At 39.3% G+C, this 55,792-nt stretch carries 71 protein-coding genes and 2 other annotated features (1 of these 73 cut by a window edge); of the genes, 70 read left to right on the forward strand and 1 reads right to left on the reverse strand.

Annotated features, from left to right (window positions below):
• Nucleotides 1–163 precede the first annotated feature (163 nt).
• The 70 genes from V7183_RS02995 (at nt 164) to V7183_RS03340 (ending at nt 55,558) form a co-directional block, all read left to right on the forward strand.
• Nucleotides 164–625, forward strand: coding sequence for a CtsR family transcriptional regulator (locus V7183_RS02995; protein ID WP_097898959.1), 462 nt, complete (start codon nt 164–166; stop codon nt 623–625).
• Between the two features lie 163 nt (nt 626–788).
• On the forward strand, nt 789–1,337 hold the full coding sequence (locus V7183_RS03000; protein ID WP_335358652.1) for a UvrB/UvrC motif-containing protein: 549 nt from the start codon (nt 789–791) through the stop codon (nt 1,335–1,337).
• A 4-nt stretch (nt 1,338–1,341) separates the two neighbouring features.
• Nucleotides 1,342–2,406, forward strand: coding sequence for a protein arginine kinase (locus tag V7183_RS03005; protein WP_335358653.1), 1,065 nt, complete (start codon nt 1,342–1,344; stop codon nt 2,404–2,406).
• A gap of 22 nt (nt 2,407–2,428) precedes the next feature.
• Nucleotides 2,429–4,864, forward strand: a complete 2,436-nt coding sequence (gene clpC / locus V7183_RS03010) for an ATP-dependent protease ATP-binding subunit ClpC (RefSeq protein WP_335358654.1) — start codon at nt 2,429–2,431, stop codon at nt 4,862–4,864.
• A gap of 95 nt (nt 4,865–4,959) precedes the next feature.
• Nucleotides 4,960–6,336, forward strand: a complete 1,377-nt coding sequence (gene radA / locus V7183_RS03015) for a DNA repair protein RadA (RefSeq protein WP_097898955.1) — start codon at nt 4,960–4,962, stop codon at nt 6,334–6,336.
• Between the two features lie 3 nt (nt 6,337–6,339).
• Nucleotides 6,340–7,413: a DNA integrity scanning diadenylate cyclase DisA gene (disA, locus tag V7183_RS03020; protein WP_097898954.1), complete on the forward strand. Its 1,074-nt coding sequence runs from the start codon at nt 6,340–6,342 to the stop codon at nt 7,411–7,413.
• A gap of 160 nt (nt 7,414–7,573) precedes the next feature.
• Entirely contained in the window at nt 7,574–8,680 is a 1,107-nt protein-coding gene (locus V7183_RS03025; RefSeq protein ID WP_335358655.1) for a PIN/TRAM domain-containing protein, read from the forward strand.
• 16 nt (nt 8,681–8,696) lie between these two features.
• A complete protein-coding gene (ispD, locus tag V7183_RS03030) occupies nt 8,697–9,377 on the forward strand; it encodes a 2-C-methyl-D-erythritol 4-phosphate cytidylyltransferase (protein WP_097898952.1) in 681 nt (226 codons plus the stop codon).
• A gap of 116 nt (nt 9,378–9,493) precedes the next feature.
• A complete protein-coding gene (gene ispF, locus V7183_RS03035; RefSeq protein WP_335358656.1) occupies nt 9,494–9,979 on the forward strand; it encodes a 2-C-methyl-D-erythritol 2,4-cyclodiphosphate synthase in 486 nt (161 codons plus the stop codon).
• 79 nt (nt 9,980–10,058) lie between these two features.
• Nucleotides 10,059–11,516 carry a glutamate--tRNA ligase gene (gene gltX / locus V7183_RS03040; protein ID WP_097898950.1) on the forward strand — a complete coding sequence of 486 codons (1,458 nt, stop codon included), beginning with the start codon at nt 10,059–10,061 and terminating at the stop codon, nt 11,514–11,516.
• Between the two features lie 47 nt (nt 11,517–11,563).
• Nucleotides 11,564–11,810: a binding site (T-box leader), on the forward strand.
• A 135-nt stretch (nt 11,811–11,945) separates the two neighbouring features.
• Nucleotides 11,946–12,611, forward strand: a complete 666-nt coding sequence (gene cysE, locus V7183_RS03045; protein WP_097898949.1) for a serine O-acetyltransferase — start codon at nt 11,946–11,948, stop codon at nt 12,609–12,611.
• Complete coding sequence (gene cysS, locus V7183_RS03050) at nt 12,592–13,989, forward strand: cysteine--tRNA ligase (RefSeq protein ID WP_335358657.1); 1,398 nt, start codon at nt 12,592–12,594, stop codon at nt 13,987–13,989. The genes cysE and cysS overlap by 20 nt, the downstream gene beginning before the upstream one ends.
• A 2-nt stretch (nt 13,990–13,991) precedes the next feature.
• Entirely contained in the window at nt 13,992–14,399 is a 408-nt protein-coding gene (locus V7183_RS03055; RefSeq protein WP_335358658.1) for a Mini-ribonuclease 3, read from the forward strand.
• Entirely contained in the window at nt 14,396–15,139 is a 744-nt protein-coding gene (gene rlmB / locus V7183_RS03060; protein WP_097898946.1) for a 23S rRNA (guanosine(2251)-2'-O)-methyltransferase RlmB, read from the forward strand. Before V7183_RS03055 ends, rlmB begins: the two co-directional genes overlap by 4 nt.
• Before the next feature lie 2 nt (nt 15,140–15,141).
• Nucleotides 15,142–15,654, forward strand: coding sequence for an NYN domain-containing protein (locus V7183_RS03065; protein ID WP_097898945.1), 513 nt, complete (start codon nt 15,142–15,144; stop codon nt 15,652–15,654).
• A 67-nt stretch (nt 15,655–15,721) separates the two neighbouring features.
• On the forward strand, nt 15,722–16,381 hold the full coding sequence (locus V7183_RS03070) for an RNA polymerase factor sigma-70 (RefSeq protein ID WP_097898944.1): 660 nt from the start codon (nt 15,722–15,724) through the stop codon (nt 16,379–16,381).
• Nucleotides 16,382–16,510: 129 nt separating this feature from the next.
• Nucleotides 16,511–16,657 carry a 50S ribosomal protein L33 gene (rpmG, locus tag V7183_RS03075; protein ID WP_002070160.1) on the forward strand — a complete coding sequence of 49 codons (147 nt, stop codon included), beginning with the start codon at nt 16,511–16,513 and terminating at the stop codon, nt 16,655–16,657.
• Between the two features lie 32 nt (nt 16,658–16,689).
• Nucleotides 16,690–16,869, forward strand: coding sequence for a preprotein translocase subunit SecE (gene secE, locus V7183_RS03080; RefSeq protein WP_097898943.1), 180 nt, complete (start codon nt 16,690–16,692; stop codon nt 16,867–16,869).
• A 120-nt stretch (nt 16,870–16,989) separates the two neighbouring features.
• Nucleotides 16,990–17,523: a transcription termination/antitermination protein NusG gene (gene nusG, locus V7183_RS03085; RefSeq protein ID WP_000415795.1), complete on the forward strand. Its 534-nt coding sequence runs from the start codon at nt 16,990–16,992 to the stop codon at nt 17,521–17,523.
• Between the two features lie 169 nt (nt 17,524–17,692).
• A complete protein-coding gene (gene rplK, locus V7183_RS03090) occupies nt 17,693–18,118 on the forward strand; it encodes a 50S ribosomal protein L11 (RefSeq protein ID WP_001085872.1) in 426 nt (141 codons plus the stop codon).
• A 181-nt stretch (nt 18,119–18,299) separates the two neighbouring features.
• Nucleotides 18,300–18,992: a 50S ribosomal protein L1 gene (gene rplA / locus V7183_RS03095; protein WP_003205496.1), complete on the forward strand. Its 693-nt coding sequence runs from the start codon at nt 18,300–18,302 to the stop codon at nt 18,990–18,992.
• 49 nt (nt 18,993–19,041) lie between these two features.
• Nucleotides 19,042–19,186: a sequence feature (ribosomal protein L10 leader region), on the forward strand.
• Between the two features lie 40 nt (nt 19,187–19,226).
• Complete coding sequence (gene rplJ, locus V7183_RS03100; protein WP_097898942.1) at nt 19,227–19,727, forward strand: 50S ribosomal protein L10; 501 nt, start codon at nt 19,227–19,229, stop codon at nt 19,725–19,727.
• Between the two features lie 67 nt (nt 19,728–19,794).
• Nucleotides 19,795–20,154, forward strand: coding sequence for a 50S ribosomal protein L7/L12 (gene rplL / locus V7183_RS03105; protein ID WP_000159736.1), 360 nt, complete (start codon nt 19,795–19,797; stop codon nt 20,152–20,154).
• Between the two features lie 76 nt (nt 20,155–20,230).
• Nucleotides 20,231–20,830 (forward strand): class I SAM-dependent methyltransferase, encoded by a 600-nt coding sequence (locus V7183_RS03110; RefSeq protein ID WP_335358659.1) that lies wholly within the window; start codon nt 20,231–20,233, stop codon nt 20,828–20,830.
• Between the two features lie 289 nt (nt 20,831–21,119).
• Nucleotides 21,120–24,650, forward strand: coding sequence for a DNA-directed RNA polymerase subunit beta (gene rpoB, locus V7183_RS03115; RefSeq protein WP_097898940.1), 3,531 nt, complete (start codon nt 21,120–21,122; stop codon nt 24,648–24,650).
• 37 nt (nt 24,651–24,687) lie between these two features.
• Nucleotides 24,688–28,302 (forward strand): DNA-directed RNA polymerase subunit beta', encoded by a 3,615-nt coding sequence (gene rpoC / locus V7183_RS03120; RefSeq protein WP_097898939.1) that lies wholly within the window; start codon nt 24,688–24,690, stop codon nt 28,300–28,302.
• A 113-nt stretch (nt 28,303–28,415) separates the two neighbouring features.
• Complete coding sequence (locus V7183_RS03125) at nt 28,416–28,664, forward strand: ribosomal L7Ae/L30e/S12e/Gadd45 family protein (RefSeq protein ID WP_097898938.1); 249 nt, start codon at nt 28,416–28,418, stop codon at nt 28,662–28,664.
• A 115-nt stretch (nt 28,665–28,779) separates the two neighbouring features.
• Nucleotides 28,780–29,202, forward strand: a complete 423-nt coding sequence (rpsL, locus tag V7183_RS03130; RefSeq protein WP_001142341.1) for a 30S ribosomal protein S12 — start codon at nt 28,780–28,782, stop codon at nt 29,200–29,202.
• A 29-nt stretch (nt 29,203–29,231) separates the two neighbouring features.
• Nucleotides 29,232–29,702 carry a 30S ribosomal protein S7 gene (rpsG, locus tag V7183_RS03135; RefSeq protein ID WP_003194344.1) on the forward strand — a complete coding sequence of 157 codons (471 nt, stop codon included), beginning with the start codon at nt 29,232–29,234 and terminating at the stop codon, nt 29,700–29,702.
• Nucleotides 29,703–29,912: 210 nt separating this feature from the next.
• Nucleotides 29,913–31,991 carry an elongation factor G gene (gene fusA, locus V7183_RS03140; protein WP_097898937.1) on the forward strand — a complete coding sequence of 693 codons (2,079 nt, stop codon included), beginning with the start codon at nt 29,913–29,915 and terminating at the stop codon, nt 31,989–31,991.
• 117 nt (nt 31,992–32,108) lie between these two features.
• The gene (gene tuf / locus V7183_RS03145) at nt 32,109–33,296 is read left to right on the forward strand and encodes an elongation factor Tu (protein WP_097898936.1); all 1,188 of its coding nucleotides are present in this window, start codon (nt 32,109–32,111) and stop codon (nt 33,294–33,296) included.
• A 394-nt stretch (nt 33,297–33,690) separates the two neighbouring features.
• Nucleotides 33,691–33,999, forward strand: a complete 309-nt coding sequence (rpsJ, locus tag V7183_RS03150) for a 30S ribosomal protein S10 (RefSeq protein WP_001040596.1) — start codon at nt 33,691–33,693, stop codon at nt 33,997–33,999.
• 34 nt (nt 34,000–34,033) lie between these two features.
• Nucleotides 34,034–34,666 (forward strand): 50S ribosomal protein L3, encoded by a 633-nt coding sequence (gene rplC / locus V7183_RS03155; protein ID WP_097898935.1) that lies wholly within the window; start codon nt 34,034–34,036, stop codon nt 34,664–34,666.
• A gap of 25 nt (nt 34,667–34,691) precedes the next feature.
• Nucleotides 34,692–35,315, forward strand: a complete 624-nt coding sequence (gene rplD, locus V7183_RS03160; RefSeq protein ID WP_097898934.1) for a 50S ribosomal protein L4 — start codon at nt 34,692–34,694, stop codon at nt 35,313–35,315.
• A complete protein-coding gene (rplW, locus tag V7183_RS03165; RefSeq protein ID WP_097898933.1) occupies nt 35,315–35,605 on the forward strand; it encodes a 50S ribosomal protein L23 in 291 nt (96 codons plus the stop codon). Before rplD ends, rplW begins: the two co-directional genes overlap by 1 nt.
• A 28-nt stretch (nt 35,606–35,633) precedes the next feature.
• On the forward strand, nt 35,634–36,464 hold the full coding sequence (rplB, locus tag V7183_RS03170; protein ID WP_335358660.1) for a 50S ribosomal protein L2: 831 nt from the start codon (nt 35,634–35,636) through the stop codon (nt 36,462–36,464).
• 60 nt (nt 36,465–36,524) lie between these two features.
• Nucleotides 36,525–36,803, forward strand: coding sequence for a 30S ribosomal protein S19 (gene rpsS, locus V7183_RS03175; protein ID WP_000124454.1), 279 nt, complete (start codon nt 36,525–36,527; stop codon nt 36,801–36,803).
• A 17-nt stretch (nt 36,804–36,820) separates the two neighbouring features.
• A complete protein-coding gene (gene rplV, locus V7183_RS03180; RefSeq protein WP_097898931.1) occupies nt 36,821–37,162 on the forward strand; it encodes a 50S ribosomal protein L22 in 342 nt (113 codons plus the stop codon).
• Nucleotides 37,163–37,165: 3 nt separating this feature from the next.
• Nucleotides 37,166–37,825, forward strand: coding sequence for a 30S ribosomal protein S3 (gene rpsC / locus V7183_RS03185; RefSeq protein WP_097898930.1), 660 nt, complete (start codon nt 37,166–37,168; stop codon nt 37,823–37,825).
• Nucleotide 37,826: 1 nt separating this feature from the next.
• A complete protein-coding gene (gene rplP, locus V7183_RS03190) occupies nt 37,827–38,261 on the forward strand; it encodes a 50S ribosomal protein L16 (RefSeq protein ID WP_097898929.1) in 435 nt (144 codons plus the stop codon).
• Nucleotides 38,251–38,451 (forward strand): 50S ribosomal protein L29, encoded by a 201-nt coding sequence (gene rpmC / locus V7183_RS03195; RefSeq protein ID WP_000855718.1) that lies wholly within the window; start codon nt 38,251–38,253, stop codon nt 38,449–38,451. Before rplP ends, rpmC begins: the two co-directional genes overlap by 11 nt.
• 20 nt (nt 38,452–38,471) lie before the next feature.
• Nucleotides 38,472–38,735 carry a 30S ribosomal protein S17 gene (gene rpsQ, locus V7183_RS03200; protein ID WP_011983253.1) on the forward strand — a complete coding sequence of 88 codons (264 nt, stop codon included), beginning with the start codon at nt 38,472–38,474 and terminating at the stop codon, nt 38,733–38,735.
• Nucleotides 38,736–38,778: 43 nt separating this feature from the next.
• The gene (gene rplN / locus V7183_RS03205; protein WP_000615912.1) at nt 38,779–39,147 is read left to right on the forward strand and encodes a 50S ribosomal protein L14; all 369 of its coding nucleotides are present in this window, start codon (nt 38,779–38,781) and stop codon (nt 39,145–39,147) included.
• Between the two features lie 38 nt (nt 39,148–39,185).
• Nucleotides 39,186–39,497: a 50S ribosomal protein L24 gene (gene rplX, locus V7183_RS03210; RefSeq protein WP_017150133.1), complete on the forward strand. Its 312-nt coding sequence runs from the start codon at nt 39,186–39,188 to the stop codon at nt 39,495–39,497.
• Between the two features lie 26 nt (nt 39,498–39,523).
• Nucleotides 39,524–40,063, forward strand: coding sequence for a 50S ribosomal protein L5 (gene rplE / locus V7183_RS03215; RefSeq protein WP_097898928.1), 540 nt, complete (start codon nt 39,524–39,526; stop codon nt 40,061–40,063).
• 33 nt (nt 40,064–40,096) lie between these two features.
• The gene (gene rpsN, locus V7183_RS03220; protein WP_001085700.1) at nt 40,097–40,282 is read left to right on the forward strand and encodes a 30S ribosomal protein S14; all 186 of its coding nucleotides are present in this window, start codon (nt 40,097–40,099) and stop codon (nt 40,280–40,282) included.
• A 29-nt stretch (nt 40,283–40,311) separates the two neighbouring features.
• Nucleotides 40,312–40,710 (forward strand): 30S ribosomal protein S8, encoded by a 399-nt coding sequence (rpsH, locus tag V7183_RS03225; protein WP_000245511.1) that lies wholly within the window; start codon nt 40,312–40,314, stop codon nt 40,708–40,710.
• Between the two features lie 32 nt (nt 40,711–40,742).
• Nucleotides 40,743–41,282, forward strand: a complete 540-nt coding sequence (gene rplF, locus V7183_RS03230; RefSeq protein ID WP_003194369.1) for a 50S ribosomal protein L6 — start codon at nt 40,743–40,745, stop codon at nt 41,280–41,282.
• Between the two features lie 31 nt (nt 41,283–41,313).
• Nucleotides 41,314–41,676, forward strand: a complete 363-nt coding sequence (gene rplR / locus V7183_RS03235) for a 50S ribosomal protein L18 (protein WP_000628816.1) — start codon at nt 41,314–41,316, stop codon at nt 41,674–41,676.
• A 21-nt stretch (nt 41,677–41,697) separates the two neighbouring features.
• Nucleotides 41,698–42,198, forward strand: coding sequence for a 30S ribosomal protein S5 (gene rpsE / locus V7183_RS03240; RefSeq protein ID WP_003194373.1), 501 nt, complete (start codon nt 41,698–41,700; stop codon nt 42,196–42,198).
• Between the two features lie 16 nt (nt 42,199–42,214).
• A complete protein-coding gene (gene rpmD, locus V7183_RS03245) occupies nt 42,215–42,397 on the forward strand; it encodes a 50S ribosomal protein L30 (protein WP_001085234.1) in 183 nt (60 codons plus the stop codon).
• A gap of 33 nt (nt 42,398–42,430) precedes the next feature.
• Nucleotides 42,431–42,871, forward strand: coding sequence for a 50S ribosomal protein L15 (gene rplO / locus V7183_RS03250; RefSeq protein WP_017150138.1), 441 nt, complete (start codon nt 42,431–42,433; stop codon nt 42,869–42,871).
• Nucleotides 42,871–44,172: a preprotein translocase subunit SecY gene (gene secY, locus V7183_RS03255; RefSeq protein WP_097898927.1), complete on the forward strand. Its 1,302-nt coding sequence runs from the start codon at nt 42,871–42,873 to the stop codon at nt 44,170–44,172. Before rplO ends, secY begins: the two co-directional genes overlap by 1 nt.
• Nucleotides 44,173–44,224: 52 nt before the next feature.
• Nucleotides 44,225–44,875: an adenylate kinase gene (locus V7183_RS03260; RefSeq protein ID WP_097898926.1), complete on the forward strand. Its 651-nt coding sequence runs from the start codon at nt 44,225–44,227 to the stop codon at nt 44,873–44,875.
• A complete protein-coding gene (gene map / locus V7183_RS03265; protein ID WP_097898925.1) occupies nt 44,875–45,621 on the forward strand; it encodes a type I methionyl aminopeptidase in 747 nt (248 codons plus the stop codon). The genes V7183_RS03260 and map overlap by 1 nt, the downstream gene beginning before the upstream one ends.
• 68 nt (nt 45,622–45,689) lie before the next feature.
• Nucleotides 45,690–45,908 (forward strand): translation initiation factor IF-1, encoded by a 219-nt coding sequence (gene infA / locus V7183_RS03270; protein ID WP_001029884.1) that lies wholly within the window; start codon nt 45,690–45,692, stop codon nt 45,906–45,908.
• A gap of 35 nt (nt 45,909–45,943) precedes the next feature.
• Complete coding sequence (gene rpmJ, locus V7183_RS03275) at nt 45,944–46,057, forward strand: 50S ribosomal protein L36 (protein WP_000868344.1); 114 nt, start codon at nt 45,944–45,946, stop codon at nt 46,055–46,057.
• A 21-nt stretch (nt 46,058–46,078) separates the two neighbouring features.
• Nucleotides 46,079–46,444, forward strand: coding sequence for a 30S ribosomal protein S13 (gene rpsM, locus V7183_RS03280; RefSeq protein WP_000090789.1), 366 nt, complete (start codon nt 46,079–46,081; stop codon nt 46,442–46,444).
• A 24-nt stretch (nt 46,445–46,468) separates the two neighbouring features.
• Complete coding sequence (rpsK, locus tag V7183_RS03285; RefSeq protein ID WP_000101799.1) at nt 46,469–46,858, forward strand: 30S ribosomal protein S11; 390 nt, start codon at nt 46,469–46,471, stop codon at nt 46,856–46,858.
• Between the two features lie 180 nt (nt 46,859–47,038).
• Nucleotides 47,039–47,983 carry a DNA-directed RNA polymerase subunit alpha gene (locus V7183_RS03290; protein ID WP_097898924.1) on the forward strand — a complete coding sequence of 315 codons (945 nt, stop codon included), beginning with the start codon at nt 47,039–47,041 and terminating at the stop codon, nt 47,981–47,983.
• Nucleotides 47,984–48,018: 35 nt separating this feature from the next.
• Nucleotides 48,019–48,381: a 50S ribosomal protein L17 gene (gene rplQ / locus V7183_RS03295; RefSeq protein WP_000331491.1), complete on the forward strand. Its 363-nt coding sequence runs from the start codon at nt 48,019–48,021 to the stop codon at nt 48,379–48,381.
• Nucleotides 48,382–48,491: 110 nt separating this feature from the next.
• Nucleotides 48,492–49,334 (forward strand): energy-coupling factor ABC transporter ATP-binding protein, encoded by an 843-nt coding sequence (locus V7183_RS03300; RefSeq protein ID WP_097898923.1) that lies wholly within the window; start codon nt 48,492–48,494, stop codon nt 49,332–49,334.
• Nucleotides 49,310–50,191 carry an energy-coupling factor ABC transporter ATP-binding protein gene (locus V7183_RS03305; protein WP_097898922.1) on the forward strand — a complete coding sequence of 294 codons (882 nt, stop codon included), beginning with the start codon at nt 49,310–49,312 and terminating at the stop codon, nt 50,189–50,191. The genes V7183_RS03300 and V7183_RS03305 overlap by 25 nt, the downstream gene beginning before the upstream one ends.
• A complete protein-coding gene (locus V7183_RS03310; RefSeq protein ID WP_097898921.1) occupies nt 50,179–50,973 on the forward strand; it encodes an energy-coupling factor transporter transmembrane component T family protein in 795 nt (264 codons plus the stop codon). The genes V7183_RS03305 and V7183_RS03310 overlap by 13 nt, the downstream gene beginning before the upstream one ends.
• Nucleotides 50,974–50,987: 14 nt before the next feature.
• On the forward strand, nt 50,988–51,731 hold the full coding sequence (gene truA / locus V7183_RS03315; RefSeq protein WP_097898920.1) for a tRNA pseudouridine(38-40) synthase TruA: 744 nt from the start codon (nt 50,988–50,990) through the stop codon (nt 51,729–51,731).
• A 152-nt stretch (nt 51,732–51,883) separates the two neighbouring features.
• Entirely contained in the window at nt 51,884–52,321 is a 438-nt protein-coding gene (gene rplM / locus V7183_RS03320) for a 50S ribosomal protein L13 (protein ID WP_001260793.1), read from the forward strand.
• A gap of 21 nt (nt 52,322–52,342) precedes the next feature.
• Nucleotides 52,343–52,735 (forward strand): 30S ribosomal protein S9, encoded by a 393-nt coding sequence (rpsI, locus tag V7183_RS03325; protein WP_000079986.1) that lies wholly within the window; start codon nt 52,343–52,345, stop codon nt 52,733–52,735.
• A 397-nt stretch (nt 52,736–53,132) separates the two neighbouring features.
• On the forward strand, nt 53,133–53,561 hold the full coding sequence (locus V7183_RS03330) for a DUF2521 family protein (RefSeq protein WP_097898919.1): 429 nt from the start codon (nt 53,133–53,135) through the stop codon (nt 53,559–53,561).
• Nucleotides 53,562–53,627: 66 nt separating this feature from the next.
• The gene (gene cwlD / locus V7183_RS03335) at nt 53,628–54,341 is read left to right on the forward strand and encodes an N-acetylmuramoyl-L-alanine amidase CwlD (protein ID WP_097898918.1); all 714 of its coding nucleotides are present in this window, start codon (nt 53,628–53,630) and stop codon (nt 54,339–54,341) included.
• 149 nt (nt 54,342–54,490) lie between these two features.
• Nucleotides 54,491–55,558 (forward strand): Mrp/NBP35 family ATP-binding protein, encoded by a 1,068-nt coding sequence (locus V7183_RS03340; RefSeq protein WP_097898917.1) that lies wholly within the window; start codon nt 54,491–54,493, stop codon nt 55,556–55,558.
• 193 nt (nt 55,559–55,751) lie between these two features.
• On the opposite strand, the gene gerD is transcribed toward V7183_RS03340, so the two are convergent.
• Nucleotides 55,752–55,792, reverse strand: the final stretch of a protein-coding gene (gene gerD, locus V7183_RS03345; protein ID WP_335358661.1) for a spore germination lipoprotein GerD. It continues 571 nt past the right edge of the window; 41 of the gene's 612 nt are visible here — the last part of the coding sequence; the start codon falls outside the window, past its right edge; it ends in the stop codon at nt 55,752–55,754.

Here is a 55,792-nt window from a genome sequence, read left to right on the forward strand (position 1 = left end):
AATTGACTCGTGCTTTTTTGTATTCTTTTATAAACAATAAATCTTGTGATTAAACAATGAAAATTATGGCTAGGATAATGAGGAGGCAAAAGAGTTGCAAATTTTTTTAATACGTATATAATTAAAGTCAAAGATAGTCAAAGTCAATAAAGGTGGCGGATAAATGAGAAATATATCTGATATCATTGAGCAATATCTAAAGCAAGTTATTGGCTTAAGCAACAATAATGTGATTGAAATTAAGAGAAGTGAGATCGCAGATCGATTTGATTGTGTTCCGTCTCAAATTAATTATGTAATCAATACCCGCTTTACATTGGAAAGAGGATTTGTAGTGGAAAGTAAACGAGGTGGAGGAGGTTACATTCGCATTATCAAAGTCAAATTGCATGACGATATAGACATTATTGATCAAATGTTTCATATGATTGAGCATAGTATTGCACAAGGAAATGCAGAAAGTATTATTATACGCTTAATAGAAGAAGGTATTGTAACAAAGAGGGAAGCTAAACTTATGTTAAGTGTATTAGATCGCTCTGTATTATTAATGGATGCATCTTCTCGAGATCAACTTAGGGCTCGCATATTATGCGCAATGTTAAGGACACTGAAATATAAATAAATATAACTTTTGTTAAGAAATGTTTTTGAGAGTATACAATTCATAATAGTTTTTTACAGACAACATGTATTTCTGCAAAACTGATTAAGTGAAGGGGAAATTTTAGTAATGTATGAAAAGTGTTATGAAATAGATCGTTCCTGTTGTAAAGGTGGGGATAGAGATGACTTGTCAAAACTGTAATATAAGACCAGCGGCCTTACATTATACAAAAGTAGTAAATGGAAAAAAGACGGAAGTTCATCTTTGCGAGCAATGTGCAGAACAAAGTGGCTATACGTCTTTCTTTCAATCATCACAATCTAATTTTTCCTTTCATGACTTATTAGCTGGATTGCTACATGGTGAACCGTCGATGTTTGAACAACAAGAGAATCATTTTACAGATTCAAAGGTTTTAAAATGCCCAAATTGTAAGATGACATATGAACAATTTGCAAAGGTGGGGCGTTTTGGCTGTTCTTCTTGCTATGAGGCATTTGGAGAACAAATAAAGCCAATGTTGAAGCGTCTTCATGGTGGTCATACGCATCATTGTGGAAAAATTCCAGAACATATGGGAGGAAATATCCACTTAAAGAAAGAATTAGATGAACTAAAACTAAGTTTGAAGCAATATGTACAGAAAGAAGAATTTGAAAAAGCGGCTCAAGTCCGTGATCAAATTCGAAGTATCGAAAATCAGCTTAGTGAGCATAGAAAGGGGGAATAATTCTATGTCACTGGATCGTATTATGAATGAAGCAATTAGCCCTTGGATGAAGGGAGATGGCCCTGATTCTGACATTGTTTTAAGCAGTCGTATTCGTTTGGCTCGTAATTTAAAAAATTATCATTTCCCTACTATGCAGACAGATGAAGAAGCTAAGCAGATTACTGAGTTATTTCAACAAAAGTTTGCTAATGAAACAACGGAAACTTTTGTTGGTTTTGAGTTATTGAAGATGAGTGATCTAAAGCCCTTGCAGCGGAGAGTTTTAGTAGAAAAACATTTAATTAGTCCTAACCTTGCAGGGACAGAATTTGGAGCTTGTCTATTATCAGAAAGTGAACATATGAGTGTAATGCTTAATGAAGAAGATCATGTGCGAATTCAATGTCTATTCCCTGGACTACAATTATCTGAGGCGCTTCAAAGTGCAAATCAAATGGATAATAAGATTGAAGAAGTGGTTGAGTATGCTTTTGATGAATCACTTGGTTATATTACCAGTTGTCCTACAAATGTAGGTACGGGGTTAAGAGCTTCTGTAATGATTCATTTCCCTGCACTTGTTTTAACGAAGCAAATAAACCGTATTATACAGGCAATTCAAAAATTAGGATTGGTAGTAAGGGGAATATATGGTGAAGGTAGCGAAGCGTTAGGGAATATATTTCAAGTCTCTAATCAGATGACACTAGGAAAGTCAGAAGAAGATATTATAGCAGATTTAAAGAGTGTCATTCATCAACTTATACAGCAAGAAAGATTAGCCCGAGAATTAATTGTGAAAAATTCAAGTATTGAGCTTGAAGATAAGGTGTATCGTTCTTACGGTGTTTTGGCCAATAGTCGTTTAATTGAATCAGTGGAGGCAGCTACTTGCTTATCCGATGTACGACTTGGCATTGATCTTGGTTATATAAAAAATATATCGAGCAATATTTTAACAGAGATAATGGTCCTGACCCAGCCAGGGATTTTACAACAATATGCAGGTGGTCCTTTAGGGCCAGAGGAAAGAGATTATCGAAGAGCAACGTTAATCCGTGAACGATTACGAATTGAACAAAATTGAGCGCAAGTAGGAGGCGATTTCTATGATGTTTGGAAGATTTACAGAGCGAGCACAGAAAGTATTAGCTTTATCTCAAGAAGAAGCAATTCGCATTGGGCATAATAATATTGGAACAGAACATATTTTACTTGGGCTTGTACGCGAAGGGGAAGGAATTGCAGCTAAAGCGTTAATTGCTCTTGGATTAAGTCCAGAAAAGGTACAAAAGGAAGTAGAAGCATTAATTGGTCGTGGAACAGAGGTATCTCAAACGGTTCATTATACACCTCGTGCCAAAAAGGTAATCGAATTATCTATGGACGAAGCGCGTAAATTAGGTCATTCCTATGTTGGAACAGAACATATTTTACTAGGTTTGATTCGTGAAGGTGAAGGCGTTGCAGCACGTGTTTTAAATAACTTAGGCGTAAGTTTAAATAAAGCAAGACAACAAGTACTACAGCTTCTTGGAAGTAATGAAGCTACTTCAGGTCACCAAGGTGGTTCTTCAACAAATGCGAATACACCAACACTTGATAGCTTAGCGCGTGATTTAACAGTTGTTGCACGTGAAAATCGATTAGACCCTGTTATCGGCCGTAGTAAGGAAATACAACGTGTTATTGAAGTACTGAGCCGTCGAACGAAAAATAATCCAGTGTTAATTGGAGAACCAGGTGTAGGTAAAACAGCAATCGCAGAAGGATTAGCGCAGCAAATCGTAAATAATGAAGTTCCGGAAACATTACGTGATAAGCGTGTTATGACATTAGATATGGGTACTGTTGTTGCTGGTACAAAATATCGCGGTGAGTTTGAAGATCGTTTAAAGAAAGTAATGGATGAGATTCGCCAAGCGGGTAATATCATTTTATTTATTGATGAACTTCATACATTAATTGGTGCAGGTGGTGCAGAGGGTGCAATCGATGCATCTAATATTTTAAAACCATCTTTAGCACGTGGTGAATTACAATGTATTGGAGCTACAACGCTAGATGAGTATCGTAAGTATATTGAAAAAGATGCAGCGTTAGAAAGACGTTTCCAACCAATCCAGGTTGATGAACCGAGTCTAGAAGAGTCTATTCAAATTTTAAAAGGTCTCCGTGACCGCTACGAGGCACATCATCGCGTATCCATTACAGACGATGCAATTGACGCAGCGGTAAAACTTTCAGATCGCTATATTACAGATCGTTTCTTACCTGATAAGGCAATTGATTTAATTGACGAAGCTGCATCAAAAGTTCGTTTGCGTTCATATACAACACCACCAAATTTAAAAGAACTTGAAGTGAAGCTTGAGGAAATTCGTAAAGAAAAAGATGCAGCTGTACAAAGCCAAGAATTTGAAAAGGCCGCTTCTTTACGAGATATGGAACAACGTTTACGTGAAAAATTAGAAGATACAAAACGTCAATGGAAAGAACAGCAAGGAAAAGAAAACTCAGAAGTAACAGTAGAAGATATTGCAAATGTTGTTTCTACATGGACACGTATTCCGGTTTCTAAACTTGCACAAACAGAAACAGATAAATTGCTGAACTTAGAGTCTATTTTACATGATCGTGTAATTGGTCAAGATGAAGCGGTTGTTGCTGTAGCAAAAGCAGTGCGACGTGCAAGAGCGGGGTTAAAAGATCCAAAACGTCCAATTGGTTCATTTATTTTCTTAGGACCGACTGGTGTAGGTAAGACAGAGCTAGCGCGAGCATTAGCAGAATCTATGTTCGGTGATGAGGATGCAATGATTCGTATCGATATGTCTGAGTATATGGAGAAACATTCTACATCTCGTTTAGTTGGATCTCCTCCAGGATATGTTGGGTACGAAGAAGGTGGTCAATTAACAGAAAAAGTTCGTCGCAAACCATACTCTGTTGTTCTATTAGATGAAGTAGAGAAAGCACATCCAGACGTATTTAACATTTTATTACAAGTGTTAGAAGACGGTCGTTTAACAGATTCTAAAGGCCGCACAGTTGATTTCCGAAATACAATTGTTATTATGACTTCTAACGTTGGTGCTGAGGCATTAAAACGTAATAAGCATCTTGGATTTAACGTGCAAGATGAGAGTCGCGACTATTCAGATATGAAAGGTAAAGTAATGGATGAATTGAAAAAGGCATTCCGTCCAGAATTCTTAAACCGCATCGATGAAATCATTGTGTTCCATATGCTTGAGAAAAAACATATTCAAGAAATTGTAACACTTATGGTAAATCAATTAGTGAAACGATTAAAAGAGCAAGAAATCGACTTAGAATTAACAATTGCAGCAATTGCAGCAATTGCTGATAAAGGATTTGATCGTGAATATGGTGCTCGACCACTTCGTAGGGCAATCCAGAAGCATGTGGAAGATCGATTATCAGAAGAACTTCTAAAAGGAGCAATTGAGAAAGGTCAAAAAGTTATCTTTGATGCAGAAGGAGAATCATTTGTCATTCACAGTGCAGAAAAGGTAAAATAAGTATAGACAAACAAAGAGGGCTATCAGGTAGCCCTCTTTGTTGTACGAGAAGAATTTATGTCTATAGATGAAAGTGAAGTGAAGTATAAAACAAAATGGCTAAAAAGAAAACAAAATTTATATGTCAAGAATGCGGATATCAATCACCAAAATATATGGGGAAATGCCCTGGGTGCGGACAATGGAATACACTTGTTGAAGAAATGGAACAAGTTGTATCATCACGGCGTCTTAACTATGCAAATGCAATTCAAACAGAAGTAACAAAGCCGCGGCGTCTTACAGAAGTGGAAACAAAGTCTGAAGCCCGTATTGAAACGAAATTCCAAGAGTTTAATCGTGTACTAGGTGGAGGGATTGTTGATGGTTCTCTTGTACTGATTGGTGGAGACCCTGGGATTGGGAAATCAACGTTGTTACTACAAATATCATCACAATTAGCAGACTCTTCGTATGATGTACTATATATATCGGGTGAAGAATCAGCGAAGCAAATTAAACTTCGCGCAGATCGTCTCCATGTAAATGGAGGTAATTTATTTGTTGTGTCGGAAACAGATTTGCAGCGAATCGCAGCGCATATTGAGGAAATGAATCCGTCCTTCGTTGTGATTGATTCCATTCAAACGATTTATTTACCAGAAGTGACTTCAGCACCTGGAAGTGTGGCACAAGTACGTGAATGTACAGCAGAACTGATGAAGCTTGCGAAAACGAAAGGGATTCCAATTTTTATTGTAGGGCATGTGACGAAAGAAGGTGCCATTGCAGGGCCACGTATGTTAGAACACATGGTAGATGCGGTCCTTTATTTTGAAGGGGATCGTCATCATACATATCGTATTTTGCGAGCGGTAAAAAACCGGTTTGGCTCTACAAATGAAATGGGTATTTTTGAAATGAAGGAACTTGGTCTTGCAGAAGTATTGAATCCTTCTGAAATTTTTCTAGAAGAAAGGCCTGTTGGAGTTGCAGGATCTACAGTTGTTGCTTCGATGGAAGGAACAAGACCTGTTTTAGTAGAAATACAAGCATTAATCTCTCCTACTAGTTTTGGAAATCCTCGGAGAATGGCTACAGGAATTGATCATAATCGAGTATCACTGATTATGGCAGTGCTAGAAAAAAGGTCTGGTTTATTATTACAAAACCAAGATGCGTATTTAAAGGTTGCTGGTGGTTTGAAATTAGACGAACCAGCAATTGATTTAGCGGTTGCTTTAAGTATCGCTTCAAGTTTTCGAGATAAATCAACTGCACCGACTGACGTGGTGATAGGAGAAGTGGGGTTAACTGGAGAAGTAAGAAGGGTATCAAGAATTGAACAACGTGTACAAGAAGCAGCTAAATTAGGATTTCAACGTGCTATTATCCCACGAAAAAATTTGGGGGGATGGACAATTCCTGATGGGATTGAAGTAGTTGGTGTTTCCAATTTAGGAGAGGCGCTTCGCTTGACATTAGGAGGCTAGGCTATGGAGGAAAACAAGCAACGTGTCAAAAGTATGATTAATATTTTACAGCTTGTTGCACCAGGAACACCGCTGCGTGATGGAATAGATAATGTACTTCGTGCACAGACAGGTGGCTTAATTGTTCTTGGATATAATGAACAAATTAAAAGTATTGTTGATGGAGGATTTCACATTAATTGTGCGTTTTCACCCGCTAGTTTATATGAATTGGCAAAAATGGATGGGGCGCTTATTTTAAATGAGACAGGAAGCAAAATTTTAATTGCAAATGCGCAATTAGTTCCTGAATCATCTATTGATTCTATTGAAACAGGGATGCGTCACCGTACGGCAGAACGTGTAGCAAAACAAACGGGTAGCCTTGTTATTGCTATTTCACAAAGACGTAATGTAATTACGCTATATCAGGGAAGTCTACGTTATACATTAAAGGATATAGGTGTTATTTTAACAAAAGCTAATCAAGCAATTCAAACTTTAGAAAAATATAAGGCAGTATGGAATGATGGTATTACGAATTTGGGCATTCTAGAATTTGAAGAGGTTGTTACGTTGTCCGAAGTAGTTCATGTTTTACATAGCGCTGAAATGGTACTTCGCATTAAGAATGAAATCCTAAGTTATATTCATGAACTAGGAACAGAAGGTAGACTCATTCGTTTACAACTGACAGAATTACTGGCAGATTTGGAAGCAGAAGCGGCATTGTTAATTAAAGACTATTATCAAGAGAAGACGCAAGATCATTATCAAATTTTAAAAAAATTACAGGAACTTGCTAATGCACAGCTTTTAGAAGACAGCGATTTAGTTAAATTGCTTGGTTACCCAGGACAAACGAACTTAGAAGAAAGTGTGACACCGAGAGGGTATCGAATTACAAGTAAAATTTCTAGAGTACCACCCCTTATTATTGAAAATTTAATTAATCGATTTAAAACATTGCAAGGTGTTTGCCGTGCAACGATTAATGAATTAGATGATGTGGAAGGAATTGGAGAAGTTCGAGCGAAGAAAATACGAGAAGGTTTAAAACGAATTCAAGAGCATCTTTATATGAGTAGACACAATTAAGAATATTACATTGATTCTACAATATAACGACACTAGAACATTTTTGGTATATGATATGGTATATTGGTAAATAAAACTATTTATGAAAAAACACGTCCGCTTTTGCATTCGGCGTTTTGAATAGCAAAACAATGGTTAATAATGAGTAGGAGGTGGTTGGATGTTAAAACGGATCGTACAGCTCTTCTTTTTAGTAATCGGGGGAGCGTTGGGGATTTTTCTAATCCCAAAAATTATTGATGTATTGGATATTGGTGCAGTCCCTTTTCTTGAAGGTTCATATGTTCGTGCAATTATTGGTGCAATTATTTTATTTTTAACAACATTTTGGCTTGTAGATTATATTGTTCAGCTTATTAAACACATTGAAGAAGCCCTTGTAAAGGCGCCCGTAGCAGATGTTTTATTTGGTACGTTAGGGTTAATCTCTGGTCTTATTGTTGCATATTTAATTTTGATACCAATTCGTGAATTTACAATTCCAGTCATTAGCACTGTATTACAAATCTTCTTTACACTTTTACTTGGCTATTTAGGTTTCCAAGTAGGATTTAAAAAGAGAAATGAACTGTTAGGATTATTTACATTACCACAGCGCGGTGGTAAGAAGAAAAATAATAATAGCGAAAGTGAAGAAATAGAAACAGAAGAATCTTCTTCACATTGGAAAATCCTTGATACAAGTGTAATTATTGATGGACGCATTGCTGATATTTGCCAAACTAAGTTTTTAGAAGGAACAATTGTCATTCCGCAGTTTGTATTAGAGGAATTGCAACATATTGCTGATTCTTCGGATGCATTAAAGCGTAATCGAGGTCGCAGAGGATTAGATATTTTAAACCGTATTCAAAAAGAGATGCCAATTCCGGTAGAGATTTATGAAGGCGATTTCGAAGACATTCAGGAAGTGGACAGCAAGCTTGTGAAATTAGCGAAAGTAACTGGTGGTACTGTTGTCACAAATGATTTTAATTTAAATAAAGTTTCCGAACTACAAGGAGTAACAGTTCTGAACATTAATGATTTAGCAAATGCGATTAAACCGGTTGTGCTACCTGGTGAAGAATTAAGTGTTTACGTTGTTAAAGATGGAAAAGAGCAAAATCAAGGTGTTGCTTACTTAGATGATGGTACGATGATTGTAGTAGAAGACGGTAGGGAGTATGTCGGTTCACAACTTGATGTGCTTGTTACGAGTGTATTACAAACATCTGCTGGCCGCATGATTTTTGCAAAGCGTAAATTATTAGAAAAAGCATTATAAGTAGAGGATTATTAGCATGTATACATTAATTATTCCGGCAGCGGGCCAAGGGAAACGAATGGGTGCTGGTAAAAATAAATTATTTTTGCTTATTGATGAAGTGCCTATTATTGTGCATACATTACGTGCTTTTGAGAAAGATGAAGCATGTGAAAGTATTATTATGGCAATTAATGAAGAAGAACGTTCCTATTTTGAAGAGTTAATGCAGAGATATCCGATTCAAAAAAGTGTGCAGTTTATTCAAGGTGGGGCTGAAAGACAAGATAGTGTATATAATGCACTTCAGCATGTGAAGCAAACTGAGTATGTTCTCGTACATGATGGAGCGCGTCCATTTGTAACAAATAAAATGACCCATGATGTCTTAAATGCAGCGAAGCAAAAAGGTGCTTCCATTTGTGCAGTACCTGTAAAGGATACAGTAAAGAGGGTAGAACAAAATACAGTTGTTGAAACAGTTGAGCGTTCTCACCTTAGAGCTGTACAAACACCGCAAGGATTTTCTGTTGCACTTTTACTAGAAGCGCATCAAAGTGCAAAACAGGGATGTTTTCTTGGTACAGATGATGCAAGTCTTGTAGAACGCATTGGCAAGGAAGTAGGCGTAGTAGAGGGTAGTTATTATAATATTAAAGTAACGACACCAGAAGATTTATTAATCGCTGAAAGTTTCTTGCAGGTTCAGAAGGGATAGCGGCAGTGGTATAATATAAAGAAAAGCTCGGTCACTGCCGGGCTTTTCTTTATAGGGACAGCGATATAATATAGAGTCATAAAGCTTAGTAGTTTAGCTTGAGGAGGATGTAAACAATGTTTCGAATTGGGCAAGGTTTTGATGTACATGAATTTGCAGAAGGTAGACCGCTGATTATCGGTGGGATTACAATTCCATATGAGAAAGGTTTGTTAGGTCACTCAGACGCAGATGTACTTTTGCATACAATTGCTGATGCATGTTTAGGAGCGATTGCTGCAGGTGACATCGGAAAACATTTTCCGGATACAGATCCTGCCTTTAAGGATGCTGATTCGGCGGTATTATTAAAAAAGGTTTGGGAATTTGTGCATGAACAAGGCTATGAATTAGGTAACTTAGACTGTACAATTATTGCACAGAAGCCAAAGATGGCACCACATATTGAAAGTATGCGAAAGCGTATTAGTGAGTTGCTAGAAACTTCTATTGACAATATTAATGTAAAGGCAACAACAACAGAAAAATTAGGTTTTACAGGTAGAGAAGAAGGAATTGCTTCTCAAGCAGTGGTCTTATTGCAGAAAAATAATGGTTTTTGATTTGCAAGATGGATAATCGTATTTTTTTGGTGTACAATTATAGAATGTGTTGACATTAAGAATGGAAGGTGTACCAATTATGGAAAAGCAAGTGAGAGTGCGCTATGCGCCAAGTCCAACAGGACACTTACATATCGGAAATGCGCGTACGGCATTATTTAATTATTTATTTGCTCGTCATCAAGATGGCAAGTTTATTATTCGTATTGAAGATACTGATGTAAAACGTAACGTTGCTGGTGGTGAAGAAAGCCAATTAAAATACTTGAAATGGCTCGGCATGGACTGGGATGAGGGTGTTGATGTTGGCGGTGAATATGGACCGTATCGTCAAACAGAACGTTTAGATATTTATAAAAAGTTATATGAAGATTTATTAGAGCGTGGTTTAGCTTATAAATGTTATATGACAGAAGAAGAATTAGAAGCAGAACGCGAGGGACAAATTGCTCGTGGTGAAACACCTCGTTATGCAGGTAATCACCGTGATTTAACAGAAGAACAAATCAAACAATTTGAAGCGGAAGGCCGCATTCCAAGTATTCGTTTCCGTGTACCAGCTGATCGCGACTACACATTTAAAGACATCGTAAAAGATGAAGTTGCTTTCCATTCAAATGACTTTGGTGACTTTGTTATTGTGAAAAAAGATGGCATTCCAACTTATAACTTTGCGGTAGCAGTAGACGATCATTTAATGGAAATTACGCACGTTCTTCGCGGTGATGATCATATTTCTAACACACCAAAACAAATGATGATTTATGAAGCGCTTGGATGGGATATCCCGCAGTTTGGTCATATGACATTAATCGTAAATGAAAGTCGTAAAAAATTAAGTAAACGCGATGAATCTATTATTCAATTTATTGAACAATATCAAGCGCTTGGATATCTTCCAGAAGCAATCTTTAACTTTATCGCATTATTAGGTTGGTCACCAGTAGGAGAAGAAGAAATTTTCTCTAAAGATGAATTTATTGAAATGTTTGATGCAGCTCGTTTATCAAAATCGCCTGCATTATTCGATTCTCAAAAACTAAAATGGATGAACAACCAATATATGAAAAAGCAAGATTTAGATGCTGTTGTGGCATTAAGCTTACCGCATTTAGTGAAAGCTGGTCGTGTAAGTGAAAGCTTAAGCGAACAAGAACAAGCTTGGGTTCGTGATGTAATTGCTTTATACCATGAACAAATGAGCTTTGGAGCTGAAATTGTAGAGCTTTCTGAAATGTTCTTCAAAGATCATGTAGACTATGAAGAAGAAGGACAAGAAGTATTGAAAGGTGAACAAGTACCTGAAGTACTTCGTGCATTCGCAGCGGAATTAGAAGCTTTAGAAGAAGTAGAGCCGGCAGCAATTAAAAAGGCAATTAAGGTTGTTCAAAAGGAAACAGGCCATAAAGGTAAAAACTTATTTATGCCAATTCGTGTTGCAACAACTGGACAAACACATGGCCCAGAACTTCCAAATGCAATTGCGCTTCTTGGAAAAGAGACAGTTTTAAATCGTATTCGTAAAGTAATTGGTTAACATTTAACGAATTTAGAAATATAATAAGAGTACTAAAAAACGAATAAGGAAAAGCGACGAGAAGGAGAAGTAGAAAGTCAGGCTTTTTACAGAGAGAACCACCTTTTGGCTGGAAGTGGTTTATAAGCGGATTTTCGAAATGCCCCTTCGAGTCTTCTGCCCAACAACGAATCATTTCGGGAAACGTCTAATGACGCAAAGTAAGCAGAAGCGGTGTAAACCGTTATCATGGATGAGTTTGAGGCTTTTTTTAGCCTAAACAGAGTGGAACCGCGCTTATAAGGCGTCTCTGTCAATTTGACAGAGGCGTCTTTTTTTATACCATGTAAATGATTATAAGTCTTTATGTATTTGAATAAAGACTGGGGGATAAGTGAGGGAGAAATCAGTTCACTCGGAAAAGCAACCCATAAAGGGGAGGGGACATCGATGTTTAAGAGGCTTCGAGAAGATATTGAAGTCGTTTTTGAACAAGATCCAGCGGCAAGAGGTTATTTCGAAGTCATTTTAACGTATTCTGGATTACATGCAGTTTGGGCACATCGAATTGCACATGCTTTTTATAAAAAGAATTTTTTCTTTATTGCACGTTGGATTTCACAAGTTAGTCGTTTTTTTACTGGTATTGAGATTCATCCAGGAGCAACAATTGGTCGACGCTTTTTCATTGACCATGGTATGGGAGTTGTTATTGGCGAGACATGTGAAATTGGAGATAATGTAACAATTTATCAAGGAGTTACTCTTGGTGGTACGGGGAAAGAAAAAGGGAAAAGGCACCCAACAATTCAAGATAATGTATTAATTGCGACAGGTGCAAAAGTACTTGGATCCATTACCGTTGGAGAAAATTCTAAAATTGGGGCAGGGTCTGTCGTATTAAAAGAAGTTCCTGCACATTCTACAGTTGTAGGTATACCTGGTCGTGTCGTAATTCAAAATGGAGTAAAGATTGGTCAGGAATTAAATCATTCAGATCTTCCAGATCCAATTTTTGATAAATTGAAAGTGATGGAAGCAGAGCTTGAGGCATTAAAGAAGCAACTTGCATTAAAAGTAGAGAGGAAGGATAAAAATGACTATTCACATTTATAATACGTTAACGCGTCAAAAGGAAGCGTTTGTTCCATTGGAAGAAAATAAGGTGAAAATGTATGTGTGCGGTCCTACAGTATACAACTATATCCATATTGGGAATGCAAGACCACCTATGGTATTCGATACAGTACGTCGTTATTTAGAACATAAAGGGTACGATGTACAATATGTTTCTAACTTTACTGATGTAGATGATAAATTAATTAAAGCGGCGAATGAGCTAGGAGAAGATGTTCCAACAATTGCAGATCGCTTTGTTGAAGCGTACTTTGAAGATGTAACGGCGCTAGGTTGCAAACATGCGACAGTTCATCCTCGTGTAACAGAAAATATGGATATCATTATTGAGTTTATTCAGGAACTTGTGAATAAAGGTTATGCATATGAATCTGAAGGTGATGTTTATTACAGAACAAAGGAATTTGAAGGTTACGGTAAATTATCACATCAACCAATTGCAGACCTGCGTCATGGGGCGCGTATTGAAGTTGGAGAGAAGAAACACGATCCACTTGACTTTGCATTATGGAAAGCAGCGAAAGAAGGAGAAATCTTCTGGGAGAGCCCTTGGGGGAAAGGTCGTCCAGGATGGCATATCGAATGCTCGGCAATGGCACGTAAATATTTAGGGGATACAATCGATATTCATGCTGGTGGTCAAGATTTAACATTCCCACATCATGAAAATGAGATTGCACAATCAGAAGCTTTGACTGGAAAAACATTTGCACGTTACTGGATGCATAATGGATATATTAATATTAACAATGAAAAGATGTCTAAGTCATTAGGAAACTTCATTTTAGTTCACGATATTATTAAACAGTATGATCCACAGTTAATCCGATTCTTTATGTTATCTGTACATTATCGTCATCCAATCAACTTTAGTGAAGAGTTATTGCAAAGTACGAATAATGGATTAGAGAGAATTAAAACGGCTTATGGAAACTTAAAACATCGCATGGAAAGCAGTGCGGATTTAACGGACCATAATGAGAAATGGTTAGCTGAAATGGATAAATTCCAAGTGGCATTTGAAGAAGCGATGGATGATGACTTCAATACAGCAAATGCGATAACTGAGTTATATAATTTAGCAAATCATGCGAATCAATATTTATTAGAAGAGCATACGTCAAAAATTGTCATTGAAGCATATGTAAAACAATTTGAAACATTGTTTGGCATTTTAGGTTTAGAATTAGCAAAAGAAGAGTTGCTTGATGAAGAGATTGAAGCACTCATCCAAAAACGTATCGAGGCTCGTAAAAATCGTGATTTTGCATTATCTGATCAAATTCGTGATAATTTAAAAGAGCGTAATATTATTTTAGAAGATACCGCTCAAGGTACAAGATGGAAAAGAGGATAAGTATGATCGATGCAAAGCAATTAAATAGCTTGGCGTTAGCATATATGGGTGATGCGGTATATGAACAATATATCCGCTATCACCTTCTTCAAAAAGGAACGGTTCGTCCTAACCAGCTACATCGTTTAGGGACAAGCTTTGTTTCAGCGAAAGCGCAAGCGAAAGTGGTTTATCATTTATTAGAAACGGCATTCTTAACAGAGGAAGAAGAAGCGGTACTAAGAAGAGGGCGTAATGCAAATTCGGGTACTGTGCCGAAAAATACGGATGTACAAACATATCGTTATAGCACGGCCTTTGAGGCACTGCTTGGTTATCATTATTTATTGAACAATCGAGAAAGATTAGAAGAACTTGTATATAAGGCAATTGATGTTTTAGAAGCGAAGGAAGGGGGCGCATCATCATGAGTAGTGAATACATTATTGGACGTAACCCTGTAATTGAAGCGTTACGATCTGGAAGAGATATTAATAAGATTTGGATTGCAGAAGGTGCTGCCAAAGGACAAGTACAAATTGTATTAGCGTTAGCAAAAGAAAATAAAATTATTTTGCAGCATGCACCAAAGAAAAAGTTAGATCAACTTGTTGAAGGGAACCATCAAGGTGTAATTGCGCAAGTGGCGGCATATCAATATGCAGAGTTAGAGGATTTATTTGACGTGGCTGCTAAGCGTAATGAGGATCCTTTCTTCTTAATCTTAGATGAAATTGAGGATCCACATAATTTAGGCTCTATTATGCGTACGGCGGATGCGACTGGGGCTCATGGGATTATTATTCCGAAAAGAAGGGCTGTAGGTCTTACAGCATCAGTTGCAAAAGCTTCTACAGGAGCAATTGAATACATTCCTGTTGTGCGTGTGACAAATTTATCTCGTACAATTGATGAATTGAAGGAACGCGGTCTTTGGATTGCGGGTACAGATGCAAAAGGAAAAACGGATTACCGTAACCTAGATGGTAATATGCCAATCGGATTAGTAATTGGTAGCGAAGGGAAAGGTATGAGCCGTATTATTGGCGAAAAATGTGATTTCCTAATTCACTTACCGATGGTTGGTAAAGTTACATCCTTAAATGCTTCGGTAGCTGCAAGTCTGTTAATGTATGAGGTATATCGTAAACGTCAACAAATCGGTGAGTGAAAATGAACGATATTTTAATCGTTGATGGTTACAACATTATTGGGGCTTGGAGAGACTTAAAAAAATTGAAGGATGTAGATTTACAGGCATCAAGGGACGCGCTAATTGATAAAATGGCGGATTATCAAGGCTACACAGGAACGAGAGTAATAATTGTATTTGATGCTTATACAGTTCACGGTATTGAGAAGAAGATGAAACAATCGCGTGTTGAAGTTATTTTCACAAGGAAAAATCAAACGGCCGATGAAAAAATTGAACAGCTCGCGATTGAGCTTCGTAACATTAATACACAAATTTATGTTGCGACTTCTGATTATACGGAGCAGTGGGTCATCTTTGCGCAAGGAGCACTTAGGAAATCAGCTCGCGAACTAGAGATAGAAGTGCAGGCGATGGAACAACAAGTGCGCCAGCAGACGCAAGTTACAAAAGAGAAACAGCCTACTATGCGAACGATATTTAGTAAAGATATTACAGAAAAATTAGAAAAATTAAGGCGAGGAGAGCGTTGAAACATTGACGCTCTTCAAACGCTTACTGTATAATATTTCTAAATAAATAGCGGTCGGAGGGATCAGAGTGGAAGCAGGCTTCGTAAGTACCAACAACGTTACGTTTCGCGATTTAGAGGATGAGGCGATAGTTGAGTTAGTTCGAAAAGGTAATATTGATGCTCTTGAATATTTAATTCACAAGTATAAGAACTTTGTTCGTGCAAAATCAAGATCGTATTTTTTAGTAGGGGCCGATCGAGAGGATATTGTTCAAGAGGGTATGATTGGATTGTTTAAAGCAATTCGTGATTATAAAGAGGACAAGCTATCTTCTTTTAAAGCATTTGCTGAATTGTGTATTACTCGTCAAATTATTACTGCTATTAAGACAGCAACGAGACAAAAACATATTCCTTTAAATTCGTATGTTTCTTTAGATAAACCGATTTACGATGAGGAATCTGATCGTACGCTATTAGATGTTATTTCGGAAGCAAAGGTGACTGATCCTGAAGAGATGATCATCAGTCAGGAAGAATATACCGACATAGAACTAAAAATATCTGAATTATTAAGCGATTTAGAAAGAAAAGTTCTTTCTTTATATTTGGATGGTCGTTCTTATCAAGAAATCTCAGAGCAACTAAATAGGCATGTGAAATCGATTGATAATGCTCTGCAACGTGTAAAAAGAAAATTGGAACGATATATGGAAATGAGAGAAAATACAACTTTAAACTCATAGTATATGCTGCAGGAGTGAAGTGAATCTCCTGCTTTCTTTTTGTAAGAGAGTAAGCGGCATGTCATTGACATTACCTTTTATTGTATGATACATTTTTAGGGACATAACGTTACAAGGTTGGTGTAACAAATGAGAAAAAAAGTTGTACTCTCATGTGAAGAGTGTAAAAATCGAAACTACTCTACAATGAAAGATACGAGCTCAGTGGAGCGACTTGAGATAAAGAAGTTTTGTAAAACATGCAATCAGCATACAGTTCATAAGGAAACAAAATAAATAATCGAAATAATACACTGGAGGTCCCGTAAATGCGTTTGACGAACTTTTTCGGCGATGTAGGTCGCGAAATGAAAAAAGTAAGTTGGCCTAAGAAAGACGAATTACTCCGTTCAACAACTACTGTTATTGCAACAGTTGTATTCTTTGCGATTTTCTTCGCAGTGGTTGATATGGGTATTTCTTCTTTAATTCGGTTAATTCTTGAATAAGAAGTACTTATCCATGATATAATGTTATTTATACGAACTGTGTAAAAGCCCGGTGAACGGGTTTTTTCATTTGCACAAAAAAATGTACGTCAGGGAGGGAAGGACGCTCGTCCTAAATGAATGGAAAAAAGTTGGTATGTTGTCCATACTTATTCTGGATATGAAAATAAAGTAAAAGCAAACCTAGAGAAACGTGTAGAATCAATGGGAATGCAAGATAAAATTTTCCGTGTTGTTGTCCCAGAAGAAGTAGAAGTAGAAATGAAAAACGGAAAAGAAAAATTAACAAAAAGAAAAGTATTCCCAGGTTATGTGTTAGTTGAACTAATTATGACTGACGATTCTTGGTATGTTGTCCGTAATACACCAGGCGTGACAGGTTTTGTTGGATCTTCTGGATCAGGTTCAAAACCATCTCCTCTATTAGAAGAGGAAGTTGTTACCATTATGAAGCATATGGGAATGGACAATGAAGTTGTTGATTTTGACTTTGAACTTCATGAAACAGTGCGTGTAAATGAAGGTCCGTTCGCAAACTATACAGGTGCAATCGAAGAAATTGATATGGAAAAACAAAAAGTACGAGTGCTTGTAGATATGTTTGGTCGTGAAACACCGGTCGAGCTGGACTTCCATCAAATTGAAAAATTATAAAATGAAACTTGAAATGAATTGTAAAAAGTGATAATATCTTTTAAGTCAGTACGTCTTCGGTAACGGAGACGTTTTTTGAAAAAGATTTTATCGTTATAGATAAAATATGAAGTGGGAGGACAAATCATTGTCCAATTGACCACATCACGGACTTAAGGAGGTGTGTCTCGTGGCTAAAAAGGTAATTAAAATGGTAAAACTTCAAATTCCTGCAGGTAAAGCTAACCCAGCTCCACCAGTTGGTCCAGCATTAGGACAAGCGGGTGTTAACATCATGGGCTTCTGTAAAGAGTTCAACGCTCGTACAGCAGATCAAGCTGGTCTTATCATTCCTGTTGAAATTACGGTATTCGAAGACCGTTCATTCACTTTCATTACTAAAACTCCTCCTGCTGCTGTTCTTCTTAAGAAAGTAGCTGGTATCGAGTCTGGTTCTGGTGAACCAAATCGTAATAAAGTGGCAACTGTTAAGCGTGATAAAGTACGCGAAATCGCTGAAACTAAAATGCCTGACCTTAACGCTGCTAGCGTAGAAGCTGCAATGCGTATGGTTGAAGGTACTGCACGCAGTATGGGCATCGTTATCGAAGACTAATTCGATTTGTTTTTTGTAAAGAAGGTTGCGGGTCTGGAATTCCAATTCGCAACCTTTATTATCGTAAATGAGTATCGTTTTTAAATAAATGGATGGGCGCGCATCCTCGGGGTTTTCCCGGAATGAAGGCGTAAACGTGGGAGGTTATTCCGCTAAAACCACATTCAAGGAGGAAATAAACATGGCTAAAAGAGGTAAAAAGTACGTAGAAGCTGCGAAGCTTGTTGATCGTGCAACTGCTTACTCTGCAACAGAAGCAGTAGAATTAGTAAAGAAAACAAACACAGCTAAATTTGATGCAACTGTAGAAGCTGCATTCCGTTTAGGTGTTGATCCTAAGAAAGCTGACCAACAAATTCGTGGTGCAGTTGTTCTTCCACACGGTACTGGTAAAGTACAACGTGTATTAGTATTCGCTAAAGGTGAAAAAGCAAAAGAAGCTGAAGCTGCTGGTGCTGACTTCGTAGGCGATACTGATTACATCGGTAAAATCCAACAAGGTTGGTTCGATTTCGATGTAGTAGTAGCAACTCCAGACATGATGGGTGAAGTTGGTAAACTTGGTCGCGTATTAGGACCTAAAGGTTTAATGCCAAACCCTAAAACTGGAACAGTTACTTTCGATGTAACAAAAGCTGTTAACGAAATCAAAGCTGGTAAAGTTGAATACCGCGTTGATAAAGCTGGTAACATCCATGTTCCAATCGGTAAAGTATCTTTCGAAGATGCAAAATTAGTAGAAAACTTCAAAACAATTGCTGACACGCTATTAAAAGCTAAACCAGCTGCTGCAAAAGGTACTTACATGAAGAACGCAACTGTTGCTTCTACAATGGGACCTGGCGTACGTGTAGACGTTTCTACAATCGCGTAAAAATTGGAAGTTGACTTCATAAAGAAGTTTTAATATAATCATTTATGTTGTGAATTTAAATAGTGTACCGTAGACAGTAGGTGCCAATTTGGCTTAATTTCCTACCTAGGTGTTAATATACGAAACGGAATTTTTTTTCTGTGACTATATGCCTCCATGTCTACAACTGGGCATGGAGGTTTTTTAGTGCACTTTCGGTACATCTTCTATATAATCTACAGGAGGTGTAATAACATGAGCAAAGCAATCGAAACTAAACAACAAGTTGTGACTGAAATCGCTGAAAAACTTCGCGAAAGTAAATCTACAATCGTTGTTGACTACCGTGGTTTAACAGTATCTGAAGCAACAGAATTACGTAAAAACTTACGTGAAGCTGGCGTTGAGTTCAAAGTTTACAAAAACTCTTTAACTCGTCGTGCTGCAGAATCTGTTGAAATGGCTGAGTTAAACGAATTCTTAACAGGACCAAACGCAATCGCGTTCAGTAACGAGGATGTAGTTGCTCCTGCGAAAGTATTAAATGACTTCGCTAAAGATCATGAAGCTTTAGAAATTAAAGCGGGCGTAATCGAAGGTAAACTTGTAACACTTGATGAAGTTAAAGCTATCGCTACTCTTCCATCTCGTGAAGGCTTACTTTCTATGCTTCTTAGCGTTCTTCAAGCTCCAATCCGTAACCTGGCACTTGCTACTAAAGCAGTTGCAGATCAAAAGGAAGAGCAAGGCGCTTAATTTTTTAAAAGATAATTACGTGTTATCGATAAAACAATACAAACCTATTTAAGGGAGGATATTTACAATGACTAAAGAACAAATCATTGAAGCAGTTAAATCTATGACTGTATTAGAACTTAACGACTTAGTAAAAGCTATCGAGGAAGAATTCGGCGTAACTGCTGCTGCTCCTGTAGCTGTTGCTGGTGGCGCTGGAGAAGCTGCTGCTGAGAAAACTGAATTTGATGTGGAACTAACTAGCGCTGGTGCACAAAAAATCAAAGTTATCAAAGTTGTTCGTGAAATCACTGGTCTTGGCTTAAAAGAAGCTAAAGAATTAGTTGACAACACTCCAAAAGTAATCAAAGAAGCTGCTGCTAAAGAAGAAGCTGAAGAAATCAAAGCTAAACTTGAAGAAGTTGGCGCTGCTGTAGAAGTTAAGTAATTAACTTTTGATGCTTTAAAAAAAGCTCGCTCTCATGCGAGCTTTTTTTTTAACTGTAAAGAAAAGAGGTGGCCATATGGCAGACCATTATTTTTCTAACGACCCTTCGAGCAAAAGTGATCGTAAACGGTGGGAATATACATTGAGAGGATCGCGGTTTGTTTTTTTATCTGACCATGGGGTGTTTTCGAAAAACGAGGTGGACTTTGGTTCTCGTCTTTTAATTGAAGCGTTTCAAATGCCGGATATCAAAGGCGATGTATTAGATGTCGGATGTGGATACGGTCCAATCGGCTTATCATTGGCGAAAGAGTTTCAGGAGCGTAGTGTTCACATGGTGGATGTGAATGAAAGGGCACTTGGGCTTGCGGAAGAAAATGCGGTTAATAACAAAGTTGAAAACGTTCGTATTTTTCAAAGTAGCGTCTATGAAAATGTAGATGGCAAGTATGCTGCTATTCTATCTAATCCGCCGATTCGTGCTGGTAAGCATATCGTACATGAGATTTTAGAAGAAGCTGCCCATCATCTAGTACCGGGTGGAGAACTTTGGATTGTTATTCAAAAGAAACAAGGTGCACCATCTGCACTTAAAAAACTAGAGGAAACATTTTCTGAAGTCGAAGTTGTAGAAAAGAAAAAAGGATATTATATCATAAAATCAAAAAAACGTTGACGGTTTTTTTTTGCTATGTTACCATTATAAAATGCCAATATATGATTTTCTGCGTTGAGAAAGATGTATATTTTTGCTTCTCTTGGAAAAGATAGTAAAATCAGCAGATTATGAAACAGAATGATGGTTTTCTTATAGAAGCCATTTTTCTTTTTTGAACAGGTAGAAAGACTCAACGTATCTATCTTTGAGAGAAAAAGCTACGCTACTAGCGTTAGCTGTATTTATTTGTGATTTTGCACAATTTTTTTGTGCATTTATAATACTCATGATTTGAGGGGTGAAGCAGTTGACAGGTCAACTAGTTCAATACGGACGCCACCGCCAACGAAGAAGTTATGCCCGTATTAGTGAAGTATTAGAGTTACCAAATCTTATCGAAATTCAAACCTCTTCTTATCAGTGGTTTCTTGATGAGGGTTTGCGAGAAATGTTCCAAGACATTTCTCCGATTGAAGACTTTACGGGAAATCTATCGCTTGAATTTATCGACTACAGTTTAGGTGAACCGAAATACTCTGTAGAAGAATGCAAAGAGCGTGATGTGACGTACGCAGCACCACTTCGTGTGAAAGTTCGTCTAATCAACAAAGAAACTGGTGAAGTAAAAGAACAAGATGTGTTCATGGGAGATTTCCCACTCATGACAGAGACTGGAACATTCGTAATTAACGGTGCAGAACGTGTTATCGTTTCCCAGTTAGTTCGCTCTCCAAGCGTATACTATAGTGGCAAAGTGGATAAAAACGGAAAGCGTGGTTTTACTGCTACTGTAATTCCAAACCGCGGAGCTTGGTTAGAGTATGAAACAGATGCTAAGGATGTTGTATATGTGCGTATCGACCGTACGCGTAAACTTCCTGTAACTGTTTTGTTACGCGCATTAGGGTTTGGCTCTGATCAAGAAATCACCGAGCTTTTAGGTGATAACGAATACTTAAGCAATACGCTAGAAAAAGACAACACAGACAGCACGGAAAAAGCATTGCTTGAAATTTATGAGCGTCTACGTCCAGGTGAACCACCAACAGTAGAAAATGCAAAAAGCTTGCTTGTTTCGCGTTTCTTTGATCCAAAGCGCTATGATTTAGCAAATGTAGGTCGCTATAAGATCAACAAAAAGCTACACATTAAAAACAGATTGTTTAACCAACGCTTAGCTGAAACATTAGTAGATCCAGAAACTGGAGAGATTTTAGCGGCAGAAGGAACAGTCTTAGATCGCCGTACACTAGATCGCATTTTACCTTACTTAGAGAAAAACATTGGATTCAAAACAGCGAAACCAATGGGTGGAGTGGTAGAAGGCGATGTTGAGCTGCAATCTATTAAGATTTATGCTCCAGAGTCAGACGGTGAACGTTCTATCAATGTAATTGGGAATGCAAACATCACTCGTGACATAAAACACATCACACCAGGTGATATTCTTGCTTCTATTAGTTACTTCTTTAACCTGCTATACAAAGTAGGGGATACAGATGATATTGACCATTTAGGAAATCGTCGTCTGCGTTCTGTAGGGGAACTATTACAAAACCAATTCCGTATCGGTCTTTCTCGTATGGAACGTGTTGTTCGTGAGAGAATGTCGATCCAAGATACAAATGCAATTACACCGCAGGCGTTAATTAACATTCGTCCGGTTATTGCATCTATTAAAGAGTTCTTCGGAAGTTCTCAGTTATCTCAGTTCATGGATCAAACGAATCCATTAGCAGAGTTAACACATAAACGAAGACTATCTGCATTAGGACCCGGTGGTTTAACACGTGAGCGTGCAGGCTTTGAAGTACGTGACGTTCACTATTCTCACTATGGTCGTATGTGTCCGATTGAAACGCCAGAGGGACCAAACATCGGTTTGATTAACTCGTTATCTTCCTTCGCGAAAGTAAATGAGTTTGGTTTCATTGAAACACCATACCGTCGTGTTGATCCAGAAACTGGTCGTGTAACGGGCCATGTTGATTACTTAACAGCAGATGAAGAAGATAATTATGTTGTAGCCCAAGCGAACATGAAGTTATCTGAAGAAGGAGAATTCCTTGATGAAGATATCGTAGCTCGTTTCCGTGGTGAAAACATTGTCACAAATAAAGAACGTATCGACTACATGGATGTATCTCCAAAACAAGTAGTGTCCGCAGCGACAGCTTGTATTCCGTTCTTAGAAAACGATGACTCCAACCGTGCACTTATGGGTGCGAACATGCAACGTCAGGCGGTTCCGTTAATGAATCCGGAATCTCCGATTGTAGGTACAGGTATGGAGTACGTATCAGCAAAAGACTCAGGTGCTGCAGTAATTTGTAAACACCCTGGTGTTGTTGAACGCGTAGAAGCACGTGAAGTTTGGGTACGTCGCTATGTAGAAGTTGACGGTCAAAAAGTAAAAGGCGATTTAGATCGTTACAAAATGTTGAAATTCATTCGTTCTAACCAAGGAACATGTTACAACCAACGTCCAATCGTAAGTGTTGGCGATCAAGTTGTAAAAGGTGAAATCCTTGCGGATGGTCCTTCTATGGAAAAAGGTGAACTAGCACTTGGACGTAACGTGCTTGTTGGCTTTATGACATGGGACGGTTATAACTACGAGGATGCGATCATTATGAGTGAGCGCCTTGTAAAAGATGATGTGTACACTTCTATCCATATTGAAGAATATGAATCAGAAGCTCGTGATACGAAGCTTGGACCAGAAGAAATCACACGTGATATTCCGAACGTTGGGGAAGATGCACTTCGCAACCTTGACGAGCGAGGTATTATTCGTGTCGGTGCTGAAGTAAAAGACGGGGATCTACTTGTTGGTAAAGTAACGCCAAAAGGTGTAACAGAATTAACAGCAGAAGAACGTTTATTACATGCAATCTTCGGTGAGAAAGCGCGTGAAGTACGTGATACATCACTACGTGTACCACATGGTGGTGGCGGTATTATCTTAGACGTAAAAGTATTTAACCGTGAAGATGGCGATGAGTTGCCACCAGGTGTAAATCAACTTGTACGTGCATATATCGTTCAAAAACGTAAAATTTCTGAAGGTGACAAGATGGCCGGTCGTCACGGTAACAAAGGTGTTATCTCCCGTATTTTACCGGAAGAAGATATGCCGTACTTACCAGATGGCACACCAATCGATATCATGTTGAACCCATTAGGGGTACCATCTCGTATGAATATCGGTCAGGTATTAGAGCTTCACCTTGGTATGGCAGCAAGATACCTTGGCATCCATGTTGCAACACCAGTATTCGATGGTGCTCGTGAGGAAGATGTATGGGGTACAATTGAGGAAGCTGGTATGGCGAATGACGCGAAGACGATTCTATATGATGGACGTTCTGGTGAACCATTCGACAACCGTGTATCAGTTGGTGTCATGTACATGATTAAACTTGCGCACATGGTTGACGATAAACTTCATGCTCGTTCTACTGGACCATACTCACTTGTAACGCAACAACCTCTTGGAGGTAAAGCACAGTTCGGTGGACAACGTTTCGGTGAGATGGAGGTTTGGGCACTTGAAGCTTACGGTGCTGCTTATACTCTTCAAGAAATCTTAACAGTGAAGTCTGACGATGTTGTCGGCCGCGTTAAGACATACGAAGCAATTGTTAAAGGCGAAAATGTTCCAGAACCAGGCGTTCCAGAATCATTCAAAGTATTGATTAAAGAACTGCAAAGTTTAGGTATGGACGTTAAAATGATGTCTAGCGACGATACAGAAATTGAAATGCGTGATACGGAAGATGATGAACAGCAATCCGCAGACAAATTAAATATCGAAGTTGAGGCAACTAAGGAATAATTGGGATAACCTGTAGACTAAAAGGGAGGTAGGCCCCTTGATAGATGTAAATAACTTTGAATATATGAAGATTGGACTTGCTTCACCTGACAAGATTCGCTCTTGGTCATATGGTGAAGTTAAGAAACCAGAAACAATTAACTATCGTACGTTGAAGCCTGAAAAAGACGGCTTGTTCTGTGAGCGTATTTTCGGACCACAAAAGGACTGGGAATGTCATTGCGGAAAATATAAACGTGTACGTTATAAAGGTGTAGTTTGTGATCGATGTGGTGTTGAAGTAACGCGTGCGAAAGTACGTCGTGAACGTATGGGTCATATCGAATTAGCTGCTCCTGTATCTCATATTTGGTATTTCAAAGGTATCCCGAGCCGCATGGGACTTGTCTTAGACATGTCCCCTCGCGCGCTTGAAGAAGTAATTTATTTCGCTTCTTATGTTGTAACAGAAAGTGGCGATACACCACTTGATAAGAAGCAATTGCTTTCTGAAAAAGAATACCGTGCATATCGTGATCGATATGGCAGCACATTCCAAGCTGCTATGGGCGCAGAAGCGATTAAGAAGCTATTACAAGACATCGATTTAGATAAAGAAGTAGACTTCTTAAAAGAAGAATTAAAAACAGCACAAGGACAACGTCGTACTCGTGCTATTAAACGTCTAGAAGTATTAGAAGCATTCCGTAACTCTGGAAATGAGCCATCTTGGATGATCTTAGATGTTCTTCCAGTTATCCCACCAGAACTACGCCCAATGGTACAGTTAGATGGTGGACGTTTTGCAACTTCTGACTTAAACGACCTATACCGTCGTGTAATTAATCGTAACAACCGTTTAAAACGTCTATTGGACTTAGGTGCACCAAGCATTATCGTTCAAAACGAAAAACGTATGTTACAAGAAGCTGTAGATGCGTTAATCGATAACGGCCGCCGTGGTCGTCCAGTTACTGGACCAGGTAACCGTCCGTTAAAATCACTATCTCACATGCTGAAAGGTAAACAAGGACGTTTCCGTCAAAACTTATTAGGTAAACGTGTTGACTACTCTGGTCGTTCTGTAATCGTTGTAGGACCGAACTTAAAGATGTACCAATGTGGATTACCAAAAGAAATGGCGCTTGAACTGTTCAAACCTTTCGTTATGAAAGAGTTAGTGGAAAAAGGGTTAGCACACAACATTAAGAGTGCGAAACGTAAAATCGAGCGTGTACAACCTGAAGTTTGGGATGTTTTAGAATCTGTGATTAAAGAGCATCCAGTACTTCTAAACCGTGCTCCAACACTTCACCGTCTTGGTATCCAAGCGTTCGAACCTACATTAGTAGAAGGACGTGCAATCCGTCTTCATCCACTTGTATGTACTGCATACAACGCGGACTTTGACGGTGACCAAATGGCGGTTCACGTTCCGTTATCATCAGAAGCACAAGCTGAAGCGCGTCTTCTTATGTTAGCGGCACAAAACATCTTGAACCCGAAAGACGGAAAACCAGTTGTTACACCATCTCAGGATATGGTATTAGGTAACTACTACCTAACACTTGAGCGTGAGGGTGCAATTGGTGAAGGTATGGTGTTCAAAGATACAAATGAAGCATTGCTTGCGTACCAAAATGGATATGTACATCTTCATACTCGTGTCGCAGTTGCTGCAAGCTCAGTGAATAACAATGAAACATTTACTGAAGAGCAAAAGAGCAAGCTTCTATTAACAACAGTTGGTAAATTAATATTTAACGAAATCTTACCGAAGTCGTTCCCTTATATTAACGAGCCAACAAATTCAAACCTTGAAAAAGAAACACCAGCGAAGTATTTCGTTGAAAAAGGTGCGAACATTAAAGAGATTATTGCTAGTCGCGAAGAAGTGGCACCATTTAGCAAGAAAATCCTTGGTAACATCATTGCGGAAGTGTTTAAACGTTTCCAAATTACAGAAACGTCTCGCATGCTTGACCGTATGAAAAACTTAGGATTTAAACATTCTACAAAAGCTGGTATTACAGTTGGGGTAGCAGATATTCTTGTATTAGGTGAAAAAGATGAAATTCTCCACGAAGCACAAGCAAAAGTAGATAAAGTAATTAAACAATTCCGTCGCGGTTTAATCACGGAAGAAGAACGTTACGATCGCGTTATCTCTATTTGGAGTAATGCGAAAGATGTTATCCAAGGAAAACTGATGAAATCCTTGAATAAGCGCAACCCAATCTTTATGATGAGTGACTCTGGTGCCCGTGGTAACGCATCGAACTTCACTCAGCTTGCTGGTATGCGTGGTTTGATGGCCAACCCATCTGGTCGTATCATCGAACTTCCAATCAAATCAAGTTTCCGTGAAGGTTTAACAGTACTTGAGTACTTCATCTCTACGCATGGTGCGCGTAAAGGTCTTGCCGATACAGCACTTAAGACTGCCGATTCTGGTTATTTAACACGTCGTCTTGTAGACGTTGCACAAGATGTAATCGTCCGTGAAGATGATTGTGGAACAGATCGTGGTTTACTAATTGGTGCGATTAAAGAGGGTAATGAAGTTATCGAGTCATTATATGATCGTCTTGTTGGACGTTTTGCAAGAAAAACTGTAAAACATCCTGAAACAGGTGAAGTATTAGTTCGTGAAAATGAATTAATTACTGAAGATATCGCTCACATCGTTGAAAACTCAGGTGTGGAAACAGTAAACATCCGTTCAGCGTTTACATGTAACACTCGCCATGGTGTATGTAAGAAATGTTACGGTCGTAACTTAGCAACTGGAACAGACGTAGAAGTAGGGGAAGCGGTAGGTATTATCGCGGCTCAATCTATCGGTGAGCCAGGTACACAGTTAACGATGCGTACATTCCATACAGGTGGGGTTGCCGGAGATGATATCACACAAGGTTTACCTCGTATCCAAGAGATCTTCGAAGCTCGTAATCCGAAAGGTCAGGCAGTTATCAGTGAGATCGACGGTGTTATCGCGGCGATCAACGATGTTAAAGATCGTCAAGAGGTTGTTGTACAGGGTGAGGTTGAAGCTCGCACGTATGCAATTCCTTACGGTGCTCGTCTGAAAGTAGCTCCAGGACAACAAATTAGCCACGGAAAAGAGTTAACAGAAGGTTCTATTGATCCGAAAGAATTACTAAAAGTAACAGACATTACATCAGTTCAAGAATACTTACTACGTGAAGTTCAAAAAGTATACCGTATGCAAGGGGTAGAAATTGGTGACAAGCACGTAGAGGTAATGGTACGTCAAATGCTTCGCAAAGTTCGTGTAAGCGATGCGGGTGAAACAGACGTATTACCAGGAACATTACTGGATATCCATCAGTTTACTGATGCGAATGCGAAGGTGTTACTATCTGGTAAACAACCAGCAACAGCAAGACCAGTACTTCTTGGTATTACAAAAGCTTCACTTGAAACAGATTCATTCTTATCTGCAGCGTCGTTCCAAGAAACAACTCGCGTTCTAACAGATGCAGCAATTAAAGGCAAGCGCGATGAACTTCTAGGATTGAAAGAGAATGTTATTATCGGTAAACTTGTTCCTGCTGGAACTGGTATGAATCGTTATCGTAAAGTCGATCTTGTTAAAACAACACAAGACGACATGAATGTAGAAAACGATGAAGTTTACGTGGAACAGTAAAATTTTCCGTCGTAAATTTTGTATAAAAACAGATAATCCTAGTTGACATTGTATGAGTCAAAATGTTACTATAAGCAAGGTTGCTCCTGAACGATGCTTTGGAGGATATGTATATGTCTTATCAAAAAGTATCAAATGCTGAAAATGTAGTCGTTGGTCATAAACGGACATTGGAAGCAATCAAAAATGGTACAGTTAAAGAAGTTGTCATTGCAGAAGATGCTGATATGCGGTTAACCCATATTATTGCTCGCACTGCGTTACAACATAACGTGCCCATAACCAAAGTTGAATCAGTTCGTAAGCTTGGAAAAGCTTCGGGGATTCAAGTAGGAGCTTCAGCAATAGGAATAATAAGTTAAAACTGTTTTTGTGAGGAGAGAGCATTTGCTCTCCCTTGCAAAAACTTTGTTTTCAACTAATAATGAACCACCTGGATATGTGGTCATACAAACATGCGAAGGGAGGATAAATCAAATGCCTACTATTAACCAATTAGTGAGAAATGGTCGTACTGATAAAGTATGGAAATCTAAATCACCTGCGTTAAACAAAGGTTTCAACTCTTTAAAGAAAAAATCAACTGATATCTCTGCACCTCAAAAACGTGGTGTATGTACTCGTGTTGGTACAATGACTCCAAAGAAACCGAACTCAGCGTTACGTAAATACGCTCGTGTACGTTTAACAAACGGTATCGAGGTTACTGCTTACATCCCAGGTATCGGTCATAATCTACAAGAGCATAGCGTAGTATTAATTCGCGGTGGTCGTGTAAAGGATTTACCGGGGGTACGTTACCACATCGTTCGTGGTGCGCTTGACACAGCTGGTGTTGACAAACGTATGCAAGGACGTTCTAAATATGGTACTAAGAGACCAAAACCTGCTAAAAAATAATAAACTTAAAATGAAAGGAGGAACTCAATATGCCTCGTAAAGGACCTGTTGCGAAACGTGACGTGTTACCAGATCCAATGTACAATTCTAAACTTGTAACACGCCTAATCAACAAAATGATGGTTGACGGTAAAAAAGGTAAATCTCAAACAATTCTTTATAACGCGTTCGATATCGTTCGTGAACGTGCTGGTAAAGAACCAATGGAAGTATTCGAGCAAGCTCTTAAGAACATCATGCCTGTTCTTGAAGTACGCGCTCGTCGTGTTGGTGGTGCTAACTACCAAGTTCCAGTTGAGGTTCGTCCAGAACGCCGTACAACTTTAGGTCTTCGCTGGTTAGTAAACTATGCTCGTCTTCGTGGTGAAAAAACTATGGAAGAGCGTTTAGCTTACGAAATCTTAGATGCAGCTAACAATGCTGGTGCATCTGTTAAGAAACGTGAAGACACTCATAAAATGGCAGAAGCTAACAAAGCATTTGCTCATTACCGTTGGTAGGATTCAACGTAAAATAAATTGTAAGCATAAACCGCTTTATTTGTCGCTTATGGAAGTGTGGAGAGGGAGAATGCCTCTCCCTTTCAATGGGCGCTCGTTTTACATAATGAGGGTACTGAACATACTGACATATGTAACAAAATAAAGTGGCTTTTTTGCTACTTAAAATAAAAATAATCCAATCCATATATGGAAGGAGCAAGACACCAAATGGCAAGAGAGTTCTCTTTAGAAAACACTCGTAATATTGGTATCATGGCTCACATCGATGCTGGTAAAACAACAGCAACTGAACGTATCCTGTACTATACAGGCCGTATTCATAAAATCGGTGAAACTCACGAAGGTGCATCTCAGATGGACTGGATGGAGCAAGAGCAAGAGCGTGGTATCACAATTACTTCTGCTGCAACTACAGCTCAATGGAAAGGTCACCGTGTAAACATCATTGACACTCCAGGACACGTAGACTTCACAGTAGAAGTAGAACGTTCTTTACGCGTACTTGATGGCGCAGTAGCAGTACTTGATGCACAATCTGGTGTAGAACCACAAACAGAAACTGTTTGGCGTCAGGCTACTACTTACGGCGTACCTCGTATCGTATTCGTTAACAAAATGGATAAAATCGGTGCAGACTTCTTATACTCTGTAGGTACAATCCATGACCGTTTACAAGCAAACGCACACCCAATTCAGTTACCAATCGGTGCTGAAGATGAGTTCAATGGTATCATTGATCTTGTTGAAGAGTGTGCTTACATGTACGGTAACGATTTAGGAACGGATATTCAACGTATCGAAATTCCTGAAGAACATAAAGAGCTAGCTGAAGAATACCGTGGGAAACTTATTGAAGCGGTAGCTGAGCTTGATGAAGAAATGATGATGAAGTACCTAGAAGGTGAAGAAATCACTGTAGAAGAGCTTAAAGCTGGTATCCGTAAGGCTACAACTTCTGTAGAATTCTTCCCAGTAATCTGTGGTTCTGCATTCAAAAATAAAGGTGTTCAAATTCTGTTAGATGCAGTTATCGACTACCTACCGTCTCCATTAGACGTACCTGCTATTAAAGGTACTCTTCCAGATACAGACGAAGAAGTAGAACGTCATTCTAGCGATGAAGAGCCTTTCGCGGCATTAGCATTCAAAATCATGACTGACCCTTATGTTGGTAAGTTAACATTCTTCCGTGTGTACTCTGGTGTGTTAAACTCTGGATCATACGTGAAAAACTCAACTAAAGGTAAGCGTGAGCGTGTAGGTCGTATCCTACAAATGCACGCAAACAGCCGTGAAGAGATTTCAACAGTTTACGCTGGTGACATCGCTGCTGCTGTAGGTTTAAAAGATACTACTACTGGTGATACTCTTTGTGACGAGAAGAGCCTTGTTATCCTTGAGTCTATGGAATTCCCAGAGCCAGTAATTTCTGTAGCTATCGAACCAAAATCTAAAGCTGACCAAGATAAAATGGGTACAGCATTATCTAAGCTTTCTGAAGAAGATCCAACATTCCGTGCTCACACTGACCAAGAAACTGGCCAAACAATCATCGCTGGTATGGGTGAACTTCACCTTGATATCATCGTTGACCGTATGCGCCGTGAATTCAAAGTAGAAGCAAACGTTGGTGCTCCTCAGGTAGCATACCGTGAGACTTTCCGCGCTGCTGCGAAAGTTGAAGGTAAGTTCGCTCGTCAATCTGGTGGTCGTGGACAATTCGGTCACGTTTGGATTGAGTTTGAACCTAACGAAGAAGGTAAAGGATTCGAATTCGAAAACAAGATCGTCGGTGGTGTAGTTCCACGTGAATACATCCCAGCTGTTGGAGCAGGTCTTGAAGATGCACTTAAAAATGGTGTACTAGCTGGTTATCCACTAGTTGACATTAAAGCTGCATTAGTTGACGGATCTTACCATGATGTTGACTCCTCTGAGATGGCGTTCAAAATCGCTGCATCTATGGCGCTTAAAGCTGCGGTTTCTAAATGTAGCCCAGTAATTCTTGAGCCAATGATGAAAGTTGAAGTTGTAATTCCTGAAGAGTACATGGGTGACATTATGGGTGACGTAACATCTCGTCGTGGACGTGTAGAAGGTATGGAAGCTCGCGGTAACGCACAAGTTGTTCGCGCTATGGTTCCACTTTCTGAAATGTTCGGTTATGCAACGTCATTACGTTCTAACACTCAAGGACGCGGAACATTCTCAATGACATTTGATCATTATGAAGAAGTACCGAAGTCTGTTTCAGAAGAAATTATTAAAAAAAATAAAGGTGAATAATTGATTTTTATCGATTGTTCAAGTATAACTACTTATGTAAGCTTAGAAAGTGAGGCTTAAGTCTTACTTTCTAGTCTAAATATAAAATAACCTATATAAACTAAGGAGGAATTTAGAATGGCTAAAGCTAAATTCGAACGTTCTAAACCCCATGTTAACATCGGTACAATTGGCCACGTTGACCATGGTAAAACTACATTAACTGCTGCGATCACTACAGTTCTTGCAAAAGCTGGTGGTGCTGAAGCACGCGGATACGACCAAATCGATGCTGCTCCAGAAGAAAGAGAGCGCGGTATCACAATCTCAACTGCACACGTTGAGTACGAAACTGAAACTCGTCACTATGCACACGTTGACTGCCCAGGACATGCTGACTATGTTAAAAACATGATCACTGGTGCTGCTCAAATGGACGGCGGTATCTTAGTAGTATCTGCTGCTGATGGCCCAATGCCTCAAACACGTGAGCACATCCTTCTTTCTCGTCAAGTAGGTGTACCTTACATCGTTGTATTCTTAAACAAATGCGACATGGTAGACGACGAAGAACTATTAGAATTAGTAGAAATGGAAGTTCGCGACCTATTATCTGAATACGGATTCCCAGGCGACGACATTCCTGTAGTTAAAGGTTCTGCTCTTAAAGCTCTTCAAGGAGATGCTGAGTGGGAAGCTAAAATCGTTGAGTTAATGGCTGAAGTTGATGCTTACATCCCAACTCCAGAACGTGAAACTGACAAACCATTCTTAATGCCTGTAGAGGATGTATTCTCTATCACAGGTCGTGGTACAGTTGCTACTGGTCGCGTAGAGCGCGGTGTAGTTAAAGTTGGTGACGTAGTAGAAATCATCGGTCTTGCTGAAGAGAATGCTACTACAACTGTAACTGGTGTAGAAATGTTCCGTAAGCTTCTTGACCAAGCTGAAGCTGGAGACAACATCGGTGCTTTACTTCGTGGGGTTGCTCGTGAAGATATCCAACGTGGACAAGTTCTTGCTAAAACTGGCTCTGTAAAAGCTCACGCTAAATTCAAAGCTGAAGTTTTCGTATTATCTAAAGAAGAAGGTGGACGTCACACTCCATTCTTCGCTAACTACCGTCCGCAATTCTATTTCCGTACAACTGACGTAACTGGTATCATCCAATTACCAGAAGGTACTGAAATGGTAATGCCTGGTGACAACGTTGAAATGACTATCGAACTTATCGCTCCAATCGCAATCGAAGAGGGAACTAAGTTCTCTATTCGTGAAGGTGGACGTACAGTAGGTTACGGCGTAGTTGCAACTATCGTTGAGTAATCTTAACTGATATATAAGACCCAAGGGATTTTCCCTTGGGTCTTTTTATGTTTATTTATATAGAAGAAAGGTTTTTTTAATTTTGATGAGTTTCTTCTATAGTATATAAATCGTAAAAATAGATAATCCAAAAACTGTAAAAAGAATTACGACAGATGAAAACTTGAAATTCTTTAAAGTGCCATGTATAATAGCAAAAGTAGAGAAAAGCAGATGCAAACAAAAAGATGCTTGCATCTAGACGAATAACATTGTATAATAGACAATGTTGGTCTTTGACTGCGATGAAGTGGAAGGTTGCTGACACACCCGGCCGCTTTGCCATGGCATGGTGTGAGGAAATTTCCATGGAGAAGGTCTATTTTAGAAATAGGCGAACGAAGGAGGGAAAATAATGGCAAAAGAAAAAATTCGTATCCGTTTAAAAGCTTACGATCACCGTATTCTTGATCAGTCAGCTGAGAAAATTGTAGAAACAGCTAAGCGTTCTGGGGCAACAGTTTCTGGTCCGATCCCATTACCAACTGAGAAAACTGTTTACACAATTCTTCGTGCTGTTCATAAGTACAAAGATTCTCGTGAGCAATTCGAAATGCGCACGCACAAACGTCTAATCGACATCGTGAGCCCTACTCCACAAACAGTAGACTCATTAATGCGTTTAGACTTACCATCTGGTGTAGATATCGAAATCAAACTATAATTTATATAACTTAAAAATGTAGGAGGTGTAACTCATGACCAAAGGAATCTTAGGAAGAAAGATCGGTATGACTCAAGTATTTGCTGAAAACGGTGAGCTAATCCCTGTAACAGTAATCGAATCAACTCCAAACGTTGTTCTTCAAAAGAAAACAACTGAAACTGATGGCTACAATGCGATCCAGTTAGGATTTGACGATAAACGTGAAAAATTAGCTAACAAGCCTGAACAAGGTCACGTTGCTAAAGCAACTACTGCTCCTAAGCGCTTCATTCGCGAAATCCGCGATGCAGACGTGGACGGATTAGAGGTTGGTCAAGAGGTAAAAGTTGAAGTTTTCACTGCAGGTGAAATCGTTGACGTAACAGGAATTTCTAAAGGTAAAGGTTTCCAAGGTGCTATTAAACGCCACGGACAATCTCGCGGACCTATGTCTCACGGTTCTCGTTATCACCGTCGTCCAGGTTCAATGGGCCCAGTTGCTCCGAACCGCGTATTCAAAGGCAAAAAACTTGCTGGACGTATGGGTGGAGACCAAGTTACGGTTCAAAACTTAGAAATCGTTCAAGTTGACGCTGAGCGCAACTTATTGTTAGTAAAAGGTAACGTTCCAGGTGCTAAGAAATCTCTTGTAGTTGTTCAAGGCGCTGTGAAGGCTAGCAAATAATTCACAATAGGAAGGAGGAATTCCAATGCCAAAAGTTACTTTATATAACCAAACTGGTTCACAGGTTGGTGAAATCGAATTAGCTGAAGCTATTTTCGGTATCGAACCAAATGAAGCTGTACTTTTTGAAGCTGTAATGATGCAACGTGCGTCTTTACGTCAAGGTACACACAAAGTAAAAACTCGCTCTGAAGTGCGCGGTGGAGGTCGTAAACCATGGCGTCAAAAAGGAACTGGACGTGCTCGTCAAGGTTCTATCCGCTCTCCTCAATGGCGTGGTGGTGGTACGGTATTCGGACCTACACCAAGAAGCTATGCTTACAAACTTCCTAAGAAAGTTCGTCGCTTAGCTATTAAATCTGCATTAGCTACTAAAGTAGTAGAGAACAACATTGTAGTTCTTGAAGACCTAGTGTTAAATGCACCAAAAACAAAAGACATGGTAGCAGTACTTAAAGGATTAACTGTTGAAAAGAAAGCTCTTATCGTAACTGCTGATGCAAACGAATCTGTAGAGTTATCTGCTCGCAATATTCCTGGAGTAACAGTAATCACTGCTGATGGCGTAAACGTTTTAGACGTGCTTCATCATGATAAGCTAATCATGACAAAAGCGGCAGTGGAAAAAGTAGAGGAGGTGCTTGCATAATGAGAGATCCTCGTGATATCATTAAGCGCCCAGTTATCACTGAACGTTCTATGGAAATGATGGCTGAAAAAAAATACACGTTCGATGTGGACGTTAAATCTAATAAAACAGAAGTTAAAGATGCTGTAGAAGCGATCTTTGGTGTTAAAGTAGAAAAAGTGAACATCATGAACTACAAGCCGAAAGCAAAACGCGTTGGTCGTCACGCTGGTTTTACTAACCGTCGTCGTAAAGCAATCGTTAAGCTAACTGCTGACAGCAAAGAAATCGAAATCTTCCAAGGCGTTTAATTCTTACTAAAGAAGGAGGGAAATTGAGATGGCAATTAAAAAGTATAATCCAACTACTAATGGTCGTCGTAACATGACAACGAATGATTTCGCTGAAATTACGACTGACAGACCGGAAAAATCTTTACTTGCGCCTTTAAGCAAAAAGGCTGGTCGTAATAACCAAGGTAAAATCACTGTACGTCACCAAGGTGGCGGACATAAGCGTCAATACCGTATCATCGACTTCAAACGTAACAAAGATGGAATTCCAGGACGCGTTGCTACGATCGAATACGATCCAAACCGCTCTGCGAATATCGCATTAATTAACTACGTTGACGGTGAAAAACGTTACATTCTTGCTCCTAAGAACTTAGAAGTAGGTATGGAAGTTATGTCTGGCGCTGATGCTGATATTAAAATCGGTAACGCATTACCATTAATCAACATTCCAGTAGGTACTGTTGTTCATAATATCGAGCTTAAGCCTGAACGCGGCGGACAATTAGTTCGTTCTGCAGGAACTTCTGCTCAAGTACTTGGTAAAGAAGGAAAATACGTACTTGTACGTTTAACTTCTGGTGAAGTACGTCTAGTATTATCTGCTTGTCGTGCTACAGTAGGTCAAGTAGGTAACGAACAACATGAACTTATCAAAATCGGTAAAGCAGGTCGCTCTCGCTGGTTAGGCAAGCGCCCAACTGTTCGTGGTTCTGTAATGAACCCAGTTGATCACCCACACGGTGGTGGTGAAGGTCGCTCACCAATCGGACGTAAGTCTCCAATGTCTCCATGGGGTAAACCAACTCTTGGATTCAAGACTCGTAAGAAAAATAAAGCGTCTGATAAATTTATCGTTCGTCGTCGTAAAAAATAATGGGATTGTAGTACGGTTCATTTCTAGAACCGTACGCCAATCACGAAGGGAGGCACCAAAATGGCTCGTAGCTTAAAAAAAGGACCATTTGTCGATGATCACTTAATGAGTAAAATGGAAAAATTAGTTGCATCTGAGCAAAAACAAGTTGTTAAAACTTGGTCTCGCCGTTCAACAATCTTCCCTCAGTTCATCGGTCATACAATTGCTGTATATGACGGTCGTAAACACGTACCTGTGTACATCACTGAGGATATGGTTGGCCATAAGTTAGGTGAATTCGCACCAACTCGTACGTATAAAGGTCACCTTGCTGACGATAAGAAAACTAGAAGATAATGAGAGGAGGCATTTCAATGCAAGCTAAAGCAGTAGCGAGAACAGTTCGTATTGCCCCTCGTAAAGTTCGTTTAGTAGTAGACTTAATCCGAGGTAAGCAAGTGGGTGAAGCGATTGCTATCCTTAACCACACACCAAAAACTGCTTCTCCAGTTGTAGAGAAAGTTTTAAAATCTGCAATCGCAAATGCAGAACATAATTATGAAATGGATGTTAACAACCTAGTTGTTGAAACAGTTTTCGTTGACGAAGGTCCTACGTTAAAACGTTTCCGTCCACGTGCAATGGGTCGTGCAAGCCAAATTAACAAACGCACAAGCCACATTACAGTTGTGGTATCAGAAAAAAAGGAGGGATAATCGATGGGTCAGAAGGTTAATCCAATTGGTCTTCGTGTCGGTGTTATTCGTGACTGGGAATCTCGTTGGTTCGCTGAAAAAGATTACGCTACACTTTTACATGAAGACATCAAAATCCGTGAATACATCACAGCTCGCTTAAAAGATTCTGCTGTTGCTAAAGTAGAAATCGAACGCGCAGCAAATCGTGTAAATGTTACAATTCACACTGCAAAACCTGGTATGGTAATTGGTAAAGGTGGTACTGAAGTTGAAGCACTTCGTAAAGCTCTTAACCAACTTACAGGCAAGCGTGTACACATCAACATTTTAGAAGTTAAGAGAGCTGATCTTAACGCTAAATTAGTAGGGGAAAACATCGCTCGTCAATTAGAAAACCGTGTATCTTTCCGTCGTGCACAGAAGCAAGTAATTCAACGTGCTATGCGTGCAGGAGCTAAAGGTATCAAAACACAGGTTTCTGGTCGTCTTGGCGGAGCTGATATCGCTCGTGCAGAATCTTACAGTGAAGGAACTGTTCCACTTCATACACTTCGCGCTGATATTGACTATGCAGCAGTTGAAGCTGATACAACATACGGTAAATTAGGCGTAAAAGTATGGATCTACCGTGGAGAAGTCCTTCCTACAAAAAAGAAAGCTTCTGAGGAAGGAGGAAAATAATATGTTAATGCCTAAACGCGTAAAATATCGTAGAGAGCATCGTGGTAAAATGCGTGGTCGTGCAAAAGGTGGAGCTGAAATTGCTTTCGGTGAATTCGGTCTTCAAGCGCAAAACGCTTCATGGATCACTAACCGTCAAATCGAAGCAGCTCGTCGTGCAATGACTCGTTATATGAAACGTGGCGGTAAAGTATGGATTAAAATTTTCCCTTCTAAACCTTACACTGCAAAACCTCTTGAAGTACGTATGGGTTCCGGTAAAGGGGCACCAGAAGGCTGGGTAGCAGTAGTAAAACCTGGGAAAATTATGTTCGAAATCGCGGGTGTATCTGAAGAGGTAGCACGCGAAGCATTACGTCTTGCAGCTCACAAATTACCAGTGAAATGTAAATTCGTAAAACGTGAAGAAAATGGTGGTGAATCTAATGAAAACTAATGATATTCGTGAATTAACCACTGCCGAAATCGAAACAAAAGTTAAAGCTTTAAAGGAAGAGTTGTTTAATCTTCGCTTCCAACTTGCTACAGGACAATTAGAGAATCCAACTCGCATTCGTGAAGTGCGTAAAGCGATCGCTCGTATGAAAACTGTAGTTCGTGAAAGAGAGATCGGAATTAATCGATAAATTGAGGGGAGGTTTGCAAAGTGAGCGAACGTAACCAACGCAAAGTTTATACTGGTCGTGTTGTATCTGACAAAATGGACAAAACGATTACAGTTTTAGTTGAAACTTACAAAACTCATTCCTTGTACGGAAAACGCGTTAAGTATTCTAAGAAGTACAAAGCGCATGATGAGCAAAACCAAGCAAAAGTTGGCGATATCGTTAAAATCATGGAAACTCGCCCGCTTTCTGCTACTAAGCGTTTCCGTTTAGTTGAAATCGTTGAAGAAGCGGTTATTATCTAAATAGACGAATCGGAATTTTTAGTCCGAAGGGAGGTTTCATAACATGATCCAACAAGAATCTCGTTTGAAAGTTGCTGACAACTCTGGTGCACGTGAACTTTTAACAATTAAAGTATTAGGCGGCTCTGGTCGTAAATATGCTAACATCGGTGATATTATCGTTGCTACGGTAAAACAAGCAACACCAGGTGGCGTTGTTAAAAAAGGTGACGTTGTTAAAGCAGTAGTGGTACGTACGAAGAGCGGAGCTCGTCGTCCGGACGGTTCTTACATTAAATTTGATGAAAACGCAGCGGTTATCATTAAAGACGATAAGAGCCCACGTGGTACTCGTATCTTCGGACCAGTAGCTCGTGAATTACGTGATAGCAATTTCATGAAGATCGTTTCTTTAGCTCCAGAAGTTCTATAATTTAAGGTATTGCCTTGCTAAGGAGGTGCAGAATTAAGATGCATGTAAAAAAAGGTGATAAAGTACAGGTAATCACTGGTAAAGACAAAGGAAAACAAGGTGTTATCCTAGTAGCTTTCCCAAAAGAAAACCGTGTTATCGTTGAGGGTGTTAACATCGTAAAGAAACACTCTAAGCCATCTCAATTAAATCCACAAGGTGGAATCATCACGAAAGAAGCACCTATTCACGTATCTAATGTTATGCCATTAGATCCGAAAACAGGTGAACCTACTCGCGTAGGCTTCAAAGTGGAAGATGGTAAAAAAGTTCGTATTGCAAAAAAATCTGGTGAATTATTAGATAAATAATTTTCTTAAGAAAGGAGGTCACTTCATTGAATCGCCTTAAAGAGAAGTTCCAAAAGGAAATTACTCCTGCTCTAGTGAGCAAGTTTAACTATAAATCTGTAATGCAAGTACCGAAGATCGAAAAGATCGTTATCAACACTGGTGTTGGTGATGCGGTAGCAAACTCTAAAGCATTAGACAATGCTGTAGAGGAATTAACTCAAATCACAGGTCAAAAACCTGTTATCACTCGCGCGAAGAAATCTATCGCAGGTTTCCGTCTTCGTGAAGGTATGCCTATCGGTGCGAAAGTTACTTTACGCGGTGAGCAAATGTATGAGTTCTTCGACAAATTAGTAGCTGTTTCTTTACCACGTGTACGTGATTTCCGTGGTGTATCTAAGAAATCTTTTGATGGTCGTGGTAACTATACGTTAGGTGTTAAAGAGCAACTTATTTTCCCTGAGATTGATTATGATAAAGTAAGCAAAGTCCGCGGTATGGACATCGTAATCGTTACTACAGCGAAAACTGATGAAGAAGCTCGTGAACTTTTAACACAATTCGGTATGCCATTCCAAAAATAATGGAAGCCAACGCTAAGTAGAGGAGGCGAAAACGTGGCTAAAAAATCTATGATTGCGAAACAAAAGCGTACTCCTAAGTTTAAAGTACAAGAGTATACACGTTGCGAACGCTGCGGTCGTCCGCATTCTGTATACCGCAAATTTAAACTTTGCCGTATTTGTTTCCGTGAACTTGCATATAAAGGTCAAATTCCTGGTGTTAAAAAAGCTAGTTGGTAAAACCCACAAATGGGAAGGAGGTAAAACACATGGTGATGACAGATCCAATTGCAGATATGCTTACTCGCATCCGTAATGCGAACATGGTACGTCATGAGAAATTAGAGGTTCCTGCTTCTAAAATCAAAAAAGAGATCGCTGAACTTTTAAAACGTGAAGGTTTCATTCGTGATGTAGAATACATCGAGGATAACAAACAAGGTATCCTTCGTATTTTCCTGAAATATGGTGCAAACAATGAACGTGTAATCACTGGATTAAAACGTATCAGTAAACCTGGCTTACGCGTTTACGCTAAAGCTGACGAAGTACCACGTGTACTTAACGGATTAGGTATCGCTCTTGTTTCTACATCTAAGGGAGTAATGACAGACAAAGATGCTCGTCAATTACAAACTGGTGGAGAAGTAGTAGCATACGTTTGGTAATATATATTTAAAACGAACGGAGGTGTGACCACATGTCTCGTATTGGTAAAAAGATTCTTGAAATCCCTGCAGGTGTTACTATCACAGTTGCAGAAGACAATACTGTAACAGTAAAAGGCCCTAAAGGTGAATTAACTCGTACTTTCAATGCTGATATGTCTATCAAAATTGAAGAAAATACACTAACAGTTGAGCGTCCATCTGAACAGAAGGAACACCGTGCATTACACGGTACAACTCGTGCTTTAATCGGAAACATGGTTGAAGGTGTAACTACAGGTTTCGCACGCGGACTTGAATTAGTCGGTGTTGGTTACCGTGCTCAAAAACAAGGTGATAAACTTGTATTAAGCGTAGGTTATTCTCATCCAGTAGAAATGACTCCGGAAGCAGGACTTGAAGTTGAAGTACCTGCACCAACTAAAATCGTAATTAAAGGTATCGACAAGCAACGTGTTGGCGAATTTGCTGCTAACATCCGTGCTGTACGTGCTCCAGAGCCATATAAAGGCAAAGGTATTCGTTACGAAGGCGAAGTTGTTCGTCGTAAAGAAGGTAAAACTGCTAAGTAAACCCGTTAGGTGAGAGAAAGGAGTGACAAGAATGATCACTAAAGCTGATAAAAATGCGACTCGTAAGAAAAGACATGCACGCGTACGTGCTAAACTTACTGGTACTGCAGAACGTCCACGTTTAAACGTATTCCGTTCTAATCAACATATTTACGCTCAAGTTATTGATGATGTAAATGGTGTAACATTAGTAAGTGCATCTACTCTTGATAAAGACCTTGCTCTTAACGGTACTAGCAATATTGAAGCTGCTACGAAAGTTGGAGAATCAGTTGCTAAGCGTGCTGTAGAGAAAGGCGTTAAAGAAGTAGTATTTGATCGCGGTGGTTACTTATACCATGGCCGTGTTAAAGCTCTAGCTGAAGCTGCTCGTGAGGCTGGATTACAATTTTAATGGTCAAAGGAGGGAAAATTGATGCATCGCATTGACCCAAGTAAATTAGAACTTGAAGAACGTGTAGTTACGATAAATCGTGTCGCGAAAGTTGTTAAGGGTGGTCGTCGTTTCCGCTTTGCTGCACTAGTTGTAGTTGGCGATAAAAACGGTCATGTTGGATTCGGTACGGGTAAAGCACAAGAGGTACCAGACGCAATTCGCAAAGCTATCGAAGACGCTAAGAAAAACTTAATCACAGTACCATTAGTTGGTACAACAATTCCACACACAATCAACGGTCATTTTGGAGCTGGTGAAGTATTCTTAAAACCTGCTGCTGAAGGTACTGGAGTTATTGCTGGTGGACCAGTTCGTGCGGTTCTTGAATTAGCTGGTGTACAAGATATTCTTTCGAAATCTCTTGGTTCTAACACACCAATTAACATGATTCGCGCTACTGTGAACGGATTAAGCGAACTTAAGCGTGCTGAAGATGTTGCAAAATTACGCGGTAAATCTGTAGAAGAGCTACTAGGTTAAGAAGGAGGGAAAACAAATGGCGAAAAAGTTAGAAATTACCCTCACTCGTAGTGTAATTGGTCGTCCACAAGATCAACGTGCGACGGTAGAAGCTTTAGGTCTTAAAAAGTTGAATTCAACTGTAGTTAAGGAAGAAACTCCTGCTATTCTTGGTATGATCAACAAAGTTTCTCACCTTGTAACTGTAAAAGAAGCTTAAGGATAACTCATTAATATAAGGAGGTGCCTGGGAATGAAACTTCATGAATTAAAACCTGCAGAAGGTTCTCGTAAAGTACGTAACCGTGTCGGTCGCGGTATCGGTTCTGGTAACGGTAAAACTGCTGGTAAAGGTCATAAAGGACAAAACGCACGTTCTGGCGGCGGTGTTCGTCTTGGCTTTGAAGGTGGTCAAACTCCACTATTCCGTCGTTTACCAAAACGCGGCTTCACAAACATTAACCGTAAAGAGTTTGCTATCGTAAACTTAGCAACGTTAAATCGTTTTGAAGATGGTACAGAAGTAACACCTGAATTATTGCTGGAAACTGGCGTTATCAGCAAATTAAACGACGGTGTTAAAGTTCTTGCAAGCGGAGCAGTTGAGAAAAAACTTACTGTTAAAGCGCACAAGTTCTCTTCAAGTGCTAAAGAAGCAATTGAAGCAGCTGGCGGAACAGTTGAGGTGATCTAATGTTTCGTACAATCTCCAACTTTATGCGCGTTGCTGAGATAAGACGTAAAATATTATTCACTTTAGCGATGTTAATCGTATTCAGGATTGGCACGTTTATCCCAGTGCCATTTACAAATGGAGATGTACTGAAAGCACAAGATCAGTTAAATGCATTAGGAATCCTAAATACATTTGGCGGTGGCGCTTTGAAAAACTTCTCCATCTTCGCGATGGGAATCATGCCGTATATTACAGCATCCATCATCGTGCAATTATTGCAGATGGATGTTGTTCCTAAATTTTCGGAATGGTCGAAGCAAGGCGAAATGGGCCGTCGTAAGTTAACACAATTCACGCGTTACTTTACGATTGTTCTTGCGTTTATTCAGGCGTTTGGTATGTCAATCGGTTTTAACGGTATGGCAGGTGGCCAGTTAATTTTGAATCCAGGTTGGAGCACTTATTTATACATTGCAACGGTACTGACTGCTGGTACTGCATTTTTAATGTGGTTAGGTGAACAGATTACCGCTAAAGGTGTAGGAAATGGTATTTCCATTATTATCTTTGGTGGTATTGCCGCGGCGATCCCAAATGTATTACATCAAGTATACTTACAACAGTTTCAAAATGTCGGAGATCAACTGTTCATGAGTATCGTTAAAGTCGTATTGGTTTTACTAGCTGTGCTAGCAGTTGTAGTGGGTGTTATTTTCATCCAACAAGCTGTTAGAAAGATCCCGATTCAATATGCGAAGCGTGTAACAGGAGGAAATGGTAGTTATACTGGAGCACAAAACACACATTTACCGCTTAAGGTAAATAGTGCGGGTGTTATTCCAGTAATTTTTGCTGTTTCATTCTTAATTACACCTCCAACTATTGCACAGTTCTTCCCGAATCATGATATATCGCAGTGGATTATCAAAAACTTTAACTATTCTCACCCTGTGGGAATGATTATATATGTAGCGCTCATTGTAGCTTTCGCATATTTCTATGCATTTGTTCAGGTTAATCCAGAGCAAATGGCAGAGAATCTAAACAAACAAGGTGGATATGTTCCTGGTATTCGTCCGGGTAAGAATACAGAACAATATCTAACAAAAATCTTGTATCGTTTGACCTTTGTAGGATCTATTTTCCTAGCAGCGATTGCAATTCTTCCAGTTATATTTACCAAGCTGGGGAACCTTCCTCCATCTGCACAGATTGGTGGAACGAGTATGTTAATCGTTGTCGGCGTTGCTTTAGAAACAATGAAGCAGCTAGAAAGCCAACTGGTAAAACGCCATTACAAAGGGTTTATCAAGCAGTGAGTAAGTGGGAAGAGGTGTCTTCCCTACATGCTCATTATGAGGGGGAACAAAGATGAACTTAATTTTAATGGGGCTTCCTGGTGCCGGTAAAGGTACACAAGCCGAGCAGATTGTTGCCAAGTATAACATCCCTCACATCTCAACAGGTGATATGTTCCGTGCAGCTATGAAGGCTGAAACTGAACTTGGTTTACAAGCTAAGTCCTTTATTGATAAAGGTGCGCTTGTTCCAGATGAAGTTACAATCGGAATCGTTCGTGAACGTCTAAGTCAAGAAGACTGCGTTAAAGGCTTCTTACTAGATGGTTTCCCACGAACAGTTGCACAAGCATCTGCGCTTGAAGAGATTATGAAAGATCTTGGCAAAAAAATCGACTATGTTTTAAACATTAATGTGGATTCAGGATTGCTATTAAAACGTCTTACAGGCCGTCGCATTTGTAAAGAGTGCGGTGCGACTTACCATTTAGAATTCAATCCGCCAGCAAAAGCGGACGTGTGTGATAAATGTGGTGGCGAATTATATCAACGCTCTGATGACAATGAAGAGACTGTAGCAAATCGTTTAGAAGTAAATATTAAGCAAACAAAACCTTTGCTTGATTTCTACGAGGAGCTTGGTTACTTACAAAGCATTAATGGTGAGCAAGATATCAATAAAGTATTTGCTGATATCGATGTTCTCATCGGAGGCTTAGCGTAATGATCATTTGCAAAACTCCTCGCGAGATAGAAATCATGCGAGAAGCTGGCAAGATCGTTGCTTTAACTCATCAAGAGTTGAAAAAGCATATTGCTCCAGGAATTACAACGAAAGAGCTCGATCAAATAGCGGAAAAGACGATTCGAAAATATGGTGCTACGCCATCTTTTAAAGGATACAACGGATTTCCGGGAAGCATCTGTGCTTCTGTAAATGAAGAGCTTGTACATGGGATTCCAGGAAAGCGCAAGCTCCAAGAAGGCGATATCATCAGTATCGATATTGGTGCGAAATACAATGGGTACCATGGAGATTCTGCATGGACGTATCCAGTAGGAAACATTTCTGAATCTGTTCAAAAGCTACTTGATGTCACAGAAAAATCGTTGTATCTTGGTCTAGAACAAGTAAAACCAGGCGAGAGATTATCAAATATCTCACATGCGGTTCAAACGTATGCTGAAGATAATGGGTTCTCGATCGTTAGGGAGTATGTTGGTCACGGAATCGGGCAAGACTTACATGAAGACCCACAAATCCCGCACTATGGTCCACCAAATAAAGGTCCTAGATTAAAGCCGGGAATGGTCATCTGTGTTGAGCCGATGGTGAACCAAGGAAGACGATATGTAAAAACACTATCTGATGACTGGACAGTGGTAACGGTAGATGGTAAATGGTGTGCCCACTTTGAGCACACGATTGCTCTTACAGAAGCAGGATACGAAATCCTTACCACTTTATAAGTAGCTGGCTCTCCGGGATTTCAGAACAGTGTAAAATGTTACTGATTTGAAGAAGGGAGAACTATTGAATGGCTAAAGATGATGTAATTGAAGTCGAAGGTACCGTTCTTGAAACGTTGCCAAATGCTATGTTCAAAGTAGAATTAGAGAATGGGCATGTCGTATTGGCTCACGTTTCTGGTAAAATCCGTATGAACTTCATTCGTATTTTACCAGGAGACAAAGTTACGGTAGAATTATCTCCGTACGATTTAAATCGTGGTCGTATTACGTACCGTTTTAAATAATATAGCACTCCGTAATCTTTAAGGAGGTTCGAGACATGAAAGTAAGACCGTCAGTTAAACCAATCTGCGAAAAATGTAAAGTTATTCGTAGACGTGGAAAAGTAATGGTTATTTGTGAAAACCCTAAACATAAACAAAAACAAGGTTAATCAGAAGGAGGTGCATTCGTAATGGCACGTATCGCAGGTGTAGATATTCCTCGTGACAAACGCGTTGTTATTTCTTTAACTTACGTATTCGGCATTGGTCGTACTACTGCTGAAAAAATTCTTGCTGAAGCTGGTGTTTCTGAAGAAACACGAGTTCGTGATTTAACGGAAGACGAATTAGGACGTATCCGTGATATCATCGATCGTATTAAAGTTGAGGGAGACCTTCGTCGTGAAGTATCTCTTAACATTAAACGTCTAATGGAGATCGGTTCTTACCGTGGTCTTCGTCACCGTCGTGGTTTACCAGTTCGTGGTCAAAACTCTAAAAACAATGCTCGTACGCGTAAAGGTCCACGTCGTACAGTAGCAAATAAAAAGAAATAATAAGTAAAGGAGGTTGAACTAACAATGGCACGTAAAACAAACACTCGTAAAAAACGTGTGAAAAAGAATATTGAAGCTGGTGTAGCTCATATTCGTTCTACTTTCAACAACACAATTGTAACACTTACAGATACTCACGGTAACGCGCTTTCTTGGTCTAGTGCTGGTGCACTTGGTTTCCGTGGATCTCGTAAATCTACTCCATTCGCTGCGCAAATGGCTGCTGAAACTGCTGCTAAAGCTGCAATGGAGCACGGTTTAAAAACTTTAGAGGTTACTGTAAAAGGTCCTGGTGCTGGTCGTGAAGCTGCAATTCGTGCTCTTCAAGCTGCAGGTCTAGAAGTAACAGCAATTAGAGATGTTACTCCAGTTCCTCATAATGGATGTCGTCCACCAAAACGTCGTCGTGTGTAATTTTTCTGTATAGAATTTTCCCTTTTGTCTATAATGGATATGATGCATTATCGAGAAATTTCGTACAGAAACATCGCTTGTTGTGCACAATCGGGAACTGCCTAAGGGGGACTTTCGGTTAGACAGAGGTTTTTCCTTTGTTTAGCCGGGGTTTCGACGTTTTGAAGGAGGGTTTAGTTAATGATTGAGATTGAAAAACCGAAAATCGAAACGGTTGAACTTAACGAAGATGCTAAGTATGGTAAATTCGTGATTGAACCGCTTGAGCGTGGATATGGTACTACTTTGGGTAACTCCTTACGTCGTATTCTTTTATCCTCACTCCCTGGTGCCGCTGTAACTGCCATCCAAATCGATGGCGTATTACACGAATTTTCAACAGTAGAGGGCGTAGTAGAAGACGTTACAACGATCATCTTAAACTTGAAAAAGTTAGCTCTTAAAATCTACTCTGAAGAAGAGAAGACGTTGGAAATCGATGTACAGGGCGAAGGTATTGTCACAGCTGGTGATATTACTCACGATAGTGATGTTGAAATCTTAAATCCAGATTTATACATTGCGACGTTAGCAAAAGATGCGCATTTCCGCGTGCGTTTAACTGCAAAGCGTGGCCGTGGGTATACGCCAGCTGATGCAAATAAAAGCGAGGATCAACCAATAGGAGTTATTCCTATTGATTCTATTTATACTCCAGTATCACGTGTCACTTACCAAGTGGAAAAGACACGTGTCGGACAAGTGGCAAATTATGATAAGCTTACGCTTGATGTATGGACGGATGGAAGCATCGGGCCAAAAGAAGCTATCTCTTTGGGTGCCAAAATCTTAACTGAGCATTTAAACATCTTCGTTGGTTTAACTGATGAAGCACAAAATGCTGAGATTATGGTCGAGAAGGAAGAAGATCAAAAAGAAAAAGTTCTAGAGATGACTATTGAAGAACTTGATCTTTCTGTTCGTTCTTATAATTGCTTAAAACGTGCAGGAATTAATACTGTACAAGAGCTTGCGAACAAAACAGAAGAAGATATGATGAAAGTTCGTAACTTAGGACGTAAATCTTTAGAAGAAGTTAAGCATAAGCTTGAGGAATTAGGCTTAGGTTTACGCAAAGACGACTGAGGATTTAAATTCATCAACAAAGGAGGGAACTACGAATGGCATACAGAAAATTAGGCCGTACAAGTGCGCAACGTAAAGCTATGTTACGTGACTTAGCTACTGATTTAATTATCAACGAGCGCATTCAAACGACAGAAACTCGTGCAAAAGAACTTCGTTCTGTAGTGGAAAAAATGATCACTTTAGGTAAACGCGGAGATCTTCATGCTCGTCGTCAAGCAGCATCTTTCATCCGCAATGAAGTTGCTAACGCTGAGACTGGTCAAGATGCACTTCAAAAATTATTCGCTGATGTAGCTCCACGCTATGCTGAGCGTCAAGGCGGATACACTCGTATTGCAAAAATTGGTCCACGTCGCGGAGACGCAGCACCAATGGTAATTATCGAGTTAGTATAATGATAATTAAAAGGGCAGGACAGTTCTTTTCAAGTAACTGGTCATGGCCCTTTTTTTTAATATAAGAAAATAGGCTAACTTGGTAAAGTAACGAGAGAGGGTGCCTTGTATTGAAAAAAGAGAAGCTTCGCACACAAAATATATCATTTCAATATCCCGGGGCAACTTCTTATGCGTTAAAAGATGTATCATTCTCTTTATATGAGGGAGAGTGGATATCTGTTATTGGACAAAATGGTTCAGGAAAGTCTACCCTTGCAAAATTATTAAATGGTTTATTTCTACCAGAATCAGGTACGATTACTGTAAACGACACAATGATTCTATCTGAGGAAACGGTATGGGATATTCGAAAGCAAATTGGTATGGTATTTCAAAATCCAGATAATCAATTTGTAGGTACAACAGTACAAGACGACGTTGTATTTGGGCTTGAGAATATTGGAATGCCCCGGGAACAGATGGTAGAACGGCTGAATCAAGCGTTGCAGCTTGTTCGGATGGAGGAGTTTTTAAATGAAGAACCGCATTCATTATCTGGTGGACAAAAGCAACGTGTTGCGATAGCGGGTGTTTTAGCTCTCCAACCATCTATTTTAATATTGGATGAGGCAACATCAATGTTAGATCCACAGGGAAGACGTGAAGTAGTTGAAACGGTTAGACAGCTTGTTGGTAAGAAAGGGATTACTGTCTTATCAATTACGCATGATCTAGAAGAAGCTGCGCAGTCAGATCGCATCATTATTTTGAATAAGGGAGAAATATTAGAGGAAGGGACACCACAGCAAATTTTTAAGTCCTCTCATATGCTCAGAGAAATTGGTTTAGATGTACCTTTTTCAGTGAAAATAGCAGAATTATTAAAAAGAAATGAAATTCCGCTGCAAAATACGCATCTTACAATGGAAAGCTTGGTGAACGAACTTTGGAGATTACATTCCAAAAGGTAGAGCATCGTTATCAATATAAGACTCCATTTGAAAGACGCGCGCTTTATGATGTAGACGTGTCGTTTCCAAGTGGGGGCTATTATGCCATTATCGGTCATACTGGTTCCGGTAAATCGACGATGATTCAACATTTAAATGGCTTATTGCAGCCAACACATGGTACAGTCCAAATTGGAGAACATTTAATTTCCGCGCAAAAGAAAGCGAAGAAGTTAAAGCCGCTGCGAAAAAAGGTAGGGGTTGTCTTTCAATTTCCAGAACATCAGCTATTTGAAGAAACAGTTGAGAAGGATATTTGTTTTGGACCCTCGAATTTCGGTGTACCTGAAGAAAAGGCAAAGCAAAAGGCGAGAGATGCAATCAGGCTTGTTGGATTGGATCCAGAATTATTATCACGTTCTCCGTTCGAGTTAAGCGGTGGACAAATGAGACGTGTTGCAATAGCAGGCGTACTTGCGATGGAACCGGAAGTGCTTGTATTAGATGAACCCACAGCAGGGCTTGATCCAAAGGGACACCATGAGCTTATGGAGATGTTTTATAAGCTTCATAAGGAGCAGGGGCTTACAGTAATCCTTGTTACCCATAATATGGAGGATGCTGCTAAATATGCGGATCAAATTGTGGTTATGCATAAAGGAACGGTCTTTTTGCAAGGAACAGCAGAGGAAGTATTTTCACATGCGGATGAGCTAGAACAAATCGGTGTGGATCTTCCAATGTCTTTAAAGTATAAACGTGCAATTGAAGAGAAGTTTGGTATTTCGATTCCAAAGGCTACCTTATCTTTAGAGGACCTTACTCATGAAGTTGTACAGGTGTTACGAAAAGGTGGTCATGAATCATGCAGCAGTTGATTATTGGGAGATATATTCCAGGTCAGTCACTCATTCATCAACTTGATCCTCGTACGAAGCTGTTGATTGTCTTTTTATATGTATTTGTTGTCTTTTTAGCAAATAATGCGATTTCATATGGATTTTTATTTTTATATGCACTCATTGCTTTATTTTTTGCAAAAGTGCCGATTCGTTATGTACTTTCGGGCTTAAAACCAATTTTATGGATTTTCCTTTTTACATTTTTCCTGCATATTTTTACGAATAAAGAAGGGGATGTACTGTTCCAGCTTGGTTGGTTTTCGATACATGAAAAAGGATTAGAGCAAGGGATATATATTTCAATACGCTTCTTTGTCATTATTTTAATGACAACATTATTAACGTTAACGACAACACCAATCGAGATTACGGATGGTATGGAAACGTTATTAAAACCATTAAAGCGTTTAAAAGTTCCTGTTCACGAAATCGCATTAATGATGTCTATTTCTCTTCGTTTTATTCCAACATTAATGGATGAGACAAGTAAAATTATGAAAGCACAAGCATCCCGTGGTATTGATTTTGCTGGTGGACCGATAAAGGATCGGCTGAAAGCTGTTATCTCTTTACTCGTCCCTCTGTTTATTAGTGCTTTTAAGCGTGCTGAGGACTTAGCAATTGCAATGGAAGCACGCGGGTATCAAAGCGGTGAAGGACGTACTAAATTTAGGCAGCTACGCTGGAAAACAAGCGATACGTTAACAATAGTGAGTTTACTTTGTTTAGCGTGTATTCTAGCATGGGTGCGATCGTAATGGAGAATAGAGAGATGGAAAGAATAAAATGTACAGTTGCATATGATGGCATCAATTTTTGTGGGTATCAAATTCAACCACAGCATCGTACTGTTCAACAAGAAATAGAGAAAGCTCTGCAAAAATTGCATAAAGGAGAGCTTGTTCGTGTTCAGGCATCAGGGCGAACAGATTCTACTGTTCATGCAAGAGGACAGGTGATTCATTTTGATACACCGTTATCTCTTGAAGAATGGCAATGGATGAATGCTTTAAATACAATGTTGCCAGATGATATTGTTGTCTTGCAAGTAGAGAAAAAAACAGAAGATTTTCATGCACGCTACGGTGTGGAGAGAAAAGAGTATCGTTACCGTGTATTATTATCTAAAACAGCTGATGTATTCCGTAGAAATTATGTATATCAGTATCCGTATCCACTAGAGATAGAATCTATAAGAAAAGCAATTCCTTATTTTATGGGAACACATGATTTCACTTCATTTTGTTCGGCAAAAACTGATAAAAAAGATAAAGTGCGAACAATTTATGAAATAGATGTAATTGAACAAGATGATGAATTAATTTTTCGTTTTGTAGGCAATGGATTTTTATATAATATGGTTAGAATTATTGTCGGTACGCTACTTAGCGTAGGACAAGGAAAGATAGCTCCTGACAGCATTCCAGAGATTTTAGAAAAACAAGATCGTCGTTTTGCTGGGAAGATGGTGCCAGGGCAAGGGCTTTATTTATGGCAGGTAAACTATAACAACTAATCCTGGTGTAACATTTGCTTGACATTAGAATCTCAAAAGGATATCATAACATATGGTATTGTTTCTAAAACCACGATTAGCCCCGGAAGGAAATCGTGTTTAAGATAAACAATAGATTTTTTCTATGGAAAAGATAACGAGGAGGGAAACAAATGCGTACGACTTTTATGGCAAAAGCTAACGAAGTTGAGCGTAAATGGTATGTGGTTGACGCTGAAGGTCAAACTTTAGGTCGCCTTGCTAGTGAAGTAGCATCCATTTTACGTGGTAAAAACAAACCAACATTTACACCACACGTTGACACGGGTGATCATGTAATTATTATTAACGCTGAGAAAATTCATTTAACAGGTAATAAATTAAACGATAAAATTTACTACCGTCACACTAACCACCCAGGTGGTCTTAAACAAAGAACAGCTCTAGAAATGCGTACAAACTACCCTGTACAAATGTTAGAGCTTGCAATTAAAGGCATGCTTCCAAAAGGACGTTTAGGACGTCAAGTGTCTAAAAAATTAAATGTGTATGCTGGAGCTGAGCATCCACACCAAGCACAAAAACCAGAAGTTTACGAACTTCGCGGATAATTAATTAAAGGAGGGCTTACTTTGGCACAGGTACAATACTATGGTACTGGACGTCGTAAGAGTTCAGTAGCACGCGTACGCCTAGTTCCAGGCGAAGGACGCGTTATCATTAACGGTCGTGATTTTGAAAACTATATCCCATTTGCTGCATTACGTGAAGTAGTGAAACAACCTCTAGTTGCAACAGAAACTTTAGGTAACTACGATGTACTTGTAAACGTAAATGGTGGTGGATACACTGGTCAAGCTGGTGCTATTCGTCACGGTATCTCTCGCGCTTTATTAAAAGCTGACCCAGAATACCGTCTAACATTAAAACGTGCAGGTCTATTAACTCGTGACGCACGTATGAAAGAGCGTAAAAAATACGGTCTTAAAGGCGCACGTCGTGCACCTCAGTTCTCAAAACGTTAATTTTTGCGAACTTCAAACCCCAGCCACTCGGCTGGGGTTTTTTATTATGTCTTAATCAATGGAACTATATAAATTAAACCTTTCATCATCGACCGTGAGTTTACAGGATAAATCTATTTTGACTTTTCGCTATCTAGGTTGCTGCTACGAAGAATAAAAGACAACCTGCATCTATCTGTATACTCCTTTTGTTTTCACACGGCATGGAGCAGAAAAAAGGTCTGGCCGCTTCTTGCATGGCCGGACGCTCTCTCTCTCTCTCATCTAAAAAGAAAGGTTTTGCACCGTTTTTTTTATTTTTTGTATTATAGCTTGGAATATTTTAGTGCCATCTTCTTACGTATGCTTCGTCTTTAGAAGTTTAGACTAATACGTATTAGGGAGGTTTATAAGTACTATGAATGTCATTGTCACCTTACAAGAAAAACAAAAAGAAAAGCAATTGAAGTATGAACGGAAGATGCTCCGTGAATTGTCATTAAAAACATTGCGTTCAAATATCCGTGATGCTTTTGATATGAAGGAATTGCATCGTCAGTACGAAGATTATTGTATTGAACTAGGAATTGAATCGTACTTACTAGGAGCAAGATATAGTAAATTTGGCTATTATGGCGAATCTTTTTTCGATGTGAAATATAGAGCTTTAGAAGAAGAGCAACAATTAACGGAAATGTTATTTCATTTTTTAACGAGTATGACCGCGCGAGAGATAGGATCAAAAGATGAGGAACAACTTTATGAATCATGCCAGCAATTTATTAGCGTATGGTGGCGCGAAGGATACGAAAAGGGTGAAAGAAGATATCGTTTAAAGCTGCATTAAGAGAAGCATAAACTTTCCTCTTGTCCCATATAAGTAATTAGAGGGACTAGCTGGAGGAGGAAAGGTATGAAGAGAATTCGAATTATCTCTTTTGTGCTGGCTGCTATTGTATTGTTTTTCCTGGTAAAACAAGAATTTCAAATTACAAAATCGTGGCGAGCTTGGAATTTACCCTTATCTGGGAAAGTAATTGTGCTAGATGCTGGGCATGGGGGACCAGATGGAGGGGCGGTTGGTGGGGAAGATATTGTAGAAAAAAACATTACACTGGAAATTACCAAAATGGTACAAGATTATTTACAAGAACAAGGTGCTTTAGTTATTTTAACGCGAGAGGGAGATTATGATTTAGCTGATAAAGACACAAAGTCATATAGTAGGCGCAAAGCAGAGGATCTCAAAAAACGTGTAGAGATCATTAATAAGCCTGATGTAGATTTTTTTGTGAGCATTCATTTAAATGCTTTGCCTAGCAGTAGCTCGAAGGGAGCGCAAACGTTTTATTATCGCTCTTTAATTGAGAATGAACGTGCAGCAAAGTATATACAAGCTGAATTGCGAACGAGTCTAGAAAACACAAATCGTTCAGCTAAAACAATCTCTCATGTCTATTTACTTAAGTATGCAAAAACACCAGGTGCTTTAGTTGAAGCCGGCTTTTTATCGAATGTAAATGAACGATATATGTTAAATTCAGAGAAGTATCAGCAAAAGGTTGCAGCTGCGATATACCGGGGGATACTGCGTTACTTTACGGAAAAAGGAAATCCTCCTGAGTAAGGAGGATTTTTTTGAGGACCTCTCGTTAACGAAGTTTTCGGAAAATATGTTATACTGGAAATGTAAACGCATTTATTTTGAAAATAAAAATGAACAAACCCAATTCATTTAACATTACTTTATTTTTCATACAGGGGGCTGGGGTAATTATGGTAACGAAAGAGCAAGTGGTCGAGGCACTTGAAGGGATTACTGATCCATTTCTACATAAAACATTAAAAGAAACAAATGCAATTCAAGAGGTAACTGTTAAGCCTGAGAAAGAGCATGTGAGCGTGAAAATTGCGATTGTAAAAACAGGGACTGCTGAACAAATGCAGTTGCAGGCTGCTATTGTTAAACTTGTAAAAGAACTTGGAGCAGCAACAGTTGGTTTACGTTTTGCTGAATTTACGGAGGAAGAACTAGCGCAGTTTGCACCACCGCAAGAAGAGCAGGGAAGTGAATCGCTACTATCTTCGCATTCTAAAACAACATTTTTAGCGGTTGCAAGTGGAAAAGGCGGCGTGGGTAAATCAACAGTTTCGGTTAACCTTGCAATTTCACTAGCTCGTTTAGGGAAAAAAGTCGGTATTATTGATGCGGATATTTATGGTTTTAGTGTGCCAGATATGATGGGCATAGAAAAGCGTCCAATTGTAAGAGGAGATAAAATTATCCCAGTGGAGCGATTAGGTGTTAAAGTAATTTCAATGGGCTTCTTTGTTGAGGATAATGCACCAGTTATTTGGAGAGGACCAATGCTTGGTAAAATGCTAAATCACTTTTTCACAGAAGTGGAGTGGGGTGATTTAGATTATTTAGTATTAGATTTACCACCGGGTACAGGGGATGTAGCATTAGATGTTCACTCAATGCTCCCATCTTGTAAAGAGATTATTGTAACAACGCCTCATCCAACTGCTGCATTTGTAGCGGCTCGTGCGGGTGCAATGGCACTGCGCACTGAACATAGCATTCTTGGAGTTATTGAAAATATGGCATACTTCGAAAGTAAAGTAACTGGTGAAAAAGAATATGTATTCGGAAAAGGTGGAGGAGATAAATTAGCCACAGAACTACAAACTGATGTGCTAGGCAGAATTCCACTTCAGCAACCGGATTGGAATAAAGAAGACTTTGCACCATCAGTATACGAAGATACACATAAAACAGGAATTATCTATCGAACAATAGCTGAACAAGTTATTGATAGAACATCTGTGAAACAGAAATAAAGTGAAACTTTAATTAGTGGAGTTTTTTTAACTCTCGCTGATTATTAACCTCACCTCAAACTTCATTATTTTCGCTGAAGTTTGAGGTGAGAGCATTACTGCCTGCATATAGCGAGGTAAATAAAAGAAGTAGAAAATTCCCCATCCTAGTATATAGTGATGGGGAATTTACAATATATAGTCATTTTCCTTATTATTGTCCTTTGTTCCCACCTTGTGAGCCACCACCAGATT

Source organism: Bacillus sp. JJ1127 (assembly GCF_036965845.1).
Classification (GTDB): Bacteria; Bacillota; Bacilli; order Bacillales; family Bacillaceae_G; genus Bacillus_A.

Excerpts from the sequence above, each read along its gene's own strand:
- V7183_RS02995 (WP_097898959.1), top strand. The coding sequence starts at position 164 with ATGAGAAATATATCTGATATCATTGAGCAATATCTAAAGCAAGTTATT.
- V7183_RS03000 (WP_335358652.1), top strand. The coding sequence starts at position 789 with ATGACTTGTCAAAACTGTAATATAAGACCAGCGGCCTTACATTATACA.
- V7183_RS03005 (WP_335358653.1), top strand. The coding sequence starts at position 1,342 with ATGTCACTGGATCGTATTATGAATGAAGCAATTAGCCCTTGGATGAAG.
- clpC (WP_335358654.1), top strand. The coding sequence starts at position 2,429 with ATGATGTTTGGAAGATTTACAGAGCGAGCACAGAAAGTATTAGCTTTA.
- radA (WP_097898955.1), top strand. The coding sequence starts at position 4,960 with ATGGCTAAAAAGAAAACAAAATTTATATGTCAAGAATGCGGATATCAA.
- disA (WP_097898954.1), top strand. The coding sequence starts at position 6,340 with ATGGAGGAAAACAAGCAACGTGTCAAAAGTATGATTAATATTTTACAG.
- V7183_RS03025 (WP_335358655.1), top strand. The coding sequence starts at position 7,574 with ATGTTAAAACGGATCGTACAGCTCTTCTTTTTAGTAATCGGGGGAGCG.
- ispD (WP_097898952.1), top strand. The coding sequence starts at position 8,697 with ATGTATACATTAATTATTCCGGCAGCGGGCCAAGGGAAACGAATGGGT.
- ispF (WP_335358656.1), top strand. The coding sequence starts at position 9,494 with ATGTTTCGAATTGGGCAAGGTTTTGATGTACATGAATTTGCAGAAGGT.
- gltX (WP_097898950.1), top strand. The coding sequence starts at position 10,059 with ATGGAAAAGCAAGTGAGAGTGCGCTATGCGCCAAGTCCAACAGGACAC.
- cysE (WP_097898949.1), top strand. The coding sequence starts at position 11,946 with ATGTTTAAGAGGCTTCGAGAAGATATTGAAGTCGTTTTTGAACAAGAT.
- cysS (WP_335358657.1), top strand. The coding sequence starts at position 12,592 with ATGACTATTCACATTTATAATACGTTAACGCGTCAAAAGGAAGCGTTT.
- V7183_RS03055 (WP_335358658.1), top strand. The coding sequence starts at position 13,992 with ATGATCGATGCAAAGCAATTAAATAGCTTGGCGTTAGCATATATGGGT.
- rlmB (WP_097898946.1), top strand. The coding sequence starts at position 14,396 with ATGAGTAGTGAATACATTATTGGACGTAACCCTGTAATTGAAGCGTTA.
- V7183_RS03065 (WP_097898945.1), top strand. The coding sequence starts at position 15,142 with ATGAACGATATTTTAATCGTTGATGGTTACAACATTATTGGGGCTTGG.
- rpmG (WP_002070160.1), top strand. The coding sequence starts at position 16,511 with ATGAGAAAAAAAGTTGTACTCTCATGTGAAGAGTGTAAAAATCGAAAC.
- secE (WP_097898943.1), top strand. The coding sequence starts at position 16,690 with ATGCGTTTGACGAACTTTTTCGGCGATGTAGGTCGCGAAATGAAAAAA.
- nusG (WP_000415795.1), top strand. The coding sequence starts at position 16,990 with ATGGAAAAAAGTTGGTATGTTGTCCATACTTATTCTGGATATGAAAAT.
- rplA (WP_003205496.1), top strand. The coding sequence starts at position 18,300 with ATGGCTAAAAGAGGTAAAAAGTACGTAGAAGCTGCGAAGCTTGTTGAT.
- rplJ (WP_097898942.1), top strand. The coding sequence starts at position 19,227 with ATGAGCAAAGCAATCGAAACTAAACAACAAGTTGTGACTGAAATCGCT.
- rplL (WP_000159736.1), top strand. The coding sequence starts at position 19,795 with ATGACTAAAGAACAAATCATTGAAGCAGTTAAATCTATGACTGTATTA.
- V7183_RS03110 (WP_335358659.1), top strand. The coding sequence starts at position 20,231 with ATGGCAGACCATTATTTTTCTAACGACCCTTCGAGCAAAAGTGATCGT.
- V7183_RS03125 (WP_097898938.1), top strand. The coding sequence starts at position 28,416 with ATGTCTTATCAAAAAGTATCAAATGCTGAAAATGTAGTCGTTGGTCAT.
- rpsL (WP_001142341.1), top strand. The coding sequence starts at position 28,780 with ATGCCTACTATTAACCAATTAGTGAGAAATGGTCGTACTGATAAAGTA.
- rpsG (WP_003194344.1), top strand. The coding sequence starts at position 29,232 with ATGCCTCGTAAAGGACCTGTTGCGAAACGTGACGTGTTACCAGATCCA.
- fusA (WP_097898937.1), top strand. The coding sequence starts at position 29,913 with ATGGCAAGAGAGTTCTCTTTAGAAAACACTCGTAATATTGGTATCATG.
- tuf (WP_097898936.1), top strand. The coding sequence starts at position 32,109 with ATGGCTAAAGCTAAATTCGAACGTTCTAAACCCCATGTTAACATCGGT.
- rpsJ (WP_001040596.1), top strand. The coding sequence starts at position 33,691 with ATGGCAAAAGAAAAAATTCGTATCCGTTTAAAAGCTTACGATCACCGT.
- rplC (WP_097898935.1), top strand. The coding sequence starts at position 34,034 with ATGACCAAAGGAATCTTAGGAAGAAAGATCGGTATGACTCAAGTATTT.
- rplD (WP_097898934.1), top strand. The coding sequence starts at position 34,692 with ATGCCAAAAGTTACTTTATATAACCAAACTGGTTCACAGGTTGGTGAA.
- rplW (WP_097898933.1), top strand. The coding sequence starts at position 35,315 with ATGAGAGATCCTCGTGATATCATTAAGCGCCCAGTTATCACTGAACGT.
- rplB (WP_335358660.1), top strand. The coding sequence starts at position 35,634 with ATGGCAATTAAAAAGTATAATCCAACTACTAATGGTCGTCGTAACATG.
- rpsS (WP_000124454.1), top strand. The coding sequence starts at position 36,525 with ATGGCTCGTAGCTTAAAAAAAGGACCATTTGTCGATGATCACTTAATG.
- rplV (WP_097898931.1), top strand. The coding sequence starts at position 36,821 with ATGCAAGCTAAAGCAGTAGCGAGAACAGTTCGTATTGCCCCTCGTAAA.
- rpsC (WP_097898930.1), top strand. The coding sequence starts at position 37,166 with ATGGGTCAGAAGGTTAATCCAATTGGTCTTCGTGTCGGTGTTATTCGT.
- rplP (WP_097898929.1), top strand. The coding sequence starts at position 37,827 with ATGTTAATGCCTAAACGCGTAAAATATCGTAGAGAGCATCGTGGTAAA.
- rpmC (WP_000855718.1), top strand. The coding sequence starts at position 38,251 with ATGAAAACTAATGATATTCGTGAATTAACCACTGCCGAAATCGAAACA.
- rplN (WP_000615912.1), top strand. The coding sequence starts at position 38,779 with ATGATCCAACAAGAATCTCGTTTGAAAGTTGCTGACAACTCTGGTGCA.
- rplX (WP_017150133.1), top strand. The coding sequence starts at position 39,186 with ATGCATGTAAAAAAAGGTGATAAAGTACAGGTAATCACTGGTAAAGAC.
- rpsH (WP_000245511.1), top strand. The coding sequence starts at position 40,312 with ATGGTGATGACAGATCCAATTGCAGATATGCTTACTCGCATCCGTAAT.
- rplF (WP_003194369.1), top strand. The coding sequence starts at position 40,743 with ATGTCTCGTATTGGTAAAAAGATTCTTGAAATCCCTGCAGGTGTTACT.
- rplR (WP_000628816.1), top strand. The coding sequence starts at position 41,314 with ATGATCACTAAAGCTGATAAAAATGCGACTCGTAAGAAAAGACATGCA.
- rpsE (WP_003194373.1), top strand. The coding sequence starts at position 41,698 with ATGCATCGCATTGACCCAAGTAAATTAGAACTTGAAGAACGTGTAGTT.
- rpmD (WP_001085234.1), top strand. The coding sequence starts at position 42,215 with ATGGCGAAAAAGTTAGAAATTACCCTCACTCGTAGTGTAATTGGTCGT.
- rplO (WP_017150138.1), top strand. The coding sequence starts at position 42,431 with ATGAAACTTCATGAATTAAAACCTGCAGAAGGTTCTCGTAAAGTACGT.
- secY (WP_097898927.1), top strand. The coding sequence starts at position 42,871 with ATGTTTCGTACAATCTCCAACTTTATGCGCGTTGCTGAGATAAGACGT.
- V7183_RS03260 (WP_097898926.1), top strand. The coding sequence starts at position 44,225 with ATGAACTTAATTTTAATGGGGCTTCCTGGTGCCGGTAAAGGTACACAA.
- map (WP_097898925.1), top strand. The coding sequence starts at position 44,875 with ATGATCATTTGCAAAACTCCTCGCGAGATAGAAATCATGCGAGAAGCT.
- infA (WP_001029884.1), top strand. The coding sequence starts at position 45,690 with ATGGCTAAAGATGATGTAATTGAAGTCGAAGGTACCGTTCTTGAAACG.
- rpmJ (WP_000868344.1), top strand. The coding sequence starts at position 45,944 with ATGAAAGTAAGACCGTCAGTTAAACCAATCTGCGAAAAATGTAAAGTT.
- rpsM (WP_000090789.1), top strand. The coding sequence starts at position 46,079 with ATGGCACGTATCGCAGGTGTAGATATTCCTCGTGACAAACGCGTTGTT.
- rpsK (WP_000101799.1), top strand. The coding sequence starts at position 46,469 with ATGGCACGTAAAACAAACACTCGTAAAAAACGTGTGAAAAAGAATATT.
- V7183_RS03290 (WP_097898924.1), top strand. The coding sequence starts at position 47,039 with ATGATTGAGATTGAAAAACCGAAAATCGAAACGGTTGAACTTAACGAA.
- rplQ (WP_000331491.1), top strand. The coding sequence starts at position 48,019 with ATGGCATACAGAAAATTAGGCCGTACAAGTGCGCAACGTAAAGCTATG.
- V7183_RS03310 (WP_097898921.1), top strand. The coding sequence starts at position 50,179 with ATGCAGCAGTTGATTATTGGGAGATATATTCCAGGTCAGTCACTCATT.
- truA (WP_097898920.1), top strand. The coding sequence starts at position 50,988 with ATGGAAAGAATAAAATGTACAGTTGCATATGATGGCATCAATTTTTGT.
- rplM (WP_001260793.1), top strand. The coding sequence starts at position 51,884 with ATGCGTACGACTTTTATGGCAAAAGCTAACGAAGTTGAGCGTAAATGG.
- V7183_RS03330 (WP_097898919.1), top strand. The coding sequence starts at position 53,133 with ATGAATGTCATTGTCACCTTACAAGAAAAACAAAAAGAAAAGCAATTG.
- cwlD (WP_097898918.1), top strand. The coding sequence starts at position 53,628 with ATGAAGAGAATTCGAATTATCTCTTTTGTGCTGGCTGCTATTGTATTG.
- V7183_RS03340 (WP_097898917.1), top strand. The coding sequence starts at position 54,491 with ATGGTAACGAAAGAGCAAGTGGTCGAGGCACTTGAAGGGATTACTGAT.